The following is a 48195-nucleotide window of genomic DNA, read 5'->3' on the forward strand; positions in this document are numbered from 1 at the left end:
GCCGATCGTGGAGGCCTTCCCGCCGATGAACCGGATCCGGCGCGACGCGGCCCGCCTGCTGCCGGGGAGCAAGGTCCGGAGTCTGCTCTTCTTCCGGTACCTCCTCGTTTACCGCAAGCCGGAAGACGATCACCCGATCTGACACCCCAAGCGGGTGAAGATGGCATCCGACCACCCGATCGGCGGCGCCGACCACGCTGGATCCGGTTCATTTTTGAGAGGCCAGCCAGCTCGGAGATCGGGGTCCTCATGCGCTACAGACGTGTCCTCTTCGCGGCCGTCTCGACCGTCGTCCTGCTGATCGGCTCAGCCACCGCGGGCGCCGCCGCCGAGCGGTCCTACCGGAACTACGTCGCGCTGGGCGATTCCTACACCTCCGGACCGCTCATCCCGCTCCCCCGTCTCGATCCCCTGGGCTGCGGCAAATCGACGCAGAACTATCCGGCGCTCCTCGCCTCGGCGCTGCGGGTCCGCTCGTACACCGACATCAGCTGCGGCGGCGCGGACACCACCAACATGACGCAGCCGCAGAGCGTGTTCCTCGGCCGTAACCCGGCGCAGTTCAGCGCCCTGCGCACGGACACCGACCTGGTCACCGTCGGTATCGGCGGCAACGACTACGACGTCTTCGGCACGCTGGTCGGCACCTGCCCGTCGCTGCGGGCGAGCGATCCGACCGGGAATCCGTGCCAGGACAAGTTCACCGTCGAGGGCGTCGACATGATGAAGGCCAAGGTCGCCCAGACCGGCAAGAACGTCGAACAGGTACTCGCCGGAATCCACGCCCGCTCACCGCGGGCCGACGTGCTCGTCATCGGCTACCCGCGGATCGCGCCGGAATCCGGCTACTGTCCCAAGATCCTGCCGTTCGCGGAGGGCGACTACGCGTGGCTCAACGACGTCGAGAAGGCGCTGAACTCGGCGATCGAGAAGGCCGTCGCCGACGACGGCTACGCGTTCTTCGTGGACACCTTCGGGCCCTCCGCCGGGCACGACGCCTGCGCGCCGAAGGGCGCCGCGTGGATCAACGGGCAGCACACGAAGCTGCTCGCCGCGGCGGCCTATCACCCGTACCGGACCGGGATGGCGGGCGTGGCCGGAGTGATCCTCCGTCACCTTCGCTGACCCTCCCCGCGTGCAATGAAAGACCCGTTACTTGCAAATTTTGCAAGTAACGGGTCTTTCATAGCGCGCTTTTCAGGAGGCGGGGAGCGTCGCCAACCGGGCGTTGATGCGCTCGATGTCGGCGACCGCGGTCTCCTTACGGGTCTTGATCTTCCCGATCACCTGCTCCGGCGCCTTGTCGATGAAGGCCTGGTTGCCGAGTTTGGCCTCGGCCTGCGCCAGTTCCTTCTCCGCGGCACCGAGGTCCTTCTGCAGGCGCTTGCGCTCCGCGGCGACGTCGATCGTGCCGGACAGGTCCAGCTCGACGGTGACGACGCCGGCCGAGAGCCCGACCTCGATCGACGCGCTCGGCGCGAAGCCCTCTTCGGGCCGGGTGAGCCGGACCAGCGAGCGGATCGGTTCGTCGTGTCCGGTGATCTCGGTGAAGCCGTCGCCGGACAGCCGCGCGGCCACCTTCTGGCTGGGCTTGAGGCCCTGGTCCGCGCGGAATCGGCGGACCTCGGTGACGAGCTTCTGCACGTCCGCGATCCGCTTGTCGGCCACCGCGTCGGCGTAGGTGGCGTCCGCCACCGGCCACGGGGCGATGACCAGCGATTCGCGGCCGGTCAGGGCCTTCCACAGCTTCTCGGTGATGAACGGGATGAACGGGTGCAGCAGCTTCAGCACGGTGTCGAACACGTGGCCCAGCACCGCGCGCGTCGCCGTCACGCGGGCCTCGTCGCCCTGGAAGACCTGGACCTTCGACAGCTCCAGGTACCAGTCGCACAGCTCGGTCCAGGTGAACTGGTAGAGCGTGTCCGTGGCCTTCGCGAACTGGTAGTCCGCCAGGTGACCGGTGACGTCGCCGACGACCTTGCCGAGCCGGCCGAGGATCCAGCGGTCGGCCTCGGTGAGCTGCTCGGGAGCGGGCATCGGGGCGTTCGCGTCCGCGCCGTTCATCATCGCGAACTTGGTGGCGTTCCAGAGCTTCGTGGTGAAGTTCCGGGAGCCCGCGACCCATTCCTCGCCGATCGGCACGTCGGTGCCCGGGTTGGCGCCCCGCGTGAGGGTGAACCGCAGCGCGTCGGTGCCGTAGCTGTCCATCCATTCGATGGGGTCGACGCCGTTGCCCGCGGTCTTCGACATCTTCTTGCCGAACTGGTCGCGGACCATGCCGTGCAGCGCGATGGTCTTGAACGGCGCCTCGCCGGTGGCGTAGAGGCCGAACATCATCATCCGCACGACCCAGAAGAACAGGATGTCGTAGCCGGTGACCAGCACCGACGTCGGATAGAACTTGTTCAGATCCGGCGTCTTCTCCGGCCAGCCGAGGGTGGAGAACGGCCACAGGCCCGAGGAGAACCAGGTGTCGAGGACGTCCGGGTCCTGGGTCCAGCCCTCGCCCGAGGGCGGCTCCTCGTCCGGTCCGACGCAGACGACCTCGTCGTTCGGGCCATACCAGACCGGGATGCGGTGGCCCCACCACAGCTGGCGCGAGATGCACCAGTCGTGCAGGTTGTCGACCCAGTCGAAGTAGCGCTTCTCCATCTCCGGCGGGTGGACGTTCACCCGGCCGTCGCGCACCGCGTCGCCGGCGGCCTTCGCGAGCGGGCCGACCTTGACGAACCACTGCAGCGACAGACGCGGCTCGATCGGCTCCTTCGAGCGCTCCGAGTGCCCGACGCTGTGCAGGTACGGACGCTTCTCGGCGACGATGCGGCCCTGCTCGCGCAGCTTCTCGCGCACCGCGACCCGGGCCTCGAACCGGTCCATGCCGTCGAATTCGGTGCCGGTGCCGTCGATCCGGCCCTGCTCGTCCATGATCGTGATCATCGGCAGGTCGTGACGCTGGCCGATCTCGAAGTCGTTCGGGTCGTGCGCGGGCGTCACCTTGACCGCGCCGGTGCCGAACTCCGGGTCGACGTGCTTGTCCGCGACGATCGGGATCTTGCGGCCGGTCAGCGGCAGCTCGACCTCGGTGCCGATGAGGTGCGTGTAGCGCTCGTCGTCCGGGTGGACGGCGACGGCGGTGTCGCCGAGCATCGTCTCCATCCGGGTGGTGGCCACGACGATCGCGTTCTCTCCGTCGCCGTAGCGCATGGAGACGAGTTCGCCCTCGACCTCCTGGTGGATCACCTCGGCGTCGGACAGCACCGACCGCAGCACCGGCGACCAGTTGACCAGCCGCTCGGCGCGGTAGATCAGGCCGTCGTCGAAGAGCTTCTTGAAGATCGTGTTGACGGCCTTGGACAGGCCGTCGTCCATCGTGAACCGCTCGCGGGTCCAGTCGACACCCTCGCCGAGGCGCTTCATCTGGGCGAGGATCCTGCCGCCGTGCTCCTGCTTCCACTGCCAGACGCGCTCGACGAAGGCCTCGCGGCCGAGTTCGCGGCGGCTGGTGCCTTCCTCGCGGAGCTGCTTCTCGACCAGGGCGTGGACCGCGATACTCGCGTGGTCCATGCCCGGCAGGTACAGCGTCTCGTCGCCGAGCATGCGGTGGTAGCGGGTGATGGCGTCGATCAGGGTGTGCTCGAAGGCGTGCCCGATGTGCAGCGAACCGGTCACGTTCGGCGGCGGGATGACTACCGTGAACGGCGGCTTGTCCGACGTGGGGTCGGCCGTGAAGTACCCGGCGTCTACCCAAGACTGGTAGAGCGAGGCTTCTTCGTCGGCCGGGATCCAGGTACCCGGTAGGTCGGTCTGCTGCTGCTGGGCGTTCTCGGTCACAGTTGACAAGTCTACGAACCCCCTCTATCGAGTTCCTCACCGGCCGTAACCCCGGAGCCGTCCGGGTAAGGTGGCCGGTGGAATTCGGCGGCGCATCACGATCACCGGGGGACCTGGCCACATGGACGAAGAAGACCGGCGCATCGAGACCCATCCGGATCTGGTCGATCCGGACTGGCAGAAGCACGCCGAGCTCGACGCCTGGCTGGGCGCGAAGAAGGAACTGAAGAAGAAGCGCCGCAGGCAGCGCAAGGCGGCAGGCGCGGCCGGTGGCGGCTACCGCGCGCCGGGGTCGAGCCGGTGGCCGGGGATCGCCGCGATCGTGGGCCTGGTCGTGCTGATCGTGGTCGCGGTGACGGTGAACCAGCTGCAGGAGCGCGGGGTCAACGAGACACCGTGGTTCCCGTTCGACGAGGCTCAGATCGGCCGGATCGTCACGAACGCCTGACCCCTCGGTCGCGCGTCGCGGCGACGAAGCGCACGATGGAGCCATGACCCGCGACGCACCCGCGAACGACGTTGACGAGACCCAGCTCGAAGTCGGAAAGCCGAAGAGCTGGGCGGCCGGGATTCCCGGGGTCGCCGTCTCCCTGATGCGCGGCATGGAGCAGATGGGCGCCGCGCGCACGGTGAAGACGCTGCGGCTGCTGAACCAGCGGGACGGCTTCGACTGTCCCGGCTGCGCCTGGCCGGAGCCGCGCGAGGTCGACGGCGAGCACCGCAAGCTCGCCGAGTTCTGCGAGAACGGCGCGAAGGCCGTCGCCGAGGAGGCGACCAAACGCAAGGTCGGCCGCGAGTTCTTCGCCGAGCACTCCATCCAGGATCTGGCGGACAAGACCGACTTCTGGCTCGGTCAGCAGGGCCGCATCACCGAACCGTTCGTGCTGCGCGATGGCGCGTCGCACTACGAACCGATTTCCTGGGGCGACGCGTTCTCCCTGGTCGCGGACGAACTCCGCGCGCTGAGCGACCCGAACGAGGCGATCTTCTACACCTCCGGCCGCACCAGCAACGAGGCCGCGTTCCTCTACCAGCTGCTCGTGCGCTCCTACGGCACCAACAACCTGCCGGACTGCTCGAACATGTGCCACGAGTCCTCCGGCGCCGCGCTCGCGGCCACCACCGGCATCGGCAAGGGGTCGGTGACGCTCGCGGACATCCACAAGGCCGACCTGATCGTGGTCGTCGGCCAGAACCCCGGCACGAACCATCCGCGCATGCTGTCCGCGCTGGAGGAGGCCAAGGGCAACGGCGCCCGGATCGTCGCCGTCAACCCGCTGCCCGAAGCCGGTCTGATGCGGTTCAAGAACCCGCAGAACGTCCGCGGCGTGATCGGCAAGGGCACCCCGCTGGCCGACGAGTTCGCGCAGATCCGGCTCGGCGGCGACCTCGCGTTGTTCCAGGCGATCGGGCATCTCCTGCTGAAGTGGGAGCAGGAGACACCGGGCACGATCGTCGACCGCGACTTCGTCCAGTCCACCACCGAAGGCTTCGACGACTACGCGAAGCACCTTCAGGAGATCGATTGGACCGAGGTCGGCACCGCGACCGGGCTGCCGCGTGAGCAGATCGAGCGCCTGGCGCGGATGATCGCGACGTCCGAGCGGACCATCTACTGCTGGGCGATGGGCCTGACGCAGCACAAGCACGCGGTGCAGACGATCTCCGAGGTCGCGAACCTCGCGCTGATGCGCGGCATGATCGGCGAGCCGGGTGCGGGACTGTGCCCGGTGCGCGGGCATTCCAACGTCCAGGGCGACCGGACGATGGGCATCTGGGAGAAGATGCCGGAGTCCTTTATGGACAGTCTCGACGACGAGTTCGGCATCAAGGTCCCGCGCGAGCACGGTTTCGACACCGTCGCCGCGATCCGCGCGATGCGCGACGGCGGCGGCAAGGTCTTCTTCGCCGTCGGCGGCAACTTCGCCTCCGCCACCCCGGACACGGACCTGACCGAGCGGGCGCTCAAGTCGTGCTCGCTGACAGCGCACGTTTCGACGAAGCTCAACCGTTCGCACGTCGTCCCCGGCAAGACCGCGTTGATCCTGCCCACGCTGGGCCGCACCGAACGCGACGTCCAGGCGGGCGGCGAGCAGTTCGTCAGCGTCGAGGACTCGATGTCGCAGGTGCACACCTCGCGCGGCAGGCTGCACCCGGCGAGCGACCACCTGCTTTCGGAGGTCGCGATCATCTGCGGCCTGGCCGAAGCGCTGCTCGGCACCGGGCACGCCGTCCCGTGGCGGGACTTCGCCGGCGACTACGACCTCATCCGCGAGCGGATCGCGCGTGTCGTCCCGGGCTGCGAGGACTACAACCGCCGCGTCCGCGAGCCCGACGGGTTCGTCCTCCCCAACGCGCCGCGTGACTCCCGGCAGTTCAGCGGGACCGCGAACGGCAAGGCGAACTTCACCGTCTCCGAACTCGAATATCCCGCGGTTCCCGAGGGAAGGCTGCTGCTGCAGACGATGCGCAGCCACGACCAGTACAACACCACGATCTACGGCCTTTCCGACCGCTACCGCGGGATCGAGGACGGCAGGCGCGTGGTGCTGGTCAATCCCGAGGACGTGGCCGCGCTCGGCCTGACCGACGGCGCGATGGTCGACCTCGTCTCGGAATGGCGGGACGGCGACCGGCGGGCCCCGAGCTTCCGCGTGGTCTCCTATCCGACGGCACGAGGCTGCGCCGCGGCGTACTTCCCCGAGGCGAACGCCTTGGTGCCGCTGGATTCGGTGGCGGACAAGTCGAACACCCCGGTGTCGAAGGCGATCGTGGTCCGGTTGGAGCCGCTCGGCTGAGCGGCTCCAACCGTTCGACGGCTATCCCTCGGCGCGCAGGATCACCGGGGGCCCGGACGTGAAGCTGGTCACGAACGCCCAGATCACCCCGCCGGACCGGCTCGTCGTGATCACCCCGCCGTTGCCGGCGAGCGACGGATCGGCCACCGGGACGTCGTTCCAGCTGTCACCGTCCCAGACGCCGAAGAGGGGCCGGTGGCCCCCGCCTCCGCTGTCGGACCTGGCACTGGAGACCCACGCCTTGCCGGTGTCGTCGACGCTCAGCGCACCACCCCTGCTGGTCGGGGTCCGCAGCTCCGGAGGCAGTTCCGGTCCCCGTTCGAAGGCGGAACCGTTCCAGCGCTGGATCAGCTGGTCGATGTCGGCCTGCCCGGCCAGCCACACCTGGCCTGCCGCCCCGATGGCGATCCGGTTGGCGAAGCGCAGGAAGTCCGGCGCACCGGGTTCGGGCGCGGTGGGCACGATCGTCCACTGTGTACCGTCGAACCGCTCCACGAGCGCCTGGTATCGCTCCTCGCCGTTGTCGAGACGGAGGTAGGCGGTCCCCGCTACCCAGACCTCTTGGCCGCGGACGGCCACGGACGCGAGCGAGGCGTGCCGGGTGCCGGCGGGAACCGGCACCGCGACCTCCTGCCAGGACGAGCCGTCCCAGCGCACCACGTACGGCCGGGAGTCGGCGTTGGGCCGCTGGACCGCGTCGATCCCGGCCGAGCCCACCGCCCAGACGTTGTCCGCGCCGTCGGCGGCGACGTCGTTCAACCGGGCGATCTTCTCCGGGACCTCCGGAATCGCGGTCCGGGTCCAGGTCGTGCCGTCGCTGTGCAGCGCCTCCGGCCTGCTGTCGTTGTTGGCGTCGTAGCTCGTTCCGACGGCCCAGACGTTCGTGTCGTCCAGGGCGACAGCGCCGCTGAAACCGCCGTAGAACTGCGGGATCTGTTCAGGCTGCCATGCCGTGCCGTCCCACGTCGCGATCTCGGCGGCCGACCAGCCGGAGCCGACGGCCCAGGCCTTCCCGGTTTCCGTGGTGGCGAAGTCACCCACCGAATTCAGCGACGTGAGCGCGTCGGTCGGTGTCTTGACGAACTCCTGTCCCGGTACCGCCTGCGCGGCCGGAGCCGTCGCGAGCACCACCCCGGCCAGCAGCGCGGCCCCCAGGACCGTTCTTCGGGCATGACGAATCGATGCGGACATCGGTAACTCCCCAGTTACTCAAGTTGATCAAACTCGGCCCGCCCAAACTATCCGACGGTGATCGCGGACCGGCAGGGCCGAAAGGGTCGAAGCGACGATAGGTTTCCCCACATGAACCCTGGGGACGTCGCCCGCTCGCTCGCGAAACTGCTGCGGAACAGCACGAATTCGCCGTGGACCGACGCCGTGCTGCGTGTGCAGAACAATTCCGACGGCTACACGGTGCACGCGTCGTCCGACGCCGAGCCGTATCTCAGCCCGGACTGGCAGGAGATGGCGGCGCTGTTCCGGCGATTGCCGACCTCGATCTACGAACTCCGGCTGAGCCGCACCGGCGAGTACACCTACCTGGCCACCCCGGACGTCGGCGGCCTGTCGCCGGCGTGGCTCGTGTTCGACCAGGATTTCCGCTATCCGGGGCATCCGCTGCCGGGGATGCCGCTGCCTGAGCGGTCCCGGCCGACCGGCGCCCCGACGGATCCGGCCGTGCTGGCCCGCGTCACCGCGCTGACGGCGGAATTCTCCGCGCTGTACGAGGGGATCAAGGGCCGTGCCCCGGTCTGGCAACCCGGCCTCACCGAAGAGCAACTCGCGGAGGCCGAGGAACGGATCGGCGCGCGACTGCCCGAAGACCTTCGCGCCCTCTACCGCGTGACCGACTGGGACGACGAGACCGGGCTCCTCGGCCGGTACGCCCACGATCAGCTCGGCAGGATCGTCGCGCAGTACCTCGAAGGCCGCCCCGGCGTGCACGGCTGGCAGGAGGCCGTCTCCGACGACGGCGTCGTCTTCGAGACGCCGCCCGCCGGCCGGGTGAAACGCTTGTCCCGCAACGACTGGTGGGTCACCTTCGGCGGCGATCACGCGGGAGACCATCTCGCCGTCGACCTCGACCCGGCGGAAAACGGGAGCAGCGGCCAGGTTCTCGAGTACGGGCGGAACATCTGGGGCCCGATCCGCCACGTCGCGCCGTCGATCACCGCGATGCTGGAGGAGGTGATCCGCGCACTGCGGGCGGGTGAGTTCGAGGACGACCCCGACTCGCGGCGCCTCATCGCCGACGCCGCCTTCCACGAGGAATCCGACCGCGCCTACGACCAGGTGATGACCGAGACGACCGACGTCGGCGCGGTCACCGATCCGGAGCTCGTCCAGGAGCTGTACCTCAACGATCCCGGTGCGGTGGATCTGGCGGTCCTTGACCCGCTTTCGTCGCTGCGGCATCTGCGGGTCAACCGCGCGGAGTCCGTCGCCGTGAACCTGTCCGGGCTTCCCGCGCTGGAAGCGGTGAGCGTCGAAGCGGCGGAAGTCGATCTCTCCGGGCATCCCACCCTGTGGAGTCTTTCCCTGACCGGGGTGAAGCATCCGATCGCCTTCGACTCGCTGACCGCGTTCCCCCGGCTCGTCAGGCTGAACCTCGCCGAACTCGACGTCCCCGAACTGGAGCGCGTCGGCGAACTCACCTCGCTGCGGGTGCTCACCCTGGACCACGGCCAGGTCCGGCGCCTGCTCGACTCCGGTGCCGCCCTTCCGCCGCTGGCCGCGCTGGAGATCACCGGCGAGGCCTCGCTGCCGGAACTCGTGGCCCTCCGGGAACGGTGGCGACCGGGTGCTTCGGTCACCGAGGCTTCCGGCACCTTGGACTGAGCGTCAGTCGATGCAGCCCTCACCGTCGGGGGTGATCGGCTGGTCACCCTGACCGGCCGCTCCCCCGCCACCCGAGGACGAACCCGGTCCTTTGTAGACCTGCCCGAGGACGACCTCGATATGGCCCGCCGGAACGGAATCGTCCCGCTGCGCGGTCAGTCCGCCCAGCAGCCTCGCGACCTCCGCGCCGCGTTCGGCCGCGTCGCTGTAGCGGACCGTGGAGGTTCGGCGCACGGCGTCGGCGTTCTTCGTCTCCCCTTTGCCGAATCCCTTCTCCCCCAAGAGATTCGAGACGCGGGCGGCGAGACCGTCCTTACCGCTCGCGTTGAGGACGTCGACCGTGGGACCGGCGGGCGCCTGCGGGGTGGCGGGCTGGACACCGATCAGCGAAGCGGCGAAGGCCCGCACCTGGGCGGGATCCACCTGCACCGCGGTCGCGGTCGGCTGCCTGGGGTTGTAGCGGTAGTCGGGGTTGACCACCGGGATCGTTTCGAAGGCGATGCCGCCGCCGGTGACGCCCTGCATCTGCCGGACGAAGTCGAACAGGTCCCACGAGCCGTCGAGCACGACCGAACGTTTCACCGCGTCGATCAGTTCGGAGACGCGGGCCGGGTTGGCCAGAGTGCCCCCGGAAAGGGTCTTCTTCGCCAGCCCGGCGAGGAACACCTGCTGACGGCGTACGCGGTCGAGGTCGCTGCGGGGCAGATCCTCCCGCTGGCGGACGAAGGCCAGCGCGTCGGCGCCCTGGATCGTCTGCCTCCCCGCCTTGAAGTTCGCACCGGACTTGACGTCCTTGGTGTCCCGCTTCAAGCACACCTCGACCCCGCCGACGGCCTTGCTGATGTCGTAGAAACTCTGCAGGTTGACCTCGGCGAAGTGATCGATCTTGACGCCGGTGAGGTCCTCGACGGCCTTCAGGGTCGCCTTCCGCGCGGCCGAGATGGCCACCTTGTCGATCTCCGCTTTGTCGGTCTTGCCCGCTTCACGCTGCTGGCTCGCCGAGGCGAACTTGGCGTGACCGAAGATCCCGTTGATCTTGGTCTTGTCCTTCGTCCCCGGCTCCGAGACCCAGGAGTCGCGCGGGATCGAGAAGGCCTTCACCGCCTTCTGGCCGTTGGGGATGCGGAGCACGATGAGCGTGTCGGTCAGGTCGTCGCCGTTCGCGCCCACCCGCAGCTCACGCAGCATTTCCGGGGGCAGCGGGTTACCGTGCTCGTCGGTCCGTGAATCGCGGCCGACCAGCAGGATGTCCAGCGAACCGTCGGCGGGTTGTTCACCGGGCTCGGGGGACTCGATCACGTCCTCGCGGGTGATGCCGTCGAGCGAGCTCACCGTCGAGTATCCATACGCCGTCCCGGCGAAAACGCCCACCGCGAGAACGGCGACAAGGACCTTACCCAGCTTGTGCACGTTCCTAGGACGCACGGGAAGCCGTCCTTGCTGCATGGGTGATCCAGTTCACATCCGGAGATGCGAGGCCCCGTTGAGGTCGAGGATCGCGCCGGACGCCCAGGTGGCCTCGGCCGAGGCGAGGTAGAGCACCGCGGCCGCGACCTCCTCCGGCGTGCCGACCCGGCCGAACGGGCTCTGCCCGCGCAGGGCTTCGCCGCTCTCGCCTTCGAGGCGGCCGGCGACCCGGTCGGTGGCGGTGAAGCCGGGCGCGACCGAGGTCACCGCGATCCCGTGCGGGGCGAGGGAGACCGCGAGCGACTGCCCGAGCGAATGCAGCGCGGCCTTGCTCGCCCCGTACGCCGGGAAGTCGGGCTCCCCCTTGAAAGCGCCCCGGGAACCGATGTTGACCACCCGGCCGGGAGCCTCGCGCGCGAGCATGTTCCGGGTCACGCAGTAGGTCACGTTCGCAGTGCCCAGCAGGTTCACGTCGATCGTCCGCCGCCAGATCCGCTGCCAGTCCGCATAGGACACCTCGGCGACCGGATGGGCGGTGGCGGGCGAGGTCGCGACGGCGGCGTTGTTCACCAGGACGTCGACACCGTCCACAAGAGACTCGGCCTCGTCGGCGATCCGTTGCGCCCCCTCGGGATCCGAGAGATCACCCCGGACCAGGCCATGGCCGGAACCCGGGAGGCCGGCGAACGTCCGCTCGGCCTCCTCCTGGTTCGCGACGTAGTGGACGGCGACCCGGTCGCCCTTTTCCGCGAAGGCCCGCGCGATCGCCCGGCCGATGCCGCGCGTCGCTCCGGTCACCAGTACTCCCACGCGACGAACCCTACGCCGGTCAGCCGCCGAAGAGCTGGACCACCTTCCGGAAGAGTTCGTAGACGCCGTAGGCGAACGGGAGCGCGACCCACAGCCAGGCCAGCACCATCAGCCCGGTGCGGCGGCGTCCGGGAGCCTGTTCGGTCATCGGGTCTCACTCCTCACGGCCGCGCCGGACTCGGCCGGCTCGTGGAACTTCGCGTTGACCGGCCGCACCAGTTCGTTGGCCACGAAACCGACGACCAGCAGGCCGATCATGATGAACAGCGACGTCGTGTAGAGGTCCGGGCCGACCTTGCCCGCCTCCTTCTGCGAGTCCGCGATGGCGTTGACGATGAGCGGCCCGAGCACCCCCGCCATCGACCACGCGGTCAGCAGCCTGCCGTGGATCGCACCCACCTGGTAGGTGCCGAAGAGGTCCTTCAGGTACGCCGGGATCGTCGCGAACCCGCCGCCGTAGAACGACAGGATCAACATGGCGCACAGCACGAACACGAGCTTCGAGGCGTTCGTGGTCAACGCGATCACCAGGTACAGCGCCGCGCCGACGCCGAGGTAGAGCCGGTAGATGTTCTTGCGCCCCACCAGGTCCGAAGTGGACGACCAGACGAACCGGCCCAGCATGTTGGTCAGCGAGAGCAGCGCGACGAACCCGGCCGCCGCGGCGGTGCCGACCGGCGTCGAGGTCTCGCGGAAGAAGTCGGCGATCATCGGCGACGCCTTCTCCAGGATGCCGATACCCGCCGTCACGTTGAAGCACAGGACCACCCACAGAAGCCAGAACTGCGGCGTCTTGATGGCGTTGCGCGCCGACACGTTCGCGGTGGTGATCATCGCGTTGCCGTGGTCGGTCTTCGGCTCCCAGCCCTTCGGTTTCCAGTCGTCGGCCGGAACCCGCACCAGCAGGATGCCGAGACTCATGAACACCGCGTAGACCAGGCCGTGGACAAGGAACGCGGTCGCGACCGTGCCGAGCGTCCACGGCGCCGAACCCAGCATCTGCGTCGACCACGGGGACGCGATCAGCGCGCCGCCGCCGAAGCCCATGATGGCGATGCCGGTGGCCATCCCCGGCCGGTCCGGGAACCATTTGATCAGCGTCGACACCGGCGAGATGTAGCCGATGCCGAGCCCGATGCCGCCGACCCCGCCCCAGCCGAGCACGACGAGCCAGTACTGCGAGGTCGCCACCCCGAGCGCGGAGAGCAGGAAGCCCGAGCTGAAGCAGACCATCGAGACGAACATCGCCCAGCGCGGGCCGTTGCGCTCGACCAGCGTCCCGCCGAACGCCGCCGAGAGCCCGAGCATCACGATGCCGAGCTGGAACGGGAGCGCGCTCTGCGTGCCGGTGAGCCCGAGGGTCTTCTCCAGCGGGGGTTTGAAGACGCTCCACGCGTACGCCTGCCCGATCGACAGGTGTACGGCCAGCGCGGCGGGCGGGATCAGCCAGCGGCTCCAGCCCGGCGGGGCGACAATGCGGGAACGGTCCAGGAAGCCGATCGCCATCCGGCGCCTCCGTACTCTGGGGGTGAACACTGGGAATGTATTACTTAATGCCCGGTGTTGCAGTATCCGAGTGTCGAACGACGAGCCAGAAGGGTGGACAAAGTGGGCAGGGTGACGGTGCGGCGTCCGGTGCGGAAGATCTCCGCGACCCGGGACGTGCGTCGGCCCGACGCGCTGGCGGCCGAAGAGCCGCTGGAGATCCGTGTCGGCGGCAAGGCGCTCGCGGTCACCATGCGGACCCCCGGCAACGACGTCGAACTGGCGCACGGGTTCCTGCTGTCCGAAGGCGTACTCGCCTCCCGCGAGGACGTCGCGGTCGCCCGGTACTGCGACGGCGTCGACGACCAGGGCCGCAATACCTACAACGTGCTGGACATCGCGCTGGCGGACGGCGTCGCCCCGCCGGAGACCGGCGTCGAACGGAACTTCTACACCACGTCCTCCTGCGGCGTCTGCGGCAAGGCCGCGCTCGACGCCGTCAAGCTCCGCAGCCGGTTTTCCCCGGGGAAGTCCGAATTCGCGGTGACCACCGAGGTGCTGGCGAAGCTCCCGGACACGCTGCGCGCGCACCAGAAGGTCTTCTCCAGCACCGGCGGACTGCACGCGGCCGCCCTGTTCGACGGCGACGGGAACCTCGCCGTCGTCCGGGAGGACGTCGGCAGGCACAACGCCGTCGACAAGGTCCTCGGCTGGGCTCTGCAGGAGGGCCGGATCCCCGCGATGGACGCCGGGCTGCTGGTGTCCGGCCGGGCCTCGTTCGAACTGGTGCAGAAGGCCGCCATGGCCGGGATCGGCCTGCTGGCGGCGGTTTCCGCGCCGTCGTCGCTGGCCGCGGAACTGGCCGACGAGAACGGCATGACGCTCATCGGCTTCCTGCGCGGCGACAGCATGAACCTCTACACCGGCGAGCAGCGCGTGCTGGGCCTCGACCAGCCGCGTTGAGGAAGAGCCGAGGCGTGCTCGGGCCCGTGACTCGCGCGCTCAGGAACGTGATTCGCGTGCTTGGAGGCCGCACTCGCGTGTACGGCCTCTGAGCACGCGAGATCCGTCTCTGAGCACGCGAGTGCGGTGTCCTGTCACGCGGCGGAGGCACGCGAGCCTCAGCTGGCCGCGTCCCAGTTACCGTGGAAACCGTTCGGCACACGGTCCGGCAGGTGCACGGCGCCGACGGTCTCCAGCGTTCCCGCGTCCAGGATCGTCAGGTCGCTCTTCTGCGTCGCGGCGTCGTAGACGAAGCCCATCAGCACGCCCTCGTCCTCCCCCGCGTCCACAGAGGACGGAACGAAGACGAACTCCCCCACCTGGCTTCCGTCGCCGAATTCCCGCGAAACGACCGAACGGTTCCACAGGTCGTGCTTGAGCAGAGAACCCGAGGACGCCGATCCGTCCCTTGTGGACACCGAGTAGCCGAAGCGGTGCCGGCGACCGATCAGTCGCTCGTCCACGCGCGGGAACTCCTGACCCTGGTCGTCGATGCGTTCCTCGATCACCTTGCCCACGTTCAGGTCGACGGTCCAGCGGTCCAGGGTCGGCGGTCCCTCGGCGGGCCCGCGCAGTTCGCTGTCGAACATCTTGGGATGCCGGACGACGTCGAGCACGATGCTGTCGCCGTCGTCGTAGGCGTTCATCGGGTGGAAGACGTAGCACGGCTCGACCTCGAACCAGCGGACGTCGCCGTTGCCGCCCTCCCGCGGCATGACACCGATGCGCGCCGGGTACTTCGGGTTCCAGCGGTACGGCAGGCCCGCGTTGCCGGTGACCCGCTGACGCAGGCGCGCGCTGAGCGGATCCGGCACCTTCACCTTGCCCACCAGGGCGGACACCACCAGCTGGGCGGGGGTGCGCAGGAACGACGGGACGGACGCGGCGACGGCCTGTTCGGTCTCGAAGGTGACGGGCAGGTCGTAGAAGACGACGTACTTCTCGGTCAAGGAGAAGTCGTGCATCATCGGCGAACCGGTGACCTCGATGTCGACCTTGCGGCGCGCGCGGCCCCGCGCGTCGATCACCGAGTACTGGACCTTGTTGCCCCAGCCGAAGAAGTACGAGACGGCGTGGAGTTCGCCGGTCTCCGGATCGCGTTTGGGGTGGGCGGTGTAGCCGCCGGGCAGGGTGCCGTCGAAGTCGCAGGCGCCGACGGTGTCGAGTTCGTCGGTCAGCTCGAAGTTGGTGACGCCGCCCTCGATCAACGCGATCGTCTTGCCGGCGTGGCCGATCACGTTGGTGTTGGCGCCCATGGACGCGATCCCGGAGACCGCACCGCCCTCCCAGCGCTCGCCGAGTTCCTGCGACAGCCGCGGGTTGCGCACCCAGCGGTTGCGGTACCACTCGGCGCGGCCGTCACGCAGCCGGACGCCGTGGACCATCCCGTCACCCATGAACCAGTGATAGGTCGCCGGGTCCACTTCGGACAGCGGATTCGGCCCGTTCCGCAGGTACCGGCCGTCGAGGTACTCCGGGACGTGCCCGGTGACCTTCAGCTCGGTGATCGTGTGCTCCCGGCTGACCGGGGCGAAGTTGCCTTCGAGGAACCTGTTGCCCATCACGTGCCCCCTAGCGAGGTAATAACGCGGTTATGCATCCATTTATAACAGGGTTATGGAATACTGGCAAGCATGTCCCCCAAACCCGGCGGCCCCGAGGTCAAGGCACGGCTGATCGAGGCGGCCATCCGACTGCTCGCCGACGGCGGCCCGGAAGCCCTGCAGGCCCGCAAGCTCGCGGCCGAGATCGGCGCGTCGACCATGGCCGTCTACACCCACTTCGGCGGCATGGGCGCGCTGGTGGACGAAGTCGCCCGCGAAGGATTCCGGCGGCTTTCGGCGAATCTGGGCAAGGTCCAGGAGACCGACGACCCGGTCGCGGACATCCTCACGCTGGCCCTGATGTACCGGCACAGCGTGCTGGCGAACCCGCAGCTGTACGCGGTGACCTTCGGCCAGAGCCAGCCGAACGGGCAGAAGGCCGCGCTGGGCGACATGACCGACGAGGAGACCCGGCAGCAGCTCGGCGAAGAGGGCGTCAAGGCCTTCAACTACCTGCTCCGCGCCGCGACCCGGGTGATCGCGGCCGGCAGGTTCCGCCCCGCTCCGGAGTTCGCCGTCGCCGCGCAGCTCTGGAGCGCCCTGCACGGATACATCACGCTGGAGGTCGCCGGCCATTTCGGCACCGACGACCATGGCGTGGACCACATCCTCGTTCCCCTGCTGATCACACTGGGCGTCGGCCTCGGCGACTCGCTCGACGCGGCGACCGGTTCCGTGCAGGTCTCGATCGAGTCATGGCGCGCGAAAGAGGGAAACATCGGCACCTGATCCGGCGATACCCCGGTCACAGGTCGGCGACACGTGCAACCTTGGGCGAAGAGCGCACGTCTTACCTGGTAGAAGATCATCGGGGGAACGGGGACGGGTGAACGAGGACGACCAGGGTCACGGAACGCTGCCGGGGGTGCAGGGGGCACGCCGCTGGCTGAGCCGTCGTTCCGTGCTGATCGCCGGCGCCTCCGGGCTCGGCGTCGCGGGGCTGGCCGCCGGAACGGCCACCGGCGCGCTGCCGTTCAGCGAAGCCCTCCAGCGCGCGCTCGGCGTCGCGTCACCCACCCCCGCCACGCAGCTGGGCAGCCCCCGGGTCGAACGGGTCTACTCCGAAGCACGCGGCCGCGAGGTCGATCTCGTGCTGATGCTGCCGACCAAGGCACCGCCCAAGGGCCTGCCGATGTCGCTGATGCTGCACGGCCTCCACGGCACCGCGCGGCACGCGGCCCCCACCGGACTGCTCAAGCAGCTCGGCAGCGAGGTCGCCCGCAAGGCGGTGCCCCCGTTCGGATTCGTCGCCGTCGACGGCGGCGACCACTACTGGCACGAGAACCAGCCGGGTGACAACCCGATGGCGATGCTGCTCGAAGAGGTCCCCCGCTGGCTGGCCGCACGCGGTCTCGGCGGCCGGGACGGGCTGCCGTTCGCCGCCACCGGCCTTTCGATGGGCGGGTTCGGCGCGCTGCTCTACACGCGGCGCCGGCTGGAACGCCGTCGGCCGCCCGCGGCGGTCGCGGCACTCGCGCCCGCGCTGATCACGTCGTGGCCGGAGATGAGCAAACGCCGCGCCTTCCGCGACGCCGCCGACTGGGGTTCGCTGGACCCGTTGCGCCACATCGACGTGACCAAGAGCGTGCCGACCGGGGTCTGGTGCGGCACCGAGGACCCGTTCATCGGCGGGGTGCGCAAGTTCATCTCCGAGGCCCGGCCGATGGTCGCGCACACCGCGCGCGGCAAGCACGGCGACGCGTTCAACCGCACCGTCGTCCCGAGTCTGGTGGCCTTCCTCGGAAAGCACGTCCCGAAGAACGCCTGACGCGACTCAGACGCGGAAGAAGATCCTGGTGACCGTCGTGCCGGGTCTCCGGTATTGCCGGACCAGGTCGGCGACCTGATTCACCAGCACCAGACCGCGTCCGCCGATCTGCCCGGGCGACGCCGGACGGCGGCCCGCCAGCGGATCGCTCAGCGTGCCCTCGTCGATGACCTCGCACAGCACGTAGCCGTCGTCACGCCAGACGCGGACGACGCCGTGTCCCGAACCGTGCAGCACGCTGTTGGCGGACAGTTCCGCCACCGCGAGCACGAGATCCTCGGCGCGTTCCGGGGTGAGGCCGCTCTCCTCGGCCCGCTCGAGCGCGAACCTCCGGACCGCGGCCAGCCGGGAAAGATCGAAACGGAACGCGTCGGCGGCGGGCGGCTCCGGAAGCGGCAGGTTGTACTTGTCGACGATCGCATCGGGCGCGTAGGTGGGACTCGGGCGTTCCCCGTCGGCGTCCCAGAGGACCGGATGGGTCCGCTCGGCGTCGGCCAGGACGTCGTCGTCGAGCCGGGTCCGGTCGTAGGGACACAGGATGCTGAGTTCACGGCCGGTGAAGGCGGAGTTGATCAGCGCCTCGTGCTGCGCGCAGGCCGGGTATTCGATGGCCGACCGGCTCTCCCAGATCGGCTCGCCGATGATGCGGACCGGACCGGACCGGTTGTCCGCGAAGGCGAGGAGCACACCCGGCAGGATGCGGCCCGGATTGCGGCCGGCCTCGGTCATGTCGATGAACGCGATCTCCGCGGCCGAATCGCCCAAGGCCTCTTCGATGAGTGTCAGATTCCGGCCCGGGACGGCCACCGCGACCGGCTCGTCCTGCTTCAGCCCCTCCAGGATGTACGGAACCGTACCGTCCAGGTACTCGGAGTCACCAGAGTAGAGCAGGCCCACATGCAAGAAGGGACCCGCGGTGACTGTCACGGACTCGTCTTACCCCGCCGGCGGGAATCTGAAACCCGTCTAATGGGGGTAAATCACAAAATGAGACCAGACTGATCCGCGCCGATCAGCCGAGCCAGCGACCCGCCATCGAGATCAACCAGAATCCGGCGAGCGTCGCACCGGTGAACAACCCGGTCCAGGCGACGAGGGCGCGATTCGTCCCCGCGGCCCGCGCGGACTTGATCCGGAAGAGCGCGTACGCCGAACCGGCGAAAAACGGCAGCGGGATCAGCGGCAGCGGCGACAGCCGGACGACGCCCGCCACGAGGCAGGTCACCACCAGTACGCCCAGCACGATCGTCAGCGCGCGCGGGATCCACGGATGCCCGCGATAGGCCCCGATGACGATGCGTTCGGTGAGTTCGACGAGTCCCCTGACCTCGCGTGGACTCGCGGCCTCCAGCTCGGGAGCCTCGTTCTCGTCCTTCGTGGGAGTCAGCGGCACCATCGCATCCTATCTCGGTCGGCGTCACCGTCCGGGCGGGACCGGAGAAAGCGATGCCCCGGCCGGGAAATCCGGCCGGGGCATCGATGACGACTGTGTTGCTGGAAAGAGCGCCGCCTAGGCGGACTTCTCGCCGCGCTCGCTGCTGCGACGACGTGACGGCTGACGCGCCACGATCGTCGGGTTCACGTTCTCGCGGACGGTCTGCTCGGTGATGACGACCTTCGCGACGTCGTCGCGGCTGGGGATGTCGTACATGACCGGCTGCAGGACCTCTTCCATGATCGCGCGCAGGCCACGGGCGCCGGTGCCGCGGAGCACGGCCTGGTCGGCGATGGCCTCGAGCGCGGTCTTGGTGAACTCCAGCTCGACGTTGTCCATCTCGAAGAGCTTCTTGTACTGCTTCACCAGCGCGTTGCGCGGCGTGGTCAGGATGCTGACCAGCGACTCCTTGTCCAGGTGGGTCACCGTCGCCACGACCGGGAGCCGGCCGATGAACTCCGGGATCAACCCGAACTTGATCAGGTCCTCGGGCATGGTGTCGGTGAAGACGTCGCTCTCGTCGATCTCGGCCTTCGTGCGGATCTCCGCACCGAAACCGAGGCCGCGCTTGCCGACCCGCTCGTTGATGATCTTCTCCAGCCCGGCGAACGCGCCGGCCACGATGAACAGCACGTTCGTCGTGTCGATCTGGATGAACTCCTGATGCGGATGCTTGCGCCCGCCCTGCGGCGGGACCGAGGCGGTGGTGCCTTCGAGGATCTTCAGCAGCGCCTGCTGCACACCCTCGCCGGACACGTCGCGGGTGATCGACGGGTTCTCCGACTTCCGGGCGATCTTGTCGACCTCGTCGATGTAGATGATGCCCGTCTCGGCGCGCTTGACGTCGTAATCCGCCGCCTGGATCAGCTTGAGCAGGATGTTCTCGACGTCCTCGCCCACGTACCCGGCCTCGGTGAGCGCCGTGGCGTCCGCGATGGCGAACGGGACGTTCAGCATCTTCGCCAGGGTCTGGGCCAGGTAGGTCTTGCCGCAGCCCGTCGGCCCGAGCATCAGGATGTTGGACTTCGCCAGTTCGACGGTCTCGTCCTTGGAATCCTTGGGCCCGGCCTTGTCGTCGGACTGCACACGCTTGTAGTGGTTGTACACCGCCACGGCCAGCGATCGCTTCGCGTCGTCCTGGCCGATGATGTACTGCTCGAGGAACTCGTGGATCTCGGCGGGCTTGGGCAGCTCGTCGAGCTTGACCTCGCCGGCCTCCGCCAGTTCTTCCTCGATGATCTCATTGCAGAGGTCGATGCACTCATCGCAGATGTAGACCCCGGGGCCGGCAATGAGCTTCTTCACCTGCTTTTGGCTCTTGCCGCAGAAAGAGCATTTCAGCAGGTCGCCGCCGTCACCGATCCGTGCCATGGCCGTTGACCTCGTCCCCTCCGGCGCCTTCTTTGCGCCTGCACTGTCGCGCCTGACTGTCGTACCGCCCCAGTCACGGATGACCTCTCGGAGCCTCACACACTGCCACTGACGGTACCCGCCCGATGCCGTCGGTGGGAGAACCAACGTCACATCTGAGCACGCCAGAAGCTGACCATAGACCAGGGTTCCGGTGCGTGTCGTCTCCCGACACGCACCGGTCCCGGCCAGGATCAGCTGTTCGACGCCTTGCGGTACTCGAGGACCTCGTCGACGATCCCGTACGTCTTGGCCTCGTCGGCCGTCAGGATCTTGTCGCGTTCGATGTCCTTCTTGACCTCGTCCGCGTCCTTGTTCGTGTGCTTCGCCAGGATGACCTCCATCTGGCGGCGCACGCGCTGGATCTCGTTGGCCTGGATCTCCAGGTCCGACACCTGGCCGTAGGTGCCCTCGGTGGCGGGCTGGTGGATCAGCACCCGCGAGTTCGGCAGCGAGTAGCGCTTGCCGGGGGTACCGGCGGCCAGCAGCACCGCGGCGGCCGAGGCGGCCTGGCCGATGCACATGGTCACGATGTCCGGGCGGACGTACTGCATGGTGTCGTAGATCGCCATCAGCGCGGTGAAGGAGCCACCGGGCGAGTTGATGAGGATCGTGATGTCGCGGTCCGGGTCCTCGTGCTCGAGGTGCAGCAGCTGGACCATCACGTCGTTCGCCGACGCGTCGTCGATCTGCACGCCGAGCATGATCTGGCGCTCTTCGTAGAGCTTGTTGTACGGGTTCGACTCCTTGATGCCGTAGCTCGTGCGCTCGACATAGGAGGGCAGGACGTACCGCGACTGCGGCAGCTGGAGCCGCGACTGCATCCCCGGCGCCTGCGACCCGATCGGAAGCTGGAAGTTGCTCATTGAAATTCTCCTGTGTTCCGGCGCGATCAGCTGGTGGGGAGCGGGTTCTCGCGCGTCAGGACCTGATCGACGAAGCCGTAGTCCTTCGCCTCCTGCGCGGTGAACCAGCGGTCGCGGTCGCCGTCCTTGACGATCTGCTCGACCGTCTGACCGGTCTGCTCGGCCGTGATCTTGGCCAGCTCCTGCTTCCACTTGCCGAACACCTCGGCCTGGATCGCGATGTCGGAGGCGGTGCCCCCGACGCCGGCGGAGGGCTGGTGCATGAGGATGCGCGCGTGCTGAAGGGCGTACCGCTTGCCGGGCGTGCCGGAAGAGAGCAGGAACTGCCCCATCGACGCGGCCAGGCCCATCGCGTAGGTCGCGACGTCCGGGCGGATGAGCTGCATCGTGTCGTAGATCGCGAAACCCGCGGTGACCGAGCCACCGGGCGAGTTGATGTAGAAGCGGATGTCCGACTCGGAGTCGTCTGCGTCGAGCAGCAACAACTGGGCGGTGATCCGGTTCGCGACCTCGTCGTTGACCTCGGAGCCGAGGACGACGATGCGTTCCTGGAGCAACCGCTCGAAGACCGAGTCGGTGAGGTTGAGCCCTGCGGTGCCGGACCGCGCCTCGGGCGTGTGCTGCGTCACGTCTGCCTGCCTTTTCCGCCGACGGCGGCGGGGCCGTGCCTTTCGGCCGCCGCCGTTATTTCCAAATGCTGCGTGTCCAGATGCTGTTGCGTGTCCAGATGCTGAAGATCTTGCAACCGACCCTAACGAACTTGGGCGGTGCAGAATGCCTGACACCGCCCAAGTTCGCTTACAGCTTTACGGTCCTTTTCACGCGGACCGCGTATTCCCTACTCGGCCGCAGTCTTCACGGGCTCGTCGGTGACCTGCGTCTCCTCGGCTGCGGGGCCGAAGAGCTCGTCGAGGTCGACCGCGGTGCCGGAGGCGTCGGTCACGGTGGTCCGGCGGACCACCGAGGCCAGCGCCTTGCCGCGGCGGACGTCGGCGTAGATCGCGGTCAGCTGACCGGACTGCTGCGCCCGCTGGACGTACTCGTCCGGGCTCACGCCGAAGCGCTGGGCCTGGTAGATGATCCGCTCGGTGAGCTCGCCGTCGTTGACCGACGTCTGCTCGGCGTCGGCGATGCTGTCCAGCAGCAGCTGCGTGCGGACGGCCTTCTCCGACTCCTCGCGCACCTCGGTGTCGAACTCCTCGACGGTGCGGCCTTCGGCCTCGAGGGCCTTGGCGAACTGGGCCTCGTCGTGGTCGAACGGGTGGATCGCGTCGTGCTTGCGGTTCTCGATCTCGGCTTCGAGGACCTTCTCCGGGATCGCGACCTCGGTGCGCTCGAGGAGCTCCTCGAGGACCTTGTCCCGGGCCTGGACGCCCTGCTGCATCTTCTTGACGCGGCCGAGGCGCTCGCGAAGGTCGCCCTTCAGCTCGTCGATCGTGTCGAACTCGCTCGCCATCTGGGCGAACTCGTCGTCCGCCTCGGGCAGCTCGCGCTGCTTGATGGTCTGCACGGTGACGGTGACCTCGGCGTCCTTGCCGGCGTGCTCGCCGGCGACCAGCTTCGTGGTGAAGCTCTTGGTCTCGCCCGCGTTCGCGCCGATGATCGCCTCGTCGATGCCGTCGACGAGCTGGCCGGAGCCGATCTCGTAGGACAGGCCGGTGGTCGAAGCCTCTTCGACTTCCTGACCGTCGACGGTGGCCGCGAGGTCGATCGACACGAAGTCGCCGTTCTCGGCCGCGCGCTCGACGCCGGTCAGGGTGCCGAAGCGGGCACGCAGCTCGTCCAGCTGCTCGTCGACCTCGGCGTCGGTGAGCTCGACGTCGTCGACGCTGACCGCGAAGCCTTCGAGGTCGGGCAGCGAGATCTCCGGGCGCACGTCGACCTCGGCGGTGAACTCGAGCACCTCACGGTCCTCGAGCTTGGTCACCTCGAACTCGGGCTGGCCCAGCGTGCGGACCTCGCCCGCGCGCACGGCTTCCATGTACTTGGCCGGGATGACCTCGTTGACGACCTCGTCGAGCACCGGGGCCCGCCCGATCCGGCTTTCCAGCACGCGAGCCGGCGCCTTGCCCGGACGGAAGCCGGGGATGCGCACCTGCTGGGCGATCTTGCGGTAGGCGCGGTCGAAGTTCGGCTTGAGCTCGTCGAACGGCACCTCGACATTGATCTTGACTCGCGTCGGGCTGAGCTGCTCGACGGTGCTCTTCAACGTATTCTCCTCGAGCGGTAAACGGTGTGATTGAGCATCCGCACGTCTTCGACGGCGGATGTGCCCTGGTCACCTTGCAGACCGGGCCGACCGAGTCTAGGCCCCGCGACTGTCCGGCCCGGGTCCGGGGCCATCCGAGCGCCCTCGCGGCCGCCTCGTCGCCTGATCACAGCTTTCAGGCGGCGTCCGGCGAACAGGACGCGGACCACCCGATCGGACCAGTTTTCGGTTCTTCTCTGTTACGAACCGGCCCATTCCTGGACACGGATGCGGGCCACGCTCCACCATCGGGCGCCGTGAAGGGCCATTTCGGCAGGTAGTTGAAGTTTACAAACCAGTACTAGTTGTCTACGGTGTGACAGCTTGTCCCGGTAGCCATCGACCGAGGGGACCGATCGATGACCGTCGCCGCTACCCGGTCCGAGAACTCGGGGGACCCGGGGGCAGTAACCGAGGAAAGAACGAGACGGGGTGTTCCCAACCCCCGGATCCCGCTTCCGCCGGTCTCGGTGCCGACCGTGCTGCTGTTCATCGGCGGGGCCATGGTCTGGGCGGGCGCCACCTGGCTGGTGCTCAACGACGCCGCCTCGCCGTGGGTGACCATCCCGCTGCACGCGCTGGTCACCTTCACGATGTTCACCGTGCTGCACGAGTCGACGCACCACGCGGCCGGACGGCTCACCTGGGTCAACGAACTGCTCGGCAGGCTCGCGATGCCGTTCGTGGCGAGCTACGGCTCCTTTCCCCTGGTGCGCTACATCCATCTGGAGCACCACCGCAACACCAACGAGGACGCGCACACCGATCCGGACGCGTGGACCGCGCACGGCCCCTGGTGGCAACTGCCGCTGCGGTGGCTGACGATCGACTTCTGGTACTCCCGTTTCTACGTCGCGCGACAGCGCACGCGGCCGCCGTCGGAGCGGATCGAGACCGCGGCCGTCGTCGCCTTGAGCCTCGCCGCGTTCGCCTGGCTGACCGCGACCGGCCACGGCTGGGAACTCCTGATGGTCTACCTGATCCCGCAGCGCGTCGGGCTGGCCGTACTGGCCTGGTGGTTCGACTGGCTCCCCCATCACGACCTCGGCGCGCAGCGGCAGAACCGGTTCGGCGCCACCCGCGTCCGCGTCGGCCTGGAATGGCTGATGACGCCGATCATGCTGTGCCAGAACTATCACCTGGTGCACCATCTCCACCCGGCGATCCCGTTCTACCGGTACCTGCGCGCGTGGAACGACAACCGCGACGCCTATCTCGCCAGGGACGTCCCGATCGCCACGGCGTGGGGCCGCGAACTGACGTCGTCGGAGTACCGCGAATGGCGTCAGCTGACCGGATCGTTCGACGAGGAGCCCCCACTCCCCCGGCAACCGCGTGAGCCGAGCCGCTTCCACTCGCTGCGGGTCGCCGAAGTCCGACCGCTGTGCGAAGGCGCCGTCACGGTGACCTTCGACGTGCCCGAGCGACTGCGCGAGACCTTCGGCTTCACGCCGGGCCAGCACATCGTGATTCGCGCCGAAGTCGACGGGGAAGAAGTGCGGCGGGCGTACTCGATCTGCTCGACGCCGGACTCCGGGGAGCTGCGGATCGCGATCAAGCACCAGCTCGGTGGCGCGTTCTCCACCTTCGCCACTACGGAACTGGCGGCGGGAGACGTACTTGAGGTACTGCCCCCTGACGGCGTGTTCACGCTAACCCCCGAACCGGGCCGCTCCGGCCGGTACGTCGCGCTCGCCGCGGGCAGCGGGATCACGCCGATCCTGTCGATCCTGACCGCGACGCTGCTGAACGAGCCGAACAGCAAGGCGACCTTGCTGTACATCAACACCTCCGGCGCCGGAACGATGTTCGCCGCCGAACTCGGCGCCCTCGCCGCGCGACTGGCCGGACGGCTGCACGTCGTGCACTACCGCACCGACGAACGCGACCCCGACCTGCGCACGCCGCGGATCGAAAAGCCGTTCGACACCGTCGGCGAGGCACTGGCGATCTCGCACGAGCGCTACCAGCGCGGCCGTCTCGACGGCACCCGCCTGCGCGCGCTGCTGCAGGCGCGGCTGCATCCGGCGAAGGTCGACGACTGGTTCCTGTGCGGCCCGCGCGACCTGGTCGACATGGCCCGCCGGACCCTCGCCGACAAGGACGTCCCGGACGAGAACGTCCACTTCGAGCTCTTCCAGGGCGCGCTTCCCGTGCGGCCGTCACGGCACCCGGGTCCGGTGCTGACCGTGACCGCCGGCGGCAAGACCGCCGAAATCCCCGCGACGGTCGGCGAAACCGTGCTCAGCGCCGCGCTGCGACACGGCGTCGACGCGCCCTACGCGTGTGTCGGCGGAGCCTGCGGGACCTGCCGCGCGACGGTGGTGCGCGGCAGCGCGCGGATGGACGTGCACTACGCGCTCGGGGACGACGAGATCGCCGCCGGCCGGATCCTGACCTGCCGGGCCGTGGCGACCTCGCCCGAACTGACCGTGGACTACGACCGCTGAGGCTCTCCCGAGGACGCCGCCTCACGTGATCAACCGGACGGCACCCGTGATCGCACGGACGTCATGCGTGATTGCACGGACGGCAAGCGTGATCAGACGGACGGCACCGTGACGTCCCTCTGATCACGCGTGACGTCCGGCTGATCACGCGTGACGTCCCTCTGATCACGAGTGACGTCCGGTCTGTCACTGGCCGGGTGGGGTCCCGCCGTTCTGGGGTGGGCCTTGGCCCTCGCCGGTCGATTCCCGCACCGACTGCGCGGTCGCGGTGGTGCCGGAGGTCGTCGCGACGACGGTGACCGTTTCCCCGGTCGTCACGCCGTTCACCACCGACGGGTCGATCGTGTAGACCTTGCTGTACCCGTCGTCGCTCACGGCGGTCAAGGACGTCGCGCTCATTTCGGTCACCTTCCCGGTCTGCGTGAGTCGTGTGGTGTAGCCGCCTTTCCCGTCCGAGACGACGTACTCGCCGTGCAAGGCGGGCGAACCGGGAGCGCCGCCCGTACCCGCCCCGCCACCCGGAGCGGCGGAAGCGGTGTCGGCGTCGGCGGAGGAACCGGCCGCCCAGATCGCCGCGCCACCGCCGACGGCGAGTACGGCCGCGGCGGCACCGGCGGTGACGGCCTTCCGTTTGCCCCCGCGGGCGGTCTTCTCCGGCGCCGGGGCGCCCCAGTCCGAAGTGGACGGTGAGTTCTCGTTCATGGTCTCCAGCTCCTGTGGTTCGTCGTTGACACCACCGTCCGCACCGCGGCTGTGCCGGACCTGTGCCCGCCGTCAGACCTTTCTGTGACCCACGCGCACAGCGGGCTCACAGGCGGGACACAACGCGCGCATACGACCGCGGCGCACGCTCGACGTCATGGCATCCGGTTCGGTCCCGACCACCGGCCCGCGCCGGTGGACCCGGCCCGGGCGGCTTTCCCTGCGCACCAGGCTCACCGGGTCGATGGTGCTGTTGCTCACCTTCGTCTGCCTGGTGATCGGCGTCGCCAGCGAGATCGCGCTGCGATCGTTCCTCATCGACCAGATCGACGGCCAGCTCTCCGCCGCGTCGGCGCGCGCCCACGACTACGCGAACCGGCCGCCGGACGACCAGCACGGCCCGGGCCCCAATCCGCTCAACGCCCCGGGCCAGGCGTCGGGAACGCTGAGCGTGCGGTTCACCGGCGACCGGGTGCTGTACGCCGGAGTCCTTTCGGTGCAAGGACTTCCCCAAGGTCTCTCCGCCGGCCAGGAGGCCGGGCTGCTGTCGCTGCCGGTCGACCGGCCGCCGATGACACTGTCGCTCGCCGGCCTCGGCGACTACCGGGTGCTGGCCGTCCAGCTCCCCGACGGCGTCGTCGTCACCGGACTTCCGCTGGAGCCGATGCAGGACACGCTGACGACGGTCGGGTGGATCCTGTTCGGGGTCGCGGCGGCGGGTGTCGCCGGCGCGGCGGTCCTCGGCGCGTTCGCGGTCCGCCGCACCCTGCGGCCGCTCGACCGGGTCGCGGCGACGGCGGGCCGGGTGTCGGCGATGCGGCTCGACCGCGGCCAGGTCGCGCTTTCGGTACGGGTGCCGGAGATCGACACCGATCCGCGCACCGAGGTCGGCCAGGTCGGCTCCGCGCTGAACCTCATGCTCGGGCATATCGCGCAGGCCCTGGAAGCGCGCCAAGCCAGCGAAACCCGCGTCCGCCGGTTCGTCGCGGACGCGAGCCACGAACTCCGCACCCCGCTCGCGGCGATCCGCGGGTACTCCGAACTCGCCGCCCGCGGCAGCGCCCTCGTACCGCCGGAGGTCGCGCGTTCGCTGTCCCGCATCCAGTCCGAGGCCGCCCGGATGACGACCCTCGTCGAGGATCTTCTCCTGCTCGCGCGGCTCGACGAGGGCAGGCCGCTCGAAGCGGGCGAAGCCGACCTCACCCGGCTGACCGCGGACGCCGTCGGCGACGCGCACGTCGCCGGACCCGGGCACCGCTGGGAACTCCGGCTTCCGGAGGGGCCATTGCTCGTCCGCGGCGACGTCCAGCGTCTGCACCAGGTGCTGTCGAATCTGCTGTCCAACGCGCGCACGCATACGCCGCCGGGTACCACCGTGGTCACCACGTTGAGCCGTTCGCAGGACGGGACCGCGGTGCTGACCGTCACGGACGACGGTCCCGGCATCGCGCCGGAACTCCTGCCGAGTGTCTTCGAACGCTTCGCGCGCGGAGACTCCTCGCGGTCGCGAAACGCGGGCAGCACCGGTCTCGGGATGGCGATCGCGTCGGCGATCGTGGTGGCACACCACGGCACGATCGAGGTGCACAGCCGTCCCGGTCACACCGAGTTCGCCGTACATCTGCCGGTGATCGGATCCGCACAGCGGGTACACAGCTTCGGCACAACCCCGCCCCAGGTCGGCACTCGACGCTGAGGGCATGACCCTCCTCGCCTCCCGCGACGCGGAAACCCAAGACGCCGCCGAGGCGGCGAAGCAGCCCTCGTCCCCTCGCTGGGTCCGGCCGTCCTTCGCCGCACTCCTGGTCGCGACCGCCGTCCTCTACCTCTGGAATCTCGGCGAATCCGGCTGGGCCAACGCCTTCTACTCGGCGGCGGCGCAGGCCGGATCGGTGAGCTGGAAGGCGTTGTTCTTCGGCTCCAGCGACGCGGCGAACGCGATCACGGTCGACAAGACCCCGGCCGCGTTATGGGTGATGGGCCTTTCGGCACGGCTGTTCGGCGTGAACGCGTGGAGCGTCCTGGTGCCGCAAGCGCTGATGGGCGTCGGCTCGGTCGCGCTGCTGTTCGCCACGGTGCGGCGGACGTCCGGTCCGGCAGCGGGACTGCTGGCGGGCGCGGTGCTCGCGCTCACCCCGGCCGCCGCGCTGATGTTCCGGTTCAACAACCCGGACGCGCTGCTCGTCCTGCTCCTGGTCGCCGGCGCCTACTGCGTCGTCCGGGCGCTGGAGAAGGCGAGTCCGCGCTGGCTGGCACTGGCGGGGGTCGCGGTCGGTTTCGGCTTCCTGGCGAAGATGCTGCAGGCGTTCCTGGTGCTGCCCGCGTTCGGGCTGGCCTACCTGATCGCCGCACCGACGCCGGTGGGCCGCCGCCTGCTGCATCTGCTCGGCGCGCTGGGCGCGACCGTCGTCTCGGCGGGCTGGTACTTCGCCGTCGTCGCGCTGTGGCCCTCCGCCGACCGGCCCTACATCGGCGGCTCGCAGGAGAACAGCCTGTGGGAGCTCGCCTTGGGCTACAACGGTTTCGGCCGCATCACCGGTGACGAGGTCGGCAGCGTCGGCGGGGGCGGCAACCGCGGCTGGGGCAGCACCGGCTGGGCCCGCCTGTTCGGCAGTGAGATGGGGGGCGGTATCGCCTGGCTGATCCCGGCCGCCGTCGTCGGACTGGCCGCCGGGCTGTGGTTCACCCGGCGCGCGCGGCGCACCGACCGCGGCCGGGCGGCGCTGATCCTGTGGGGTGGCTGGTTCCTGGTGACCGCTCTGGTGTTCAGCTACATGAGCGGCATCATCCACGCCTACTACATGATCGCGCTCGCCCCGGCGATCGCCGCACTGGTCGGGATCGCGGGTGTGCAGTTGTGGCGTGCTCGCGGCAATCCGGCCGCGGCGGGCGCCTTGAGCGCCGGGATCGGGCTGACCGGTCTGACCGCGTATCTCCTGCTGTCCCGGCAATCCGACTGGCTTCCCGGGTTGGCGATCACGGTCCTCGTGGCCGGTCTCCTGTTCGCGATCCTGGTCTTCTTCTCTTCGCACTTGCCTGGTGTGGCAAGGCGTCTGGTCGCCGTCGGCGCTCTGGCGACCGTGCTCGCGGGCTCCGGCGCGTACACCGTCGCGACCGCGGCCACCCCGCATTCCGGCGCGCTTCCCTCCGCGGGCCCCGCGACCGGGCGCGGGATGGGGCCGGGTGGCGGTGGGATCGTCCTCGGCGGGCCAGGTGGTCAAGGTGGGCGCGGCGGCGCGGGAGGCCTGCTCGGGACAAGCCTCCCCGGCGAGAACCTGGTCGCCCTGCTCCAGCAGGACAGCGCGGACTACACCTGGGCCGGGGCCGCCGTGGGCTCCAACAACGCCGCGGGCTACCAGCTCGGCAGCGGGACACCGGTGCTGGCCGTCGGCGGGTTCAACGGCACGGATCCGGCGCCCACTCTGGAACAGTTCCAGGAGTATGTCCGCAAAGGACAGATCCACTACTTCCTCGGCGGCGGCATGATGATGCGGGGCGAGTCCGGCAGCGACGCCGCCGAACGCATCGCCGCCTGGGTCGAGGCGAACCACACACCGACCACTGTGGACGGTGTCACCGTCTACGACCTGAGCCGGTGAATCCCGTGACGGAACACAGCGAGGGCACAGGCGGGACACAAGCCGGCCTCAGCGCGATGGACGAACTTGAAGAGATGACAGCCGCCATCGCCTCCCGCGCCGAAACCGGCCGCCGCCCCGCCATCACGCCGACCGGCTCCCCGGTCCTCGACGTCGTCATCCCGGTCTACAACGAGGAAACCGACCTCGAACCGTGCATCCGCAGGCTGCACGGTCACCTCACGGAGCAGTTCCCGTACCCGTTCCGGATCACCGTCGCGGACAACGCCAGCACGGACGGCACCCTGCGCGTGGCGGAACGGCTGAGCCGGGAGTTCGACGACGTCGAGGTCCACCATCTCGACGAAAAAGGCCGCGGCCGCGCACTTCGCGCCGTTTGGTCCGCTTCGGACGCTCCGGTGCTCGCCTACATGGACGTCGACCTCTCGACCGATCTGGCCGCGCTCGGCCCGCTCGTCGCGCCGCTGCTCTCCGGGCATTCCGACCTCGCCATCGGTAGCAGGCTCGCCCGGGGCGCGCGAGTGGTGCGCGGGCCGAAGCGGGAGTTCATTTCCCGCTGCTACAACCTGATCCTGCGCGGCACGCTGGCGGCGAGGTTCAGCGACGCGCAATGCGGGTTCAAGGCGATCCGCGCCGACGTCGCCGAGCGGCTGCTCCCCCACGTCCACGACACCGGCTGGTTCTTCGACACCGAACTGCTGGTGCTGGCGCAGAAATCGGGGCTGCGGATCCACGAGGTCCCGGTCGACTGGGTCGACGACCCGGAGTCGTCGGTGAACATCGTCGCCACCGCGACCGCCGATCTCAAGGGCATCGCACGGCTGACCAAGGCCACCGTGACCGGCCGGGTGCCGATCAGCGGCCTGCGCGAACAACTCGGCCGCGCGCCGATCCAGGTCCAGGCTCCGGGTGTGGCGCCGAGTCTCGTACGGCAGCTGGTGCGGTTCGCCGCCGTCGGCGTCGTCAGCACCGTCGCCTATCTCGTGCTTTTCCTGCTGCTACGGACTTTCACCGGCGCCCAGGCCGCGAACCTGGTCGCGCTGCTGGTGACCGCGATCGGCAACACCGCGCTCAACCGGCGGCTGACCTTCGGTATCCGCGGCTCCGAAGGCGCCGGGGTGCACCAGTTCCAGGGCCTCGTCGTGTTCGGTCTCGGACTCGCGCTCACCAGTGGCGCGCTGGCCCTCCTGCACACGATGACGGCGCCGGGGCTGCCGCTCGAGATCACCGCGCTCGTACTCGCGAACCTCGCGGCCACCGTGCTGCGTTTCCTGCTGCTGCGCGGCTGGGTGTTCCGCTCCCGCCGTCAGCCCGCCACCGAGAGGGAGAGCTGAACCATGACCACCGCACTCGCTTCCCGAGTGGAACCCGCTCCTGTCGAGGAAACCGTGGAGAAGCCGCCGGACCGCTGGGTCCGTCCGGCCGTCTTCGGTCTGCTCGCGGCCACCGCGCTGCTGTACTTCTGGAACCTGACGGCCTCCGGCTACGGCAACTCCTTCTACGCCGCCGCCGTCCAGTCGGGTACTCAGGACTGGAAGGCGTGGCTGTTCGGCTCCCTCGACGCGGGGAACGTGCTGACCGTCGACAAGCCCCCGGCAGCGCTCTGGGTCACGACGGCGTTCGCGCGGCTCTTCGGCTTTTCGAGCTTCACCGTGCTGGCCCCGCAGGCGCTGATGGGCGTCGCGTCGGTCGGCGTGCTGTACCTGACGGTGAAGCGGACCTCCGGGCCGGTCGCCGGCCTGTTCGCCGGAGCCGCGCTCGCCGCCACCCCGGTCGCCGCGCTCATGTTCAAGTTCAACAACCCGGACGCGCTGCTGACCCTGCTGCTGATCGTGGGCGCCTACTGCACGGTCCGCGCGATCGAAAAGGCGAGCCCGAAGTGGCTGGCCTTCGCCGGCGTCGCCATCGGGTTCGGCTTCCTGACGAAGATGATGCAGGCGTTCCTGGTGCTGCCCGCGTTCGGTCTCGCGTACCTGATCGCGGCGCCGACGTCGATGCGCAAACGTTTGCTCCACCTGGTCGGCGCGGTTCTCTCGGTGGTCGTCTCCGCGGGCTGGTTCATCGCGCTGGTGGATCTGTGGCCCACGGATTCGCGGCCCTACATCGGCGGCTCGACCGACGACAGCCTGCTCGAACTCGCGCTGGGCTACAACGGTCTCGGCCGGATCTTCGGCCGGGGCGGCGGCACGATGGCCGGAGGCACGGGCGGGGGCATGGGCGGCGGGAACGTCGGTTTCGGCGGCGAGAGCGGCCTGACCCGGATGTTCGGCGCCAGCTTCGGCGGCGAGGTGTCGTGGCTGCTGCCCGCGGCCCTGATCGGGCTGGTCGCCGGACTGTGGTTCACCCGTCGGGCCGCGCGGACCGACAAGACCCGTGCCGCGCTGATCGTGTGGGGCGGCTGGATGCTCGTCACGTCGCTGGTGTTCAGCTACATGAGCGGCATCGTGCACCCGTACTACGCCGTCGCGCTGGCGCCGTCGATCGCGGCCGTCGTGGCGATCTCCGGGACCTCCCTGTGGCGGGGCCGGGCGCATCTCGCGCCGCGGGTGTTCCTCTCGCTGATGATCGCGGCCAGCGCCGTCTGGGCGTACATCCTGCTGGACCGCGACGCCGGCTGGCTGCCCGCGCTGCGTTGGATCGTCGCCGGGCTCGGCCTGGTGACCGCGACCTTCGTGCTGGTGGGCGTCCCGCCGATACGCAAACTCGTCGCCGTCGTCGCGACGGTGACCGTGCTGACGATCGGCCTCGGGACCACCGCGTACGCCGTCGAGACCTCTTCGCAGGCGCACTCCGGGTCGATCCCGACGTCCGGGCCGGCCACCAACGGCGAGCGGGGCATGGGCGGCGGTATGGGCATGGACATGGAGGGCTCGTCCTCCGAACTCGGAACCGTGCTGGCGGCGACCACGACGAAATGGGCGGCGGCGACGTCGAGTTCGCAGTCCGCGGCGAACCTGGAACTCGCGAGCGGGAAGTCGGTGATCGGCATCGGCGGCTGGAGCGGTCAGGACCCGGCGCCGACGCTGGCGGAATTCCAGCAATACGTGGCGAACGGCGACATCGCCTACTACGTCGAAGGCGGCCGCGGCGGCGGTCCCGGCGGCGGCTCGAACGAGATCTCCGAATGGGTCGCGGCGAACTTCACCGCCACCACCGTCGGCGAGCAGACGGTGTACAACCTGTTTTCCTGAGGGGCCGGGATCGCGGTACCTGAAGACCCCCTTCCTTGCGTCTAGCGCGAGGAAGGGGGTCTTCGGGTACTTCACGCGTTCCGACAGCCCCCTGACACCGAACCCTCAGGCCGCCCACAGGAAACAGGCGGATCCTGGAAGTGGGGAAAGAATCACCCAGGGGTGAGGAGATGGGCCATGACGAGCAGGGAGCTTCCGCACTGGCACACGGCGAGCGCGCAGGGGCCACGCGAGCACAACGCGGACGCCGTCGGGGCGTACGCGGCGGCGGGCGGCGCGGGGATCGTGTTCGCGCTGGCCGACGGGGTGGGTGATCATCCGGGCGCGGCGCGCGCGGCCCGCACGGCGGCTTCGGCGGCGGCGAGGACCCCCGTCGACGAGGGTCCGGTCGCGGCTGTTCTCGCAGCTCAGCGGGCTGTTCTCGACCTCGGCAGGACCGGCGACTGCGTGCTCGTCGTGGCCGTCCAGACCGGTTCGGGCTATGGCGTCGCATGGGTCGGGGACGCCCGGGCGTACGCTTGGGATGGATACACCGTCCGACAGGTCACCAAGGACCACACGCTCGCGCAGTACTTCCGCGACCACGATCAACCCGTGACACCGCGGATGGAGCACGTCGTCACCACCAGCGTCCGCACGGCGGGCGACCACGAGATCGGCACGGCCACCATCAGTACCGGCGGGCTCCTGCTCACCAGCGACGGCGTGCACAAGACGCTCAGCGGCCAGACCATGCTCGACATCCTCGGGATGCCGGACAGGGCGGCCACGGAACTGGTGCGGACGGCGATCTCGCTCGGTGGTTCCGACAACGCCACAGCCATCGTGGTGGATCCGCCGGGCGCGGATCTCACCACGGAGAAGTTTCGCGTCGCGGCCTGAACCGGGCGGTCAGGCCGCGACGCGATCCCTTTTGAGCTGCCGGTACTCGCGAAGTACCAGGACGACGATCGCGACGTCGAGGGCGGCGAAGAAGGGCAGCGCGATCGAGTGCGTGTGGATCGCCCGGATGACCTCGTAGACCACGAACGCGGAGAGCACCACGGCGGCGACCGGGTAGGCGCGCAGCACCTTGCGCGCCAGCGCCCAGACCAGCCCGAGCTTGATGAGCCCGTGCGCCAGGAGGTACACCACGGCGAACGTCCGGCCCTCGACGAAGTGGCCGGCGGCGAGTTCGAGATGCCGGGCCAGCGTTCCCTCGGGATCGCCGAGCAGGTCGCGCGTGACCACGGCGTGTGCGAGGCCGGTGATCACCGAAGCCGGGACGATCATCAGGACGAGCCCGCCCACCACCTGCAACGCGCCGTCGAGCCCCTTCAGGGCGATGGCGATCCGGAACAGCTTCTCGGTGGTCATGAGCGCTCCCTCCACGATCACCTCACCCTGCCCGACCCGGCCGCCGGGCGCAGCGACCGTCACCGGAACAGGCGGTCTTGGCAGCGTCGGCAGCGTTCGTGCCGCGCCGTCCGCCCGGAGAGGTCCCTGCCGTAGAAGGGAAAGCACGCGGCCCCGCACAGCGCGAGGTAGACGCGCCCGCATCGCAGCGGCCGCGGCCCGACGTTGTGCGCCAAGGTCAGCGCCCGGTGCCGCACGCCGGCCTCGGGCAGCCAGCCGTCTTCCGGCAGCTTCGCGAGCACGCCGGCGTTGACGTCTTCCGCGCGGCGGAGCAGGGCCGCGCCGAGGTCGGTGAGGCGTTCCCCGAGATCACGCAGGACGTCGGCGCGCGGCGCGTCGTCCTCGACCATCCGGGTGATACTGGTGAGGTCGGCGCCGAGTGACCCGCGGAGGTCCCGGAGCCGGTCGAGAAGGCGGTGATCCATGCCCTCCCATTAGGGCGTTGCGCCCGGGCAAGGGAAGGGTCAGGACGCGTAGGTGACGTAACCGTTCAGCACGGTGGCGGTGATGGGGATGTCGCGCAGCCCGGCCGGGTCCAGCCGCGACGGGTCCACCGCGGTGACGACCAGATCCGCGACATCCCCGACCGCCACCCCGGTCCGCCCACCGGACGCCGCCGCGAGCGCGGCCTCCAGCGGCATGGCCTGCTCGGGATGCCACGCCGGGCGGTCGTCGTCGGTACGGCTGATCGCCGACGCGATGCCGTCCCACGGGTCGAGCGGCGCGACCGGCGCGTCCGAGCCGAACTCCAGCTTCACGCCCGCGCGATGCAAGGCGCCGTAAGGGAAAGCACGGTCGGTCCAGCCATGCCAATACCGGTCGGCGACGTCCCGGTCGTCGGGCTGGTGGGCCGGCTGGACACTCGCGACCACACCCAGCGAAGCGAACCGTACGACGTCTTCGGCGCGGAGCAACTGCGCGTGCTCGATCCGGCCGGAGCAGCCGACGTTCGCGAAGGCGTCGAGCGCGATCTTGTTGGCGTGGTCGCCGATGGCGTGCACCGCGGGCGAGAGTCCGTTCTCGGAAGCCTTGCGCATCAACGGTTCCAGCTCCTCGGGCGGCAGCTCCAGCAGCCCGAAGGACTCCGTTCCGGCGTAATGCCCCTCGCAGTACGCGGTGCGGGTGTTGAGGGAACCGTCGACGAACAGCTTGAAGGGGCCGACCGTGAGCAGCCCGCCGGTGCCCTCGAGGACGTCGCCGGTGCGGTGGCCACGTTCGACGGCGGTGTCGAGCAGGTACTTCGCGATCACGCAGGAAACCCGGACAGGCAAGGGTTTCCGCGCCAGCCGTCGCCGCCAATCGGTGACGGTGTCGGCGTACTCGTAGTCGACGATCTTGGTGACACCGCGGGCGGCCGCGGCGGCGAGGGCGTCGGCGACCCAGCCGTCGATGACGTCGTCGGGCGCGACCGGCAGTTCGGCGGTCGCGCTCATGCAGTCGTTCTCCAGCAGCACCCCGGTCGGATGGTCGCGGCCGATCAGCTTGAGCGCGGCCGGGCTGAGCCACAGCGTGTGGAGGTCGGCGCTGAACAGCGCGACCGGATGCCCGGGCAGCGCCTTCTGCAGCAGATCCTTGTGCGGCGCGTCGGGCCACAGGCCGTCGCGGAACCCGGCGCCGAGCACGAGATCGCCCGGCGGCGCCGGATTCGCCAGCAGATGGGCGAGCACGAGGTCGACAGCGTGCGCGGCGGACGTCGCCTCCCCCAGCGGGATCCGGCGGCGCGCGGCCGACCACTGCGCGGTGTGCGCGTGCGAGTCGACGAGGCCGGGCAGCAGCGTGCCGCCGTGACCGTCCAGGGTCTCCGACGCCTCACCGGCCTGCCCCGGCCCGGCGATGACCGCGATCCGGCCGTCCTTGATCAGCACGTCCGAGAGGGAACCCGCCAAGCCGACCCGGACCCGGCGCAACAGAAGATCGTCCACGCCCTCACCTTGCCAGCCCCGCCGCGTTTAGTCCTCTGGTCGCGGTCCTTGCGTGCGCAACGACCGCGTTTAGTCCTCTGAATGCGGTAGTTGGCAACGCGAACCACCGCATTCAGAGGACTAAACGCGGGGAGGGGTCAGGGGCGGGCGAAGGTGAGTTTCCCGAGCGCGGCGACCAAGGGGGCGAGTTCGGGGAGTTCTTCGGCGGCGGCCAGGGCCTCGGTGAGGACGGCGTCGTGCGTCGGACGCGCGGCTGAAAGCAGTTCCTGGCCCGTCGGCGTGACCTCGGTGTAGATCCCCCGCCGGTCGGTCGGGCACAGGTACCGCTGCAGCAGCCCCCGGTCCTCCAGACGCGAGACCAGCCGCGTCGTCGCCGACTGGCTGAGCACGACGGCGTTCGACAGCTGGTTCATCCGCAGGTGGAAGCCGTCCTGGCGGGCGAGTACGTCCAGCACGGTGTACTCGCTGACGGAAAGCTCGTGCTTCTGCCCCAGCGCGCGCTCCAGCGCGTCCTCGATCCGCGCGTGCAGCGCGGCGAGCGTCCGCCAGCCCTGCGCGCGTGCCTCCACGGCGTCGTCGGCCAGTGACACGGTTCACCTCTTCCCCGGTTGCCCGAGCTTCGTTGCGTCGTGCATCATCAAGCGTGTGCAATATACGGCGCGTGCAACTATTTCAGACGCTCGTAGTTGCCGACGCCAGTTAACACCACTCTACGGGAAGAAGTGACCTCTCATGCCTGCCGCTCTGCTCGCATTGGCGATCAGCGCCTTCGGGATCGGCACCACGGAGTTCGTGATCATGGGGCTCCTGCCCGAGGTCGCGGGCGAGTTCGGCGTCTCGATCCCCTCCGCGGGACTGCTGATCTCCGGGTACGCGCTCGGCGTCGTGGTCGGCGCCCCGCTGCTGACCGCGCTCGCGTCGCGGGTGCCGCGCAAGACGGTGCTGGTCGGCCTGATGGTCCTGTTCATCGCCGGCAACATCGCCTCCGCGCTGGCCCCCACCTACGGCCTGCTGATGACCGGCCGCGTGGTCGCCGCGCTCTCGCACGGCGCGTTCTTCGGGGTCGGCTCGGTCGTGGCCGCCTCACTGGTAGCGCCGACCAGACAGGCCAGCGCCATCGCGATGATGTTCACCGGGCTGACCGTGGCCAACGTCCTCGGCGTCCCCGCCGGGACCGCGCTCGGGCAGGCACTCGGCTGGCGTTCGACGTTCTGGGCGGTCAGCGTCCTCGGCGTGATCGGCCTGATCGGGATCCTCGCGCTGGTGCCCGTCCAGGCGACGACGAAGAGCGCGGGACTGCGCAGTGAACTCGCCGTGTTCCGGCGTCCGCAGGTGTGGCTCGCGCTGGCGATGACCGCGCTCGGTTTCGCCGGGGTGTTCGCGTCCTTCACCTACATCGCCCCGATGATGACCGAGGTCGCCGGTTTCTCCTCCGGCGCGGTGACCTGGCTGCTCGTGCTGTTCGGCGGTGGCCTGTTCGTCGGCAACCTGCTGGGCGGCAAGGCGGCCGACCGGTCGCTGATGCCCAGTCTGTACGTCATCCTCACCGCGCTCGCGGCCGTGCTGATCGTGTTCGTCTTCACCGCGCACGCGCAGCTTCCCGCCGCGATCACCATCGCGGTCTTCGGCGCCGCCGGTTTCGCCACCGTCGCGCCGCTGCAGGCCCGCGTCATGGACAAGGCCGAAGGCGCGCCCGCGCTGGCTTCTGCGGCCAACATCGCCGCGTTCAACCTCGGCAACGCCGGGGGCGCGTGGCTCGGCGGCCAGGCCATCGACGCCGGTCTCGGCTACACCGCGCCCAACTGGATCGGCGCCGCGCTGGCACTCGCCGGACTGCTGGTCGCGGTCATCTCGGGCATGCTCGACCACGGGCGGCGGAAGGCTCGTCGCGCCGAACTGGCCCCCGCCGCCTGACCCGCAAGTAACCACCGAAAGGAAAGCAAGTGACCGACATTCCCACCGTCAAGCTCAACAACGGGGTGGAGATGCCGCAGCTCGGGTTCGGCGTCTTCCAGGTACCGGACGACGAGACCACCGCGGCGGTCAAGACCGCGCTCGACGCCGGATACCGCAGCATCGACACCGCCACGATCTACGGCAACGAAGCCGGCGTCGGCAAGGCCCTCGCCGAGTCCGGGATCGCCCGCGACGACCTGTTCATCACCACCAAACTGTGGAACAGCGAACAGGGCTACGACGCGACCCTCAAAGCCTTCGACGCGAGCCTGGCCAAACTCGGCCTGGAGCAGCTCGACCTCTACCTCATCCACTGGCCGACCCCGGAGCGCGACCTCTACCGGGACACGTGGAAGGCCTTCGAGAAGCTCCACGCCGACGGCCGGGTGCGCGCGATCGGCGTGTCCAACTTCCAGCCCGCCCACCTGGAACGGCTTCTCGACGCCGGTTCCGTCGTCCCGGCGGTGAACCAGGTCGAGGTGCACCCGTACCTGACGCAGGCCGAGGTGCGCGCGTTCGACGCGCGGCACGGCATCGCGACCGAGGCGTGGAGCCCGCTCGCCAAGGGCGGCGACCTGCTCGGCGAAGACGCGGTGAAGGCGCTGGCCGCCAAGCACGGCCGCACTCCGGCGCAGGTCGTGCTGCGCTGGCACCTGCAGCTGGGCAACATCGTGATCCCGAAGTCCGTGACGCCGTCGCGGATCAAGGAGAACCTCGACGTCTTCGGTTTCACCCTGTCGGACGAGGATGTCGCTTCGCTCTCCGGGCTCGAGCGCGGTCTGCGGACCGGCCCGGACCCGGACACCTTCAACGCTGCCTAGTTTTCCCAGGGAGCAGGCGTAGCGCTTTGTTTCCGCACGAGCCCTCTGTGTAGCCGGTTACTATTCGGCCGCACAGAGGGCTCTTGTGCGAAAAGAGGTAACCGGACGATGCAGGCCCGAGGACGCGCCGTCCTCGCGACACTTCTGCTTGTGGCGTTCCCGTTGGTGGTCGTCGCCATCGGTGTCGCGAGTGTGGTCGCGGGCCTGCGGCTCCCGGGTAAAACGGGCATGTACGTGATGCTCGCCGGGCTCGGGATGATGATCGCGCTGGGGTTCGGCCTGGTGAGCGCGCTGCGGGCGCGCCGTCCGCCGGTCGAGGGGCCGCGGCTGGATCGCGAGGCCCATCCGGCGTTGTGGGAGATGATCGACGACCTCGCCGCGCAGGTGAAGACGCGGCCGCCGGACGAGATCGTGCTGATCGGCGAGATCAACGCCGCGGTCTCCGAGGACGCCCGGTTCCTGGGGTTGCGGCACGGCCGCCGCACGATGCTGATCGGGTTGCCGTTGCTGGCGGCGATGAGCGTGAGCGAGTTGCGGTCGGTGCTCGCGCACGAACTCGGTCACTACAGCGGCGGCCATACCCGGCTGCTCGCGCTCACCTATCGCGGCACCCAGACGCTGGCCTTCACGGTGGACCGGCTCGACGGCGGCCCCGCCAGGGCGCTCTTGTCCGCCTATTCGAAGCTGTACCTGCTGATCGCGCGGTCGGCGAACCGACGGCAGGAACTGCAGGCCGACGAGGCGTCCGTGCTCGCGGCGGGCAGCCGGACGGCGGCCGCGGCGTTGCGGAAGGTCGCGACGCTGAGCCCGCTGTGGAGGGACTACTGCGAGCGCTACGTCTCGCTCGGCGCGGCGGCGAGGCGCACCCCCGCCGTGTTGCTGGGCTTCCGCTCCTATCTCAACCATCCGGTCCAGCGGGACTGGGTCGCCGAGTACACCGAAGACATCCTCGACGGCGAAGAGCTCTCGCGCTTCGACAGTCACCCGCCCACGAAGCGGCGGATCGCCGCACTGGCCGGTGTGCCGGACAACCCGGTGAAGCCGGACGCGCGGCCGGGCTGGTCGCTGCTGGGCGCGCCGAAGGTCGACGTCCCCGAGGCGGAACTGGACGTGCTGATCCGCGACGTCGGGCCGCGCGCGGACTGGGACGAGGTCGTCAAACGGGCAGGCCGGGCGTCCGTGGCGGAGGGCGCGAAGCTGCTGACCTCGGCCGGGATCGAGAGCAGGCTGGCGCCGCGCGGCACGATCGGCGAGGTCGTGCGGGTGCTGCGGGACGGCGACGCCGACGCGCTCGCCAAACCCCTGCGCGCCCCGTCCCGTGAAGAGGGCCGCGAACTGCTCACCGAGTTGTTCGCGGACACCGTCACCGCCGCGCTGGTCGACCACGGCGTCGCCGCGCACCGGCTGAACTGGGGCGGCGGCTGGGAACTGTGCCTCGGTGACGGCGAACCGTTCGACGTCGTCGAACTGGTCGGCCCGGCCGTCGCGAGTCCGCGCGCGGTCGACGAACTGGTCCACAACCTGCAGTTGCTGAACGTGCCCGCCGCGTACTTCTGCAAGCAGGAGCCCGAACTGGAGCCGGATCCCGCCGAAGCCCGCATGCTCGGGATGTTCACCGCGCTCAAGGCCAAGCGGAAGCTCTACGACCTGATCGTCTGCGACACCGAACTGGTGCTGCTGCCGATGGCGCGTTCGGTGCTGCTCCGCCGCGGCGTCGCCGGCCTGATCGGGGCGCGCGGGGTGTCGGACCGCAAACGCGTCCGGAAGCTGCGGGAACGCGGCCTCGACGACCTGCGCGCCGAACCGGGCGCGCGGCGGATCCCGTTCGCGGACATCGTCGCGGGCGGTTTCCCCCGCCGGAAACTCACCGTCTACCTGACGGTGGAGCTCACCGACGGCGAAACGCTGGAACTGGCGATCACCGGCAACACCGAGGACTTCGGCACCGCCCACGACGATCTGAAGACGTTCTTCAAGTCCTTGAACGAAAGCTAGGGCTTCATGGCGACGCCGCCGACGCTGAGGTAGTTCAGCTGGGTCAACGGCGCCAGACGCGGGCCTTCCGGCCACCATTCGTGCAGGTGGACGAGGCCGGGGTCGAGCATCTTCAGCCCGTCGAAGAGCGACTCGATCTCTTCACGGCTTCGGTGCACCGTCGGGTATCCGATGCCGGCCATCAGGCCGTCGAGCTTCCGCGCGAACGCGCCGCGCGGACCTTCGCCGTCGGTGTAGTAGTGCGTGAGCAGCACATACGACCCGGGGGCGAACGCGTCGACGTAACCGCGGACGATGGCCCGCGCCTTGTCGAGGTCTTCGATGTGATGCAGCACCGCGTTGAGGAGCACCGCGACCGGGCGGTCGAGTTCGAGGTGTTCGGCGATCACCGGATCGTTCAGCGTCTGCTCGGGATCGCGCAGGTCCGCGCCGCTGACGTGCACGAGGTGGTCTTCCAGCAACGCCAGTCCGTGTGCCTGGACCACGGGGTCGTCGTCGACGTAGATGACCAGTGCGTCGGGGTTGTACCGCTGCGCCGTCTGGTGCGTGTTCTCGACGTAGGGCATTCCGGAGCCCAGGTCGAGGAACTGGCCGACCCCGCGGGTGCCGGCGAGGAACCGGACCACCCGGGTCGCCCAGGACCGGAACTCCTTGGCCACCGCGGCGCCGTCGGGAGCGACCGTCAGGAAGGCCTCGACGGCTTTCCTGTCGATCTCGTAATGGTCGTGCCCGCCGAGCAAGGCGTCCTTCATCCGGGCGAGATTGGGCTTGCTGTAGTCGAGGGGTGATAGCGGGCGCCTCGGCAAAGCCCGGACCTCGTCCGAAGTCATGGACACGCTCCACCCTTCAGCCGTGTACGGATCGCGGCGAACGCGGTCCACGGCTCCCTCGACATCGACGGACAGTGCTCAGGTTACGACATGCCGTGTACCAAAGTGAACCTCCCCACATACCTTGCCTACCTGCGGTGATCACTCGTGCGGGAAGGGTCGCCTCACTCGAAGGTGAGTTCGCTCCAGGTGCCGCCGCCGTCGATGGTGCGGTATACCGCCGATCCGCCGTCGGCGTCGGGGAGTCCGTCGACCACCACGCCGACGTGTTCGGCGGGGAAGTCGAGATCGTTCAGGCAGACCCCGCGTCCGCTGAGGACCGTCGTCGTCCAGGTCGCGCCGGCGTCGGTGGTGCGGTGCAGGAACCCGGTGCCGCCGCCCTCGGCCGCCACCGTCGCCGCGGTGGGTGAGGCCGCGCTGAAACCCTGGTTGATCCCGAGCGTCGGCGCTTGCGCCGTTCCGGTGAACTTCCCGCCCAGCTTCGGCGCCCGCCAGAGCCTCCGGACGGTCGACCCCGGCTGCGGCGACCCCGGTCCCCCGCTGCACAGTGCCAGCACCTGTCCTTGCCGGATTCCGCTCAACGAAGCCGAAGTGTCGGCCGGACAGGGCGGCGACGCGCTCGCGAAGGTCGAGCCGTCGGACGAGGTCCAGTACTTCTGGACGCGGTGGTCGGAGCCCATCGAGACCTGGACCCCGCCACTGACGGCGATGTCGCCGTACGTCGTCGCGCCGATGACGGTGAACCCCGGGACCGGCAGAAGCGACCGGGAACCGGCGAGCCCGGCGTACAACGTGGTCCTCGACGGCATGCCGAATCCGGTGACCATCGCGAACACCCGCGGTCCGGATTCGGCGATTTTCGAAATATAGAAAGGTTCCTGGACGCCCGCGAGCCGGACACGGGACCACTTGCGGCCACCGTCGCGACTGGACAGCAGCCGGGTGCCGTCGGAAAGGAAGACGTCGTGCTCGTCGATCACCGTGAGCCTGACCTGATTGTGGTTGTCCGGCAACGAGATCGGTGGCGCGCCGACCTGCTTCCACCGCTTGCCGCCGTCGTTCGTCGAGAGCAGCGACGCGCACCGACCGGGTTTCCCGCAAGGAGAAAACCCGAGGACGAACCCGCGCTCCGGCCCGGTCCAGCTCGTGGACGCGGGCGCGAAACCCTTCGGTACCAACGACTCCGCGGCATTCGCCGGAACGGGAACGGCCAGGGCGAGCAGTGCGGCGGCGACGGGCGCGGCCCACCGGTTCGGCTTCATGATCACGAGACGTCCGGCGCTGCGCGGGGTTGTCCGCCGTTCGGGGTGAACACGCAGATCACGTCCGGTACGCTCGCACACCTTGTTTCGCCCGGGGCCGGACCGGGTATACGGCGTTCGGCCGGTGAGACGGAGGTAGCACCGATGGACGACGCGGCTACGCGCGCTGACGGTGACGATGCTGACGAAGACGACCTCGACGCTGGGACGACGCAACGCCGCTTCATGCTGAACGTCCACGACCCGGACCATTTGCCGCGCAAACTCGGCGGCCGGTACGAGGTGGGCGACCTGCTCGGCCGCGGCGCGACGGCGAGGGTGTTCCGAGCCCATGACCTGCTCGAAAAGCGCGAAGTCGCACTGAAGCTGTTCCACGCCGGCACGATGGCCCGCGACGAGCGCCGACGCGCCCAGGAGATCGAGGTCCTCAGCGCCGTCCGCCATCCCGGCCTGGTCCCGCTGTACGACGCGGGCTCGCACGACGGCTACACCTACCTGACGATGCGTTTGGTCGACGGACCGAATCTGGCGCAGCGCCTGCGGTCCGGCCCGCTCCCCCAGGACGCCGTCGTCGAACTGGCGGCCCGGCTGGCCGACGCGCTCGCGCACGTCCACGCGCACGGCATCACCCACCGCGACCTCAAACCGGCGAACATCCTGATGGCCGACGACGGCCCGCTGATCGGGGACTTCGGCGTCGCGCACGCCTTCGACGCGACCCGGGTGACCGAGACCGGCGGCGTCGTCGGCACGGCGGCGTACATGGCGCCCGAACAGGTCCGCGGCGAGAACATCGGCCCGTCCGCGGACGTCTACTCGCTCGGCCTGGTCCTGCTCGAATGCCTTTCCGGCGAAAGGGAGTACACCGGGACGCCGGTCGAAGCCGCGGTCGGACGGCTCCACCGGCAGCCCAGGATCCCGGGCGGTCTGTCCACCACCATGACGACGCTGCTGCGGGGGATGACCGCGCTGAAACCGTCGCAGCGTCCGACGGCCGCGGCGATCGTGCGGATCCTGCTGGAGGACTCCACCGGGACCGCGGTCGCCTACCCCGGTCCGGCGAGCCGTAAGCGGGTGGCCGTGGTCGCCGCCATCAGCGCCCCCGCCGCCGCCATCACCATCGGCGTACTGCTCGCGATCAACCAGACCGGTGGCGCGCCGATGCCGCAACCGGGCGGGATGCTCCCGCCCGCGGCGACCGACTCCTCCGGCCCCGTGGCGGGCCAAGGACAGCCGTCCACCGAGGCCGTCGAACTGCCCACCAGCGCGGCCAAGGTCCCCAACGGCACCGTCGTGGTGACCGAAGACGCCCCGGTTCCGGGGACCACACCGGGCACCGTCGAAAACGGTGGCATCACTTCTGCGCCGAACGGGACTTCGGCGAGCAGTGGCCAGTCGAGCTCTCCGGGCAAACCGAGCCGGACCAAGACGAAGACGAATTCCAGAACGAAGACCCCGGACCCCGGCTGAGCGTCCGCCCCGCCGGGCAGTCCACTGTGGACGATGATGGGAGACGGCGATGACCTACCTCAACGATCCGCGCGAGCCGCAGGAGGAGATCGTCGAGCGGACTCCGAAACGGATCCGCGTCGTGCGCGTCGTCAACGCCCTCGTCCGCGCGGTGTGCTCGGTGTTCGCGCTGGTGCTGGTCGTGCACATCCTGCTCGTGTTCGGCGAAGCCAATGCCGGCAACGGATTCGCGCAACTGATCGACCAGTGGTCGCGCGGGGTCTCCCTCGGCCTGCGCAACCTGTTCACCCCGGACGGCGCCAAACTGCGCACCCTGCTCAACGACGGGCTCGCCGCCCTGCTGTGGCTGATCGTCGGCGGCGTGGTGACCGATCTGATCACGCGGATCGGCATGCCGGGCCCGAAGCGGGTCTGGTACCGGCGAACCCTCTAGTTGAGGGAACCCGGCTCCCGCTTCGGGAGGTCACCGGCCTGGGCCTGCTCGGCCTGGACGTCGGTGACCTTCGCGGTGGCGGTGGCCTCCACGGCCCCCACGGCTTGCTCGGCCGCGTGCTCCTGGCCGGGCTCCGGCTCGGTGTCGAAATGCTCACGGCACCAGCGGCCGTAGCGTCTCGCATGCACAGTCATCGTGGCACCTCCTTCTCTGCCACCAGAGTCCTCCAAGACTGTGACGAGCGCCACTTGATTTCGCGGCGTCCGGGTGTCATTTCGCGAATTCGGTCACGATCTCGGCGCAGAACGCCGGGAGGTCGCCGGGATTGCGGCTGGAGATGAGGCCGTTGTCGTTGACGACCTCCTGGTCGACGACCGTGCCGCCGGCGTTGCGGATGTCGGTGCGCACGCTCGGATACGACGTGAGCGTGCGGCCACGCACGACGTCGGCCTCGACGAGCGTCCACGGCCCGTGGCAGATGACGCCGACCGGTTTGCCGCTGTTCACGAAGTTCCGGACGAACCGGACGGCGTGCTCGTCGGCGCGCAGATTGTCCGGATTCATCGTGCCGCCGGGCAGCACGAGCGCGTCGAAATCGTCGACGGTGACGTCCTTGACGACGCGGTCGACGGTGAACTTGTCCGCCTTGTCGATGTCGCCGTTCATCGCCTGGATCTCGCCGGACTCCAGCGAGACGACCTCGACCGTCGCCCCGGCCTCGATGACCGCCTTGCGCGGTTCGACCAGTTCGACCTGCTCCACACCGTCCGCGGCCAGGATGGCCACGCGGCGCCCGTTCAGCGATGTCGCCATGGGGTTTCCCTCCTTCGGTCGGCTTCGCCCGGTGACTACCCCGGAGCGGGGCACGCGAACCATGGGTATGGATCGTGATCACCCGGGGTATCCGCCCGCATGCGACTTCAGCGAGCGGACGGGGTGGCGACCCTGCTGTGCGAGCACGTGTCGGTCAGCGAAGGCTGCCTGCTGTGCGACTATCCCGCGAAGGGTGGGATCCAGCGGAAGGTCCGGTTGCGCGACGACGCCCTCGTGAAGCTGATCCGGTCGCTCAGACGGGCCCGGGGCGGCGAGGTGCGTCTGCTCGCCTACCGCGACGGCCGCGAGTGGTGGGAAGTGCGGGCCGACGACATCAACGAACGGCTCAAGGAACTGGCGGGCGAGGATTTCACCGCGAAGGATCTGCGCACCTGGAACGCCACCGTGCTGGCGGCTTCCGCCTTCGCCGACACGGAAAGACCTTCGAGTGAGCGGGGTATGAAGCGGGCCGAGAAGGCCGTGATGACCGAGGTCGCGGAAGGTCTCGGCAACACTCCCACCGTCGCACGACAGTCCTATGTGGACCCTCGGGTGATCGAGGCGTACCGCCGCGGCCGGACGATCGAACGCGCGATGCGGCGGGCGGGGAAGAACGGCGACCCCGACGAGGCACGGAAGATCGTCGAACGGGCGGTGGTGCGGCTACTGGGCGGGTCGTGAGTGCCCTGGAGCGGCCTCGATGGCGAGGACGGCGATGTCGTCGTGCGTGCCGCTGCCGAGCCAGTCCCGCACCGCCGCGCGGACGCGGCCGACGATCTCGCGGCCGGACAGCCCCCGGCAGCCGGTCAGCAGTTCGCGCAGCCGCTCGTCGCCGAACAGGTCCGACGAACGCTCGTGATGGCGCGCCTCGGTGATCCCGTCGGTGTAGAGCAGGCAGACGTCGCCTTCGGCCAGCCGGATCGTCGTCTCGGCGAACCGGGCCTGCGGCGAGATCCCGACGAGGGTGCCGGGCAGGGTGATCTCCTCGACCCCACGACGACGCACCACCAGCGGTGCGGGATGCCCGCCCGAAGCCAGCGTGACGCCGAGCCCGTCGGCCTCGTCCAGCACGGAACCGAGCACCAGCGTCGCGAACCGGCCGCTGCCGCCGCTGATCAGCAGCGAGTTGAGCAGGCTCAGCAGTGTCGTGCCGTCCCGTTCCACGAGGTTGAGCGCGGCGAGGGTCTGCCGGACCCGGCCGGTCAGCGCGGCCGCCTCGGCACCCTTGCCGCAGACGTCGCCGAGGACGAACAGCGCGCTGCCGTCGTCACGCGGCAGGACGTCGTAGAAGTCGCCGCCGACGTCGAGCAGCCCGCTCGAAGGCTCGTACCAGACGTCGAACTTGACGCCGGAGACCTGCGGTGGCGGCGTCGGGCGCAGCGTCGTCTCCAGGCCGCGCGTGGCCTCTTCCTGGCGGGCGTAGCGCTGCGCGTTCGCCAAGGCCGTGCCGGCCGCGCGGGCGAACTCGGTGATCGCGCGCGAGTGGTCGTCGCCGAACGAGGGCGCGCCGCGCCTGCCCAGCATGACCGCGCCGGTGACGCCGGAACCGCCGTCGAGCCCGAGCGACACCACGGTGACCGACGAATGACCGGCGAGCCTGTCGGCGACCACCGCGGGCAGCGTCGTGATCTCCTCCTCCGGGACGGCCTTGGCCTCGGGGTCCTCGGTGGAGACGAAGGTCTCGGCGAGTACGGGCGCCAGCTGGGCCGGGACGCGGCGGATGCGGCCGTGCCCGTGGTTCGTGCGGTGGTCGCAGCTCCACCACTCCCACCGGCCGCGGGTGGTGGGCAGCAGGACGAACACGCAGTCGGCGAGTTCGGCGGCGGCGACCTCGGCGATCACCTTCGCCGTCCC

General features: G+C 69.4%; 43 protein-coding genes (1 of these 43 running past the window's edge). 20 read left to right on the forward strand and 23 right to left on the reverse strand.

From position 1 onward, the window contains the following. Both H5J31_RS15520 and H5J31_RS15525 read left to right on the forward strand, forming a co-directional pair. Positions 1-142: the 3' portion of a class I SAM-dependent methyltransferase gene (locus H5J31_RS15520; RefSeq protein ID WP_181773273.1), read on the forward strand. It extends 488 nt beyond the left edge of the window; the window shows 142 of its 630 coding nt (coding positions 489-630); its start codon lies off the left edge, out of view; it ends in the stop codon at positions 140-142. Between the two features lie 107 nt (positions 143-249). Beyond that, complete coding sequence (locus tag H5J31_RS15525) at positions 250-1125, forward strand: SGNH/GDSL hydrolase family protein (RefSeq protein WP_181773274.1); 876 nt, start codon at positions 250-252, stop codon at positions 1123-1125. A 72-nt stretch (positions 1126-1197) separates the two neighbouring features. On the opposite strand, the gene H5J31_RS15530 is transcribed toward H5J31_RS15525, so the two are convergent. After that, on the reverse strand, positions 1198-3831 hold the full coding sequence (locus H5J31_RS15530) for a valine--tRNA ligase (RefSeq protein ID WP_181773275.1): 2634 nt from the start codon (positions 3829-3831) through the stop codon (positions 1198-1200). A gap of 121 nt (positions 3832-3952) precedes the next feature. On the opposite strand from H5J31_RS15530, the gene H5J31_RS15535 reads away from it, so the two are divergent. Further along, positions 3953-4279, forward strand: coding sequence for a hypothetical protein (locus H5J31_RS15535; protein WP_181773276.1), 327 nt, complete (start codon positions 3953-3955; stop codon positions 4277-4279). Between the two features lie 43 nt (positions 4280-4322). Further along, complete coding sequence (locus H5J31_RS15540; RefSeq protein ID WP_181773277.1) at positions 4323-6629, forward strand: FdhF/YdeP family oxidoreductase; 2307 nt, start codon at positions 4323-4325, stop codon at positions 6627-6629. A gap of 21 nt (positions 6630-6650) precedes the next feature. Here H5J31_RS15540 and H5J31_RS15545 read toward each other — a convergent pair whose 3' ends face one another. Continuing rightward, entirely contained in the window at positions 6651-7820 is a 1170-nt protein-coding gene (locus H5J31_RS15545) for a hypothetical protein (RefSeq protein WP_181773278.1), read from the reverse strand. Positions 7821-7931: 111 nt separating this feature from the next. Between H5J31_RS15545 and H5J31_RS15550 the strand changes: the two genes are divergently transcribed. Beyond that, the gene (locus H5J31_RS15550) at positions 7932-9467 is read left to right on the forward strand and encodes an SMI1/KNR4 family protein (protein ID WP_181773279.1); all 1536 of its coding nucleotides are present in this window, start codon (positions 7932-7934) and stop codon (positions 9465-9467) included. 3 nt (positions 9468-9470) lie between these two features. Here the strand turns inward: H5J31_RS15550 and H5J31_RS15555 are convergent, their stop codons facing one another. Genes H5J31_RS15555 through H5J31_RS15565 form a run of 4 tightly spaced genes read right to left on the reverse strand, consistent with a single transcriptional unit; the run spans position 9471 to position 13190 of the window. After that, positions 9471-10877, reverse strand: a complete 1407-nt coding sequence (locus H5J31_RS15555) for an LCP family protein (protein ID WP_181773280.1) — start codon at positions 10875-10877, stop codon at positions 9471-9473. A 48-nt stretch (positions 10878-10925) separates the two neighbouring features. Next, entirely contained in the window at positions 10926-11684 is a 759-nt protein-coding gene (locus tag H5J31_RS15560; RefSeq protein ID WP_328701497.1) for an SDR family NAD(P)-dependent oxidoreductase, read from the reverse strand. A 19-nt stretch (positions 11685-11703) separates the two neighbouring features. Continuing rightward, complete coding sequence (locus H5J31_RS40230; RefSeq protein WP_268880114.1) at positions 11704-11832, reverse strand: MFS transporter small subunit; 129 nt, start codon at positions 11830-11832, stop codon at positions 11704-11706. Beyond that, entirely contained in the window at positions 11829-13190 is a 1362-nt protein-coding gene (locus H5J31_RS15565; protein WP_181773281.1) for an L-lactate MFS transporter, read from the reverse strand. The genes H5J31_RS40230 and H5J31_RS15565 overlap by 4 nt, the downstream gene beginning before the upstream one ends. Before the next feature lie 102 nt (positions 13191-13292). Here H5J31_RS15565 and fdhD point away from each other — a divergent pair, with 102 nt between their 5' ends. Beyond that, a complete protein-coding gene (gene fdhD, locus H5J31_RS15570; protein ID WP_181773282.1) occupies positions 13293-14132 on the forward strand; it encodes a formate dehydrogenase accessory sulfurtransferase FdhD in 840 nt (279 codons plus the stop codon). Positions 14133-14290: 158 nt separating this feature from the next. Here the strand turns inward: fdhD and H5J31_RS15575 are convergent, their stop codons facing one another. Beyond that, entirely contained in the window at positions 14291-15733 is a 1443-nt protein-coding gene (locus tag H5J31_RS15575) for a carotenoid oxygenase family protein (RefSeq protein ID WP_181773283.1), read from the reverse strand. A gap of 72 nt (positions 15734-15805) precedes the next feature. Between H5J31_RS15575 and H5J31_RS15580 the strand changes: the two genes are divergently transcribed. Beyond that, positions 15806-16504, forward strand: coding sequence for a TetR/AcrR family transcriptional regulator (locus H5J31_RS15580; RefSeq protein ID WP_181773284.1), 699 nt, complete (start codon positions 15806-15808; stop codon positions 16502-16504). A 97-nt stretch (positions 16505-16601) separates the two neighbouring features. Beyond that, entirely contained in the window at positions 16602-17543 is a 942-nt protein-coding gene (locus H5J31_RS15585; protein ID WP_181773285.1) for an alpha/beta hydrolase-fold protein, read from the forward strand. Between the two features lie 6 nt (positions 17544-17549). On the opposite strand, the gene H5J31_RS15590 is transcribed toward H5J31_RS15585, so the two are convergent. From H5J31_RS15590 to tig, 6 genes are all read right to left on the reverse strand, one after another. Next, entirely contained in the window at positions 17550-18470 is a 921-nt protein-coding gene (locus tag H5J31_RS15590; RefSeq protein ID WP_407925046.1) for an anti-sigma factor RsbA family regulatory protein, read from the reverse strand. 85 nt (positions 18471-18555) lie between these two features. Next, positions 18556-18939 (reverse strand): hypothetical protein, encoded by a 384-nt coding sequence (locus tag H5J31_RS15595; RefSeq protein WP_181773287.1) that lies wholly within the window; start codon positions 18937-18939, stop codon positions 18556-18558. A gap of 114 nt (positions 18940-19053) precedes the next feature. Then, a complete protein-coding gene (clpX, locus tag H5J31_RS15600; RefSeq protein ID WP_181773288.1) occupies positions 19054-20349 on the reverse strand; it encodes an ATP-dependent Clp protease ATP-binding subunit ClpX in 1296 nt (431 codons plus the stop codon). A gap of 233 nt (positions 20350-20582) precedes the next feature. Next, positions 20583-21254 carry an ATP-dependent Clp protease proteolytic subunit gene (locus H5J31_RS15605; protein WP_181773289.1) on the reverse strand — a complete coding sequence of 224 codons (672 nt, stop codon included), beginning with the start codon at positions 21252-21254 and terminating at the stop codon, positions 20583-20585. Between the two features lie 26 nt (positions 21255-21280). Next, the gene (locus H5J31_RS15610; protein ID WP_181773290.1) at positions 21281-21883 is read right to left on the reverse strand and encodes a ClpP family protease; all 603 of its coding nucleotides are present in this window, start codon (positions 21881-21883) and stop codon (positions 21281-21283) included. Between the two features lie 209 nt (positions 21884-22092). Continuing rightward, positions 22093-23463 (reverse strand): trigger factor, encoded by a 1371-nt coding sequence (gene tig / locus H5J31_RS15615; RefSeq protein WP_181773291.1) that lies wholly within the window; start codon positions 23461-23463, stop codon positions 22093-22095. A 398-nt stretch (positions 23464-23861) separates the two neighbouring features. Here tig and H5J31_RS15620 point away from each other — a divergent pair, with 398 nt between their 5' ends. Further along, entirely contained in the window at positions 23862-25952 is a 2091-nt protein-coding gene (locus H5J31_RS15620) for a fatty acid desaturase (RefSeq protein ID WP_236005100.1), read from the forward strand. Positions 25953-26138: 186 nt separating this feature from the next. Here H5J31_RS15620 and H5J31_RS15625 read toward each other — a convergent pair whose 3' ends face one another. Continuing rightward, the gene (locus H5J31_RS15625; protein WP_181773292.1) at positions 26139-26654 is read right to left on the reverse strand and encodes a hypothetical protein; all 516 of its coding nucleotides are present in this window, start codon (positions 26652-26654) and stop codon (positions 26139-26141) included. A 157-nt stretch (positions 26655-26811) separates the two neighbouring features. Between H5J31_RS15625 and H5J31_RS15630 the strand changes: the two genes are divergently transcribed. The 5 genes from H5J31_RS15630 to H5J31_RS15650 all read left to right on the forward strand — a co-directional run bounded on the left by H5J31_RS15630 (position 26812) and on the right by H5J31_RS15650 (position 34326). Then, a complete protein-coding gene (locus H5J31_RS15630; protein ID WP_207898091.1) occupies positions 26812-28350 on the forward strand; it encodes a sensor histidine kinase in 1539 nt (512 codons plus the stop codon). Positions 28351-28354: 4 nt separating this feature from the next. After that, the gene (locus H5J31_RS15635) at positions 28355-30253 is read left to right on the forward strand and encodes an ArnT family glycosyltransferase (protein ID WP_181773293.1); all 1899 of its coding nucleotides are present in this window, start codon (positions 28355-28357) and stop codon (positions 30251-30253) included. Positions 30254-30327: 74 nt separating this feature from the next. Then, positions 30328-31587 (forward strand): bifunctional glycosyltransferase family 2/GtrA family protein, encoded by a 1260-nt coding sequence (locus H5J31_RS15640; RefSeq protein WP_181773316.1) that lies wholly within the window; start codon positions 30328-30330, stop codon positions 31585-31587. Positions 31588-31590: 3 nt separating this feature from the next. Then, positions 31591-33444 carry an ArnT family glycosyltransferase gene (locus tag H5J31_RS15645; protein WP_181773294.1) on the forward strand — a complete coding sequence of 618 codons (1854 nt, stop codon included), beginning with the start codon at positions 31591-31593 and terminating at the stop codon, positions 33442-33444. 177 nt (positions 33445-33621) lie between these two features. After that, positions 33622-34326 (forward strand): PP2C family protein-serine/threonine phosphatase, encoded by a 705-nt coding sequence (locus H5J31_RS15650; RefSeq protein WP_181773295.1) that lies wholly within the window; start codon positions 33622-33624, stop codon positions 34324-34326. Between the two features lie 9 nt (positions 34327-34335). Here the strand turns inward: H5J31_RS15650 and H5J31_RS15655 are convergent, their stop codons facing one another. From H5J31_RS15655 to H5J31_RS15670, 4 genes are all read right to left on the reverse strand, one after another. Then, positions 34336-34800 (reverse strand): DUF2127 domain-containing protein, encoded by a 465-nt coding sequence (locus H5J31_RS15655; RefSeq protein ID WP_181773296.1) that lies wholly within the window; start codon positions 34798-34800, stop codon positions 34336-34338. A gap of 59 nt (positions 34801-34859) precedes the next feature. Continuing rightward, entirely contained in the window at positions 34860-35264 is a 405-nt protein-coding gene (locus H5J31_RS15660) for a hypothetical protein (protein WP_181773297.1), read from the reverse strand. 39 nt (positions 35265-35303) lie between these two features. Beyond that, positions 35304-36761, reverse strand: coding sequence for an amidohydrolase (locus H5J31_RS15665; RefSeq protein ID WP_181773298.1), 1458 nt, complete (start codon positions 36759-36761; stop codon positions 35304-35306). 137 nt (positions 36762-36898) lie between these two features. Then, the gene (locus H5J31_RS15670; RefSeq protein WP_181773299.1) at positions 36899-37351 is read right to left on the reverse strand and encodes a MarR family winged helix-turn-helix transcriptional regulator; all 453 of its coding nucleotides are present in this window, start codon (positions 37349-37351) and stop codon (positions 36899-36901) included. A gap of 142 nt (positions 37352-37493) precedes the next feature. Here H5J31_RS15670 and H5J31_RS15675 point away from each other — a divergent pair, with 142 nt between their 5' ends. The 3 genes from H5J31_RS15675 to H5J31_RS15685 all read left to right on the forward strand — a co-directional run bounded on the left by H5J31_RS15675 (position 37494) and on the right by H5J31_RS15685 (position 41533). Further along, positions 37494-38675, forward strand: a complete 1182-nt coding sequence (locus H5J31_RS15675; RefSeq protein WP_181773300.1) for an MFS transporter — start codon at positions 37494-37496, stop codon at positions 38673-38675. 29 nt (positions 38676-38704) lie between these two features. After that, positions 38705-39538, forward strand: a complete 834-nt coding sequence (locus tag H5J31_RS15680) for an aldo/keto reductase (protein ID WP_181773301.1) — start codon at positions 38705-38707, stop codon at positions 39536-39538. Positions 39539-39688: 150 nt separating this feature from the next. Next, positions 39689-41533, forward strand: a complete 1845-nt coding sequence (locus tag H5J31_RS15685) for a M48 family metalloprotease (RefSeq protein WP_328701498.1) — start codon at positions 39689-39691, stop codon at positions 41531-41533. On the opposite strand, the gene H5J31_RS15690 is transcribed toward H5J31_RS15685, so the two are convergent. Together H5J31_RS15690 and H5J31_RS15695 are read right to left on the reverse strand one after the other, a co-directional pair. Continuing rightward, positions 41530-42363 carry an SAM-dependent methyltransferase gene (locus tag H5J31_RS15690; RefSeq protein ID WP_181773303.1) on the reverse strand — a complete coding sequence of 278 codons (834 nt, stop codon included), beginning with the start codon at positions 42361-42363 and terminating at the stop codon, positions 41530-41532. The genes H5J31_RS15685 and H5J31_RS15690 overlap by 4 nt on opposite strands. Before the next feature lie 164 nt (positions 42364-42527). Further along, the gene (locus tag H5J31_RS15695) at positions 42528-43625 is read right to left on the reverse strand and encodes a hypothetical protein (RefSeq protein WP_181773304.1); all 1098 of its coding nucleotides are present in this window, start codon (positions 43623-43625) and stop codon (positions 42528-42530) included. A gap of 144 nt (positions 43626-43769) precedes the next feature. Between H5J31_RS15695 and H5J31_RS15700 the strand changes: the two genes are divergently transcribed. Beyond that, entirely contained in the window at positions 43770-45095 is a 1326-nt protein-coding gene (locus H5J31_RS15700) for a serine/threonine-protein kinase (protein WP_181773305.1), read from the forward strand. Between the two features lie 49 nt (positions 45096-45144). Next, entirely contained in the window at positions 45145-45528 is a 384-nt protein-coding gene (locus H5J31_RS15705; RefSeq protein WP_181773306.1) for a hypothetical protein, read from the forward strand. On the opposite strand, the gene H5J31_RS15710 is transcribed toward H5J31_RS15705, so the two are convergent. After that, positions 45525-45722, reverse strand: a complete 198-nt coding sequence (locus H5J31_RS15710) for a hypothetical protein (RefSeq protein WP_181773307.1) — start codon at positions 45720-45722, stop codon at positions 45525-45527. The genes H5J31_RS15705 and H5J31_RS15710 overlap by 4 nt on opposite strands. A 76-nt stretch (positions 45723-45798) precedes the next feature. Beyond that, positions 45799-46341: a type 1 glutamine amidotransferase domain-containing protein gene (locus H5J31_RS15715; protein WP_181773308.1), complete on the reverse strand. Its 543-nt coding sequence runs from the start codon at positions 46339-46341 to the stop codon at positions 45799-45801. 99 nt (positions 46342-46440) lie between these two features. Here H5J31_RS15715 and H5J31_RS15720 point away from each other — a divergent pair, with 99 nt between their 5' ends. Beyond that, positions 46441-47022, forward strand: coding sequence for a site-specific integrase (locus H5J31_RS15720; protein ID WP_236005102.1), 582 nt, complete (start codon positions 46441-46443; stop codon positions 47020-47022). On the opposite strand, the gene H5J31_RS15725 is transcribed toward H5J31_RS15720, so the two are convergent. Further along, the coding region (locus H5J31_RS15725; RefSeq protein WP_181773309.1) for a PP2C family protein-serine/threonine phosphatase at positions 47005-48195 on the reverse strand (1191 nt) is incomplete at its 5' end. The genes H5J31_RS15720 and H5J31_RS15725 overlap by 18 nt on opposite strands.

It is taken from the genome of Amycolatopsis pittospori, from assembly GCF_013870525.1.
Taxonomy (GTDB): domain Bacteria; phylum Actinomycetota; class Actinomycetes; order Mycobacteriales; family Pseudonocardiaceae; genus Amycolatopsis; species Amycolatopsis pittospori.

Excerpts from the sequence above, each read along its gene's own strand:
- H5J31_RS15525 (WP_181773274.1), top strand. The coding sequence starts at position 250 with ATGCGCTACAGACGTGTCCTCTTCGCGGCCGTCTCGACCGTCGTCCTG.
- H5J31_RS15535 (WP_181773276.1), top strand. The coding sequence starts at position 3,953 with ATGGACGAAGAAGACCGGCGCATCGAGACCCATCCGGATCTGGTCGAT.
- H5J31_RS15540 (WP_181773277.1), top strand. The coding sequence starts at position 4,323 with ATGACCCGCGACGCACCCGCGAACGACGTTGACGAGACCCAGCTCGAA.
- H5J31_RS15545 (WP_181773278.1), bottom strand. The coding sequence starts at position 7,820 with ATGTCCGCATCGATTCGTCATGCCCGAAGAACGGTCCTGGGGGCCGCG.
- H5J31_RS15550 (WP_181773279.1), top strand. The coding sequence starts at position 7,932 with ATGAACCCTGGGGACGTCGCCCGCTCGCTCGCGAAACTGCTGCGGAAC.
- H5J31_RS40230 (WP_268880114.1), bottom strand. The coding sequence starts at position 11,832 with ATGACCGAACAGGCTCCCGGACGCCGCCGCACCGGGCTGATGGTGCTG.
- H5J31_RS15565 (WP_181773281.1), bottom strand. The coding sequence starts at position 13,190 with ATGGCGATCGGCTTCCTGGACCGTTCCCGCATTGTCGCCCCGCCGGGC.
- H5J31_RS15575 (WP_181773283.1), bottom strand. The coding sequence starts at position 15,733 with ATGGGCAACAGGTTCCTCGAAGGCAACTTCGCCCCGGTCAGCCGGGAG.
- H5J31_RS15580 (WP_181773284.1), top strand. The coding sequence starts at position 15,806 with ATGTCCCCCAAACCCGGCGGCCCCGAGGTCAAGGCACGGCTGATCGAG.
- H5J31_RS15595 (WP_181773287.1), bottom strand. The coding sequence starts at position 18,939 with ATGGTGCCGCTGACTCCCACGAAGGACGAGAACGAGGCTCCCGAGCTG.
- clpX (WP_181773288.1), bottom strand. The coding sequence starts at position 20,349 with ATGGCACGGATCGGTGACGGCGGCGACCTGCTGAAATGCTCTTTCTGC.
- H5J31_RS15605 (WP_181773289.1), bottom strand. The coding sequence starts at position 21,254 with ATGAGCAACTTCCAGCTTCCGATCGGGTCGCAGGCGCCGGGGATGCAG.
- H5J31_RS15620 (WP_236005100.1), top strand. The coding sequence starts at position 23,862 with ATGACCGTCGCCGCTACCCGGTCCGAGAACTCGGGGGACCCGGGGGCA.
- H5J31_RS15625 (WP_181773292.1), bottom strand. The coding sequence starts at position 26,654 with ATGAACGAGAACTCACCGTCCACTTCGGACTGGGGCGCCCCGGCGCCG.
- H5J31_RS15630 (WP_207898091.1), top strand. The coding sequence starts at position 26,812 with ATGGCATCCGGTTCGGTCCCGACCACCGGCCCGCGCCGGTGGACCCGG.
- H5J31_RS15635 (WP_181773293.1), top strand. The coding sequence starts at position 28,355 with ATGACCCTCCTCGCCTCCCGCGACGCGGAAACCCAAGACGCCGCCGAG.
- H5J31_RS15640 (WP_181773316.1), top strand. The coding sequence starts at position 30,328 with ATGACAGCCGCCATCGCCTCCCGCGCCGAAACCGGCCGCCGCCCCGCC.
- H5J31_RS15645 (WP_181773294.1), top strand. The coding sequence starts at position 31,591 with ATGACCACCGCACTCGCTTCCCGAGTGGAACCCGCTCCTGTCGAGGAA.
- H5J31_RS15650 (WP_181773295.1), top strand. The coding sequence starts at position 33,622 with ATGACGAGCAGGGAGCTTCCGCACTGGCACACGGCGAGCGCGCAGGGG.
- H5J31_RS15655 (WP_181773296.1), bottom strand. The coding sequence starts at position 34,800 with ATGACCACCGAGAAGCTGTTCCGGATCGCCATCGCCCTGAAGGGGCTC.
- H5J31_RS15660 (WP_181773297.1), bottom strand. The coding sequence starts at position 35,264 with ATGGATCACCGCCTTCTCGACCGGCTCCGGGACCTCCGCGGGTCACTC.
- H5J31_RS15675 (WP_181773300.1), top strand. The coding sequence starts at position 37,494 with ATGCCTGCCGCTCTGCTCGCATTGGCGATCAGCGCCTTCGGGATCGGC.
- H5J31_RS15690 (WP_181773303.1), bottom strand. The coding sequence starts at position 42,363 with ATGACTTCGGACGAGGTCCGGGCTTTGCCGAGGCGCCCGCTATCACCC.
- H5J31_RS15695 (WP_181773304.1), bottom strand. The coding sequence starts at position 43,625 with ATGAAGCCGAACCGGTGGGCCGCGCCCGTCGCCGCCGCACTGCTCGCC.
- H5J31_RS15700 (WP_181773305.1), top strand. The coding sequence starts at position 43,770 with ATGGACGACGCGGCTACGCGCGCTGACGGTGACGATGCTGACGAAGAC.
- H5J31_RS15705 (WP_181773306.1), top strand. The coding sequence starts at position 45,145 with ATGACCTACCTCAACGATCCGCGCGAGCCGCAGGAGGAGATCGTCGAG.
- H5J31_RS15710 (WP_181773307.1), bottom strand. The coding sequence starts at position 45,722 with ATGACTGTGCATGCGAGACGCTACGGCCGCTGGTGCCGTGAGCATTTC.
- H5J31_RS15715 (WP_181773308.1), bottom strand. The coding sequence starts at position 46,341 with ATGGCGACATCGCTGAACGGGCGCCGCGTGGCCATCCTGGCCGCGGAC.
- H5J31_RS15720 (WP_236005102.1), top strand. The coding sequence starts at position 46,441 with ATGCGACTTCAGCGAGCGGACGGGGTGGCGACCCTGCTGTGCGAGCAC.